General features: G+C 62.5%; 59 protein-coding genes, 1 tRNA gene and 1 pseudogene (1 of these 61 cut by a window edge). 39 read left to right on the top strand and 22 right to left on the bottom strand.

Annotation, left to right across the window (positions count from 1 at the left end; genetic code table 11):
• Window positions 1-213: 213 nt before the first annotated feature.
• Window positions 214-1,245 (bottom strand): porphobilinogen synthase, encoded by a 1,032-nt coding sequence (gene hemB / locus NKI01_RS05590; RefSeq protein WP_023717267.1) that lies wholly within the window; start codon window positions 1,243-1,245, stop codon window positions 214-216.
• A gap of 87 nt (window positions 1,246-1,332) precedes the next feature.
• Window positions 1,333-2,412: a DUF2066 domain-containing protein gene (locus NKI01_RS05585; protein ID WP_352962167.1), complete on the bottom strand. Its 1,080-nt coding sequence runs from the start codon at window positions 2,410-2,412 to the stop codon at window positions 1,333-1,335.
• On the opposite strand from NKI01_RS05585, the gene NKI01_RS05580 reads away from it, so the two are divergent.
• From NKI01_RS05580 to NKI01_RS05505, 16 genes are all read left to right on the top strand, one after another.
• Window positions 2,351-3,394: an enoyl-CoA hydratase/isomerase family protein gene (locus NKI01_RS05580; RefSeq protein ID WP_352717548.1), complete on the top strand. Its 1,044-nt coding sequence runs from the start codon at window positions 2,351-2,353 to the stop codon at window positions 3,392-3,394. The genes NKI01_RS05585 and NKI01_RS05580 overlap by 62 nt on opposite strands.
• Entirely contained in the window at window positions 3,391-3,813 is a 423-nt protein-coding gene (locus NKI01_RS05575) for a DUF6163 family protein (protein WP_023717270.1), read from the top strand. Before NKI01_RS05580 ends, NKI01_RS05575 begins: the two co-directional genes overlap by 4 nt.
• Before the next feature lie 202 nt (window positions 3,814-4,015).
• On the top strand, window positions 4,016-4,531 hold the full coding sequence (gene ldtR, locus NKI01_RS05570; RefSeq protein WP_023674486.1) for a transcriptional regulator LdtR: 516 nt from the start codon (window positions 4,016-4,018) through the stop codon (window positions 4,529-4,531).
• 338 nt (window positions 4,532-4,869) lie between these two features.
• Entirely contained in the window at window positions 4,870-6,123 is a 1,254-nt protein-coding gene (locus tag NKI01_RS05565) for a L,D-transpeptidase family protein (protein ID WP_023717271.1), read from the top strand.
• A gap of 303 nt (window positions 6,124-6,426) precedes the next feature.
• Window positions 6,427-7,740, top strand: a complete 1,314-nt coding sequence (glyA, locus tag NKI01_RS05560; RefSeq protein ID WP_352845118.1) for a serine hydroxymethyltransferase — start codon at window positions 6,427-6,429, stop codon at window positions 7,738-7,740.
• A 68-nt stretch (window positions 7,741-7,808) separates the two neighbouring features.
• The gene (locus tag NKI01_RS05555; RefSeq protein WP_352481232.1) at window positions 7,809-8,387 is read left to right on the top strand and encodes an invasion associated locus B family protein; all 579 of its coding nucleotides are present in this window, start codon (window positions 7,809-7,811) and stop codon (window positions 8,385-8,387) included.
• A gap of 153 nt (window positions 8,388-8,540) precedes the next feature.
• Entirely contained in the window at window positions 8,541-9,050 is a 510-nt protein-coding gene (gene nrdR / locus NKI01_RS05550; RefSeq protein WP_352481231.1) for a transcriptional regulator NrdR, read from the top strand.
• Window positions 9,051-9,052: 2 nt separating this feature from the next.
• Window positions 9,053-10,183, top strand: coding sequence for a bifunctional diaminohydroxyphosphoribosylaminopyrimidine deaminase/5-amino-6-(5-phosphoribosylamino)uracil reductase RibD (gene ribD, locus NKI01_RS05545; protein WP_352640061.1), 1,131 nt, complete (start codon window positions 9,053-9,055; stop codon window positions 10,181-10,183).
• 30 nt (window positions 10,184-10,213) lie between these two features.
• Complete coding sequence (locus tag NKI01_RS05540) at window positions 10,214-10,831, top strand: riboflavin synthase (RefSeq protein WP_023717277.1); 618 nt, start codon at window positions 10,214-10,216, stop codon at window positions 10,829-10,831.
• Between the two features lie 130 nt (window positions 10,832-10,961).
• Window positions 10,962-11,456: a 6,7-dimethyl-8-ribityllumazine synthase gene (gene ribH, locus NKI01_RS05535; RefSeq protein ID WP_023717278.1), complete on the top strand. Its 495-nt coding sequence runs from the start codon at window positions 10,962-10,964 to the stop codon at window positions 11,454-11,456.
• On the top strand, window positions 11,453-11,953 hold the full coding sequence (gene nusB / locus NKI01_RS05530) for a transcription antitermination factor NusB (RefSeq protein ID WP_023717279.1): 501 nt from the start codon (window positions 11,453-11,455) through the stop codon (window positions 11,951-11,953). Before ribH ends, nusB begins: the two co-directional genes overlap by 4 nt.
• Window positions 11,950-13,167 carry an MFS transporter gene (locus tag NKI01_RS05525; RefSeq protein WP_023717280.1) on the top strand — a complete coding sequence of 406 codons (1,218 nt, stop codon included), beginning with the start codon at window positions 11,950-11,952 and terminating at the stop codon, window positions 13,165-13,167. Before nusB ends, NKI01_RS05525 begins: the two co-directional genes overlap by 4 nt.
• A 159-nt stretch (window positions 13,168-13,326) precedes the next feature.
• Complete coding sequence (gene osmF, locus NKI01_RS05520; RefSeq protein ID WP_352481230.1) at window positions 13,327-14,238, top strand: glycine betaine ABC transporter substrate-binding protein OsmF; 912 nt, start codon at window positions 13,327-13,329, stop codon at window positions 14,236-14,238.
• Window positions 14,239-14,280: 42 nt separating this feature from the next.
• Window positions 14,281-15,447, top strand: coding sequence for an ABC transporter permease (locus NKI01_RS05515; RefSeq protein ID WP_352481229.1), 1,167 nt, complete (start codon window positions 14,281-14,283; stop codon window positions 15,445-15,447).
• 5 nt (window positions 15,448-15,452) lie between these two features.
• Window positions 15,453-16,391: an ABC transporter ATP-binding protein gene (locus tag NKI01_RS05510; RefSeq protein ID WP_352481228.1), complete on the top strand. Its 939-nt coding sequence runs from the start codon at window positions 15,453-15,455 to the stop codon at window positions 16,389-16,391.
• On the top strand, window positions 16,388-17,137 hold the full coding sequence (locus NKI01_RS05505) for an ABC transporter permease (RefSeq protein ID WP_352481227.1): 750 nt from the start codon (window positions 16,388-16,390) through the stop codon (window positions 17,135-17,137). Before NKI01_RS05510 ends, NKI01_RS05505 begins: the two co-directional genes overlap by 4 nt.
• A gap of 25 nt (window positions 17,138-17,162) precedes the next feature.
• Here NKI01_RS05505 and NKI01_RS05500 read toward each other — a convergent pair whose 3' ends face one another.
• Entirely contained in the window at window positions 17,163-17,396 is a 234-nt protein-coding gene (locus tag NKI01_RS05500; RefSeq protein ID WP_352481226.1) for a hypothetical protein, read from the bottom strand.
• A 79-nt stretch (window positions 17,397-17,475) separates the two neighbouring features.
• Here NKI01_RS05500 and NKI01_RS05495 point away from each other — a divergent pair, with 79 nt between their 5' ends.
• Window positions 17,476-17,976 carry a DUF2165 family protein gene (locus NKI01_RS05495; protein WP_352481225.1) on the top strand — a complete coding sequence of 167 codons (501 nt, stop codon included), beginning with the start codon at window positions 17,476-17,478 and terminating at the stop codon, window positions 17,974-17,976.
• A 254-nt stretch (window positions 17,977-18,230) separates the two neighbouring features.
• The gene (locus NKI01_RS05490; RefSeq protein WP_023717286.1) at window positions 18,231-20,372 is read left to right on the top strand and encodes a sodium-translocating pyrophosphatase; all 2,142 of its coding nucleotides are present in this window, start codon (window positions 18,231-18,233) and stop codon (window positions 20,370-20,372) included.
• Window positions 20,373-20,493: 121 nt separating this feature from the next.
• On the opposite strand, the gene NKI01_RS05485 is transcribed toward NKI01_RS05490, so the two are convergent.
• Complete coding sequence (locus NKI01_RS05485) at window positions 20,494-21,027, bottom strand: outer membrane protein assembly factor BamE (protein WP_352962162.1); 534 nt, start codon at window positions 21,025-21,027, stop codon at window positions 20,494-20,496.
• 114 nt (window positions 21,028-21,141) lie between these two features.
• Here NKI01_RS05485 and NKI01_RS05480 point away from each other — a divergent pair, with 114 nt between their 5' ends.
• The 7 genes from NKI01_RS05480 (at window position 21,142) to NKI01_RS05450 (ending at window position 26,071) form a co-directional block, all read left to right on the top strand.
• Window positions 21,142-21,699: a ubiquinol-cytochrome C chaperone family protein gene (locus tag NKI01_RS05480; protein ID WP_352962159.1), complete on the top strand. Its 558-nt coding sequence runs from the start codon at window positions 21,142-21,144 to the stop codon at window positions 21,697-21,699.
• A 22-nt stretch (window positions 21,700-21,721) separates the two neighbouring features.
• Window positions 21,722-22,270, top strand: coding sequence for a YceD family protein (locus NKI01_RS05475; RefSeq protein WP_023717289.1), 549 nt, complete (start codon window positions 21,722-21,724; stop codon window positions 22,268-22,270).
• A gap of 123 nt (window positions 22,271-22,393) precedes the next feature.
• Window positions 22,394-23,464 (top strand): phosphate acyltransferase PlsX, encoded by a 1,071-nt coding sequence (plsX, locus tag NKI01_RS05470; protein WP_352481224.1) that lies wholly within the window; start codon window positions 22,394-22,396, stop codon window positions 23,462-23,464.
• A 9-nt stretch (window positions 23,465-23,473) separates the two neighbouring features.
• Window positions 23,474-24,445, top strand: a complete 972-nt coding sequence (locus NKI01_RS05465) for a beta-ketoacyl-ACP synthase III (protein WP_023717291.1) — start codon at window positions 23,474-23,476, stop codon at window positions 24,443-24,445.
• Between the two features lie 104 nt (window positions 24,446-24,549).
• Window positions 24,550-24,873 carry an integration host factor subunit alpha gene (locus tag NKI01_RS05460; protein WP_023717292.1) on the top strand — a complete coding sequence of 108 codons (324 nt, stop codon included), beginning with the start codon at window positions 24,550-24,552 and terminating at the stop codon, window positions 24,871-24,873.
• 247 nt (window positions 24,874-25,120) lie between these two features.
• A complete protein-coding gene (locus NKI01_RS05455) occupies window positions 25,121-25,663 on the top strand; it encodes a MerR family transcriptional regulator (protein ID WP_023717293.1) in 543 nt (180 codons plus the stop codon).
• A 75-nt stretch (window positions 25,664-25,738) separates the two neighbouring features.
• Entirely contained in the window at window positions 25,739-26,071 is a 333-nt protein-coding gene (locus NKI01_RS05450; RefSeq protein WP_352815971.1) for a hypothetical protein, read from the top strand.
• Between the two features lie 121 nt (window positions 26,072-26,192).
• Here the strand turns inward: NKI01_RS05450 and NKI01_RS05445 are convergent, their stop codons facing one another.
• A complete protein-coding gene (locus NKI01_RS05445) occupies window positions 26,193-26,384 on the bottom strand; it encodes a hypothetical protein (RefSeq protein WP_023717295.1) in 192 nt (63 codons plus the stop codon).
• Window positions 26,385-26,701: 317 nt separating this feature from the next.
• On the opposite strand from NKI01_RS05445, the gene NKI01_RS05440 reads away from it, so the two are divergent.
• Together NKI01_RS05440 and NKI01_RS05435 are read left to right on the top strand one after the other, a co-directional pair.
• Window positions 26,702-26,980: a helix-turn-helix domain-containing protein gene (locus NKI01_RS05440; RefSeq protein WP_023674515.1), complete on the top strand. Its 279-nt coding sequence runs from the start codon at window positions 26,702-26,704 to the stop codon at window positions 26,978-26,980.
• Between the two features lie 119 nt (window positions 26,981-27,099).
• Window positions 27,100-27,558 carry a YbaK/EbsC family protein gene (locus NKI01_RS05435; protein ID WP_023717299.1) on the top strand — a complete coding sequence of 153 codons (459 nt, stop codon included), beginning with the start codon at window positions 27,100-27,102 and terminating at the stop codon, window positions 27,556-27,558.
• 38 nt (window positions 27,559-27,596) lie between these two features.
• On the opposite strand, the gene NKI01_RS05430 is transcribed toward NKI01_RS05435, so the two are convergent.
• Window positions 27,597-27,791 carry a hypothetical protein gene (locus NKI01_RS05430; RefSeq protein ID WP_023717300.1) on the bottom strand — a complete coding sequence of 65 codons (195 nt, stop codon included), beginning with the start codon at window positions 27,789-27,791 and terminating at the stop codon, window positions 27,597-27,599.
• A gap of 153 nt (window positions 27,792-27,944) precedes the next feature.
• On the bottom strand, window positions 27,945-28,178 hold the full coding sequence (locus tag NKI01_RS05425) for a hypothetical protein (protein WP_031193496.1): 234 nt from the start codon (window positions 28,176-28,178) through the stop codon (window positions 27,945-27,947).
• Window positions 28,179-28,677: 499 nt separating this feature from the next.
• Here NKI01_RS05425 and NKI01_RS05420 point away from each other — a divergent pair, with 499 nt between their 5' ends.
• A complete protein-coding gene (locus tag NKI01_RS05420) occupies window positions 28,678-28,977 on the top strand; it encodes a DUF1236 domain-containing protein (protein WP_023717301.1) in 300 nt (99 codons plus the stop codon).
• A gap of 713 nt (window positions 28,978-29,690) precedes the next feature.
• On the opposite strand, the gene NKI01_RS05415 is transcribed toward NKI01_RS05420, so the two are convergent.
• The 5 genes from NKI01_RS05415 to NKI01_RS05395 form a co-directional block, all read right to left on the bottom strand.
• Window positions 29,691-29,767: transfer RNA gene (locus tag NKI01_RS05415), tRNA-Pro, on the bottom strand.
• Entirely contained in the window at window positions 29,758-31,092 is a 1,335-nt protein-coding gene (locus tag NKI01_RS05410) for an O-antigen ligase family protein (RefSeq protein ID WP_352640065.1), read from the bottom strand. Before NKI01_RS05410 ends, NKI01_RS05415 begins: the two co-directional genes overlap by 10 nt.
• Window positions 31,089-32,624, bottom strand: a complete 1,536-nt coding sequence (locus NKI01_RS05405; protein ID WP_352481219.1) for an undecaprenyl-phosphate glucose phosphotransferase — start codon at window positions 32,622-32,624, stop codon at window positions 31,089-31,091. Before NKI01_RS05405 ends, NKI01_RS05410 begins: the two co-directional genes overlap by 4 nt.
• Before the next feature lie 123 nt (window positions 32,625-32,747).
• Window positions 32,748-33,872 carry a glycosyltransferase family 4 protein gene (locus NKI01_RS05400; protein WP_352640066.1) on the bottom strand — a complete coding sequence of 375 codons (1,125 nt, stop codon included), beginning with the start codon at window positions 33,870-33,872 and terminating at the stop codon, window positions 32,748-32,750.
• A gap of 12 nt (window positions 33,873-33,884) precedes the next feature.
• Window positions 33,885-34,448 (bottom strand): polysaccharide biosynthesis/export family protein, encoded by a 564-nt coding sequence (locus NKI01_RS05395; RefSeq protein WP_352962154.1) that lies wholly within the window; start codon window positions 34,446-34,448, stop codon window positions 33,885-33,887.
• 255 nt (window positions 34,449-34,703) lie between these two features.
• On the opposite strand from NKI01_RS05395, the gene NKI01_RS05390 reads away from it, so the two are divergent.
• Window positions 34,704-36,959 (top strand): GumC family protein, encoded by a 2,256-nt coding sequence (locus NKI01_RS05390; protein WP_352481217.1) that lies wholly within the window; start codon window positions 34,704-34,706, stop codon window positions 36,957-36,959.
• 21 nt (window positions 36,960-36,980) lie between these two features.
• Here NKI01_RS05390 and NKI01_RS05385 read toward each other — a convergent pair whose 3' ends face one another.
• Window positions 36,981-38,210 (bottom strand): GNAT family N-acetyltransferase, encoded by a 1,230-nt coding sequence (locus NKI01_RS05385; protein WP_352962150.1) that lies wholly within the window; start codon window positions 38,208-38,210, stop codon window positions 36,981-36,983.
• Window positions 38,211-38,299: 89 nt separating this feature from the next.
• Between NKI01_RS05385 and NKI01_RS05380 the strand changes: the two genes are divergently transcribed.
• Window positions 38,300-39,358, top strand: coding sequence for a polysaccharide deacetylase family protein (locus NKI01_RS05380; protein ID WP_352495316.1), 1,059 nt, complete (start codon window positions 38,300-38,302; stop codon window positions 39,356-39,358).
• Here the strand turns inward: NKI01_RS05380 and NKI01_RS05375 are convergent.
• Window positions 39,355-39,582 (bottom strand): DUF2842 domain-containing protein, encoded by a 228-nt coding sequence (locus NKI01_RS05375; protein ID WP_023717309.1) that lies wholly within the window; start codon window positions 39,580-39,582, stop codon window positions 39,355-39,357. The two genes, NKI01_RS05380 and NKI01_RS05375, sit on opposite strands and share 4 nt — an antisense overlap.
• 151 nt (window positions 39,583-39,733) lie before the next feature.
• Between NKI01_RS05375 and NKI01_RS05370 the strand changes: the two genes are divergently transcribed.
• Complete coding sequence (locus tag NKI01_RS05370; RefSeq protein ID WP_352495317.1) at window positions 39,734-40,828, top strand: COX15/CtaA family protein; 1,095 nt, start codon at window positions 39,734-39,736, stop codon at window positions 40,826-40,828.
• Here the strand turns inward: NKI01_RS05370 and NKI01_RS05365 are convergent.
• The 3 genes from NKI01_RS05365 to speB are packed head-to-tail and all read right to left on the bottom strand — an operon-like array spanning window position 40,818 to window position 43,614.
• Complete coding sequence (locus tag NKI01_RS05365) at window positions 40,818-41,657, bottom strand: aminoglycoside phosphotransferase family protein (protein ID WP_023717310.1); 840 nt, start codon at window positions 41,655-41,657, stop codon at window positions 40,818-40,820. The two genes, NKI01_RS05370 and NKI01_RS05365, sit on opposite strands and share 11 nt — an antisense overlap.
• Window positions 41,658-42,584 carry an N-acetyl-gamma-glutamyl-phosphate reductase gene (gene argC, locus NKI01_RS05360; protein WP_023717311.1) on the bottom strand — a complete coding sequence of 309 codons (927 nt, stop codon included), beginning with the start codon at window positions 42,582-42,584 and terminating at the stop codon, window positions 41,658-41,660.
• Window positions 42,585-42,606: 22 nt separating this feature from the next.
• Complete coding sequence (gene speB / locus NKI01_RS05355) at window positions 42,607-43,614, bottom strand: agmatinase (protein ID WP_352962146.1); 1,008 nt, start codon at window positions 43,612-43,614, stop codon at window positions 42,607-42,609.
• Window positions 43,615-43,917: 303 nt separating this feature from the next.
• Here speB and NKI01_RS05350 point away from each other — a divergent pair, with 303 nt between their 5' ends.
• Window positions 43,918-44,967: a glycerophosphodiester phosphodiesterase family protein gene (locus NKI01_RS05350; protein ID WP_023717313.1), complete on the top strand. Its 1,050-nt coding sequence runs from the start codon at window positions 43,918-43,920 to the stop codon at window positions 44,965-44,967.
• A 263-nt stretch (window positions 44,968-45,230) separates the two neighbouring features.
• On the opposite strand, the gene NKI01_RS05345 is transcribed toward NKI01_RS05350, so the two are convergent.
• Window positions 45,231-46,103 carry an aldo/keto reductase family oxidoreductase gene (locus NKI01_RS05345; protein WP_023717314.1) on the bottom strand — a complete coding sequence of 291 codons (873 nt, stop codon included), beginning with the start codon at window positions 46,101-46,103 and terminating at the stop codon, window positions 45,231-45,233.
• A gap of 95 nt (window positions 46,104-46,198) precedes the next feature.
• On the opposite strand from NKI01_RS05345, the gene NKI01_RS05340 reads away from it, so the two are divergent.
• Window positions 46,199-47,155: a LysR family transcriptional regulator gene (locus NKI01_RS05340; RefSeq protein ID WP_023717315.1), complete on the top strand. Its 957-nt coding sequence runs from the start codon at window positions 46,199-46,201 to the stop codon at window positions 47,153-47,155.
• Between the two features lie 22 nt (window positions 47,156-47,177).
• On the opposite strand, the gene rpsI is transcribed toward NKI01_RS05340, so the two are convergent.
• The 3 genes from rpsI to NKI01_RS05325 form a co-directional block, all read right to left on the bottom strand.
• On the bottom strand, window positions 47,178-47,660 hold the full coding sequence (gene rpsI, locus NKI01_RS05335) for a 30S ribosomal protein S9 (RefSeq protein ID WP_023717316.1): 483 nt from the start codon (window positions 47,658-47,660) through the stop codon (window positions 47,178-47,180).
• Window position 47,661: 1 nt separating this feature from the next.
• Window positions 47,662-48,126: a 50S ribosomal protein L13 gene (rplM, locus tag NKI01_RS05330; protein WP_023717317.1), complete on the bottom strand. Its 465-nt coding sequence runs from the start codon at window positions 48,124-48,126 to the stop codon at window positions 47,662-47,664.
• A gap of 214 nt (window positions 48,127-48,340) precedes the next feature.
• On the bottom strand, window positions 48,341-48,805 hold the full coding sequence (locus NKI01_RS05325; protein ID WP_023717318.1) for a PaaI family thioesterase: 465 nt from the start codon (window positions 48,803-48,805) through the stop codon (window positions 48,341-48,343).
• Window positions 48,806-48,954: 149 nt separating this feature from the next.
• Here NKI01_RS05325 and NKI01_RS05320 point away from each other — a divergent pair, with 149 nt between their 5' ends.
• From NKI01_RS05320 to NKI01_RS05305, 4 genes and pseudogenes are all read left to right on the top strand, one after another.
• On the top strand, window positions 48,955-49,776 hold the full coding sequence (locus tag NKI01_RS05320) for an enoyl-CoA hydratase (protein WP_023717319.1): 822 nt from the start codon (window positions 48,955-48,957) through the stop codon (window positions 49,774-49,776).
• Window positions 49,777-49,785: 9 nt separating this feature from the next.
• Window positions 49,786-50,208, top strand: a complete 423-nt coding sequence (locus tag NKI01_RS05315; RefSeq protein WP_023717320.1) for a VOC family protein — start codon at window positions 49,786-49,788, stop codon at window positions 50,206-50,208.
• A gap of 12 nt (window positions 50,209-50,220) precedes the next feature.
• Window positions 50,221-50,998: pseudogene (locus NKI01_RS05310) on the top strand (AAA family ATPase).
• Window positions 50,995-51,516: a CoA-binding protein gene (locus NKI01_RS05305; protein WP_023717322.1), complete on the top strand. Its 522-nt coding sequence runs from the start codon at window positions 50,995-50,997 to the stop codon at window positions 51,514-51,516. The pseudogene NKI01_RS05310 and the gene NKI01_RS05305 overlap by 4 nt, the downstream one beginning before the upstream one ends.
• A 55-nt stretch (window positions 51,517-51,571) precedes the next feature.
• Here NKI01_RS05305 and NKI01_RS05300 read toward each other — a convergent pair whose 3' ends face one another.
• The gene (locus tag NKI01_RS05300) at window positions 51,572-53,191 is read right to left on the bottom strand and encodes a PLL family lectin (RefSeq protein WP_352640072.1); all 1,620 of its coding nucleotides are present in this window, start codon (window positions 53,189-53,191) and stop codon (window positions 51,572-51,574) included.
• 360 nt (window positions 53,192-53,551) lie between these two features.
• On the opposite strand from NKI01_RS05300, the gene NKI01_RS05295 reads away from it, so the two are divergent.
• Window positions 53,552-54,835, top strand: coding sequence for an O-acetylhomoserine aminocarboxypropyltransferase (locus NKI01_RS05295; RefSeq protein ID WP_352909320.1), 1,284 nt, complete (start codon window positions 53,552-53,554; stop codon window positions 54,833-54,835).
• Between the two features lie 5 nt (window positions 54,836-54,840).
• On the top strand, window positions 54,841-55,111 hold the 5' portion of the coding sequence (locus NKI01_RS05290) for a cupin domain-containing protein (RefSeq protein WP_352640074.1). 80 nt of this gene lie beyond the right edge of the window; 271 of the gene's 351 nt are visible here — the first part of the coding sequence; its start codon is at window positions 54,841-54,843; the stop codon falls past the right edge of the window.

Raw genomic sequence — 55,111 nt, 5'->3', positions numbered from 1 at the left:
GGCGAAGGGGCTGGCCGCAACCTCGGCGATGTTTTTGCAACGCTGGAGATTGGCGAAATCTTTTGCGAACGCGTCTTTCTCCCCGTCACTATACGGGGAGAAATGCCCGGCAGGGCAATGAGGGGCAGCGCAAACCTGAAGCGATTGCCTGCGGTGGCCATGTCGCGCTTTGGACGAAGGAACGTTACTCGATGTGGGCGCTACGGAGGCGCATCACCCCTTCAGCATCTCAGCCACTTCCGGCGCGAAATAGGTCAGGATGCCGTCGCAGCCGGCGCGCTTGAAGGCCAGCAGCGATTCAAGCATCGCCTTTTCCCCGTCGATCCAGCCATTGGCGGCGGCGGCCTTGATCATCGAATATTCGCCCGACACTTGATAGGCGAAGGTCGGCATCTGCAACTCGTCCTTCAGCCGGCGGATGATGTCGAGATAGGGCAGGCCGGGCTTGACCATCAGCATGTCGGCGCCCTCGGCGAGATCCTGCTCGGCCTCGCGCACCGCTTCGTCGGAATTGGCGTGATCGATGTAATAGGTCTTCTTGTCGCCCTTGAGCAGGCCGGCGGTGCCGACCGCCTCGCGGTAGGGGCCGTAAAAGGCGGATGCGAACTTGGTCGCATAGGACATGATCGCTACATCCTGAAACCCATTGGCGTCCAGCGCATCGCGGATGGCACCGATCCGGCCGTCCATCATGTCCGAGGGGGCGATGATGTCGGCCCCTGCCGCCGCCTGGATGACGGCTGCTGCCGTCACCTGCTCCACCGTTTCATCATTGACGATAATGCCGTCGCGCAAGATGCCGTCATGGCCATGCGAGGTGAACGGGTCCAGCGCCGCGTCGGTGATGATGCCGATCTCCGGCACCGCGCGCTTGATGGCGCGGGTGGCGCGGTTGATGATGTTTTCCGGATCGAGGATGTGCGAACCGGTCTGATCGCGCAGGCCGAGCTCGACATTGGGGAAAGTGGCGATCGCCGGAATGCCAAGCTTAGCCGCGCGCTCAGCCTCCTTGACGGCGAGGTCGAGCGACAGGCGGAAGACGCCGGGCATGGCGGCGATCGGTTCGCGCACTTGTCTGCCGTCGACGACAAAGATCGGCCAGATCAGATCGTCGACCGAGAGCCGGTTCTCCTGGACAAGGCGGCGCGACCAATCGGCCTTGCGCATGCGCCGCAGCCGCCGGCTGCCGGTGATCTCGTCGACGCTGCGCGCGCCGGCAGGCTTTGCAGGGGTGAATTTGTTCATCGCCAAAACTCCGGATCGGGCGACTTTTACCACGAGCCTCCGCTGCTGACCAATGCGACACGATTGTGCCAGCGGTCCTGTCGGGCGCTATTCTGGTTGGCCATTGCCTGACAGGATCTGCGCAGCACCCCGCATGGCGACGCGGAATGCCTCGTCGAAGTTGACGCCGCGCACTTGCCACTTGTAGGTCTTGCCGGCCATGGCAAGCCGCCAATCGGCGATCCAGCCCAACTCCTTGTCGCTCCAGACTAGGCTGCCGGCCAAGAGCTCTTGGTTGCCGACAGTTCTCGCCAGCAATTCGGGTGAGAGCGCACGCACCTGTTCGAAAATCGCCCCGGTTTTTACCAGAGCGGCCTTGCTTGGAATGACGATCTTCATCGCCAACGGTCCGGCTGCCGATTGAAAGGACTCTGCCATATAGGGGCGTTCGTCTCCGTCGCTCGCCAAGACAAAATGCTGGCGTGCATCTTGCACAGCCAGCAGTACCGAGATGATCGGCCGCTCGCCGAGCCACGGCTTGCTGCCGAGCTCAGCAAGCACTTTATCGATCACCGGCGGCGTGTACTGGCAAGTGAGATCGTGCGGCCGGTCGTACGTGCCTTGATCATCATGATTGGGGATACCTTCCATGCGATCGCGATAGCGGAAGCTGCTGACGAAGCTGCCGGCCTTGTCGCGCAGTGCTGTCATCTGAGGTTTCGCCGGCAGGCGCTGGTCGCCGGATACCCGCACCAGCACTTTGTCGAGGCAGATCTTGAAGCCGGCCTGACGATGTTCTTCTCCCTGGCCATTGACGATGGTTTGCGACTGGTAGAGTTCTGCGAGGCTTGTCGCCAAGGCTGGATGGCCAGCCAGGCAGGTGCAGACTAACCCGATTGCCACCAGTGCAAGGCGCGAAAATCGAATCATAGACGACGTCCCCGTCGGTGCCGCGTTGCAACGCGCCTGCCATGACTTTTTCGTCATTACTGCCTGTAGCCGTCGATTGTTAGCACCGGCTTCCGGTCCGGGCCAGAGGCTGCGCTGGCGTGCCCGCCATTGACGCGGCCATGCGCCACGCTTTAGCACTTCACTCCCGGCGGGCGCGGGGAGGGATTCTCTGGCGATGGATTTTGGCGGAGGCGACGAGATTCGCTTCGAAAGATTGGGCAGGGCCGGCGTCGTCACGCTGACGCGGCCGCAGGCGCTCAATGCCGTGACCCACCGCATGGTCAAAGCGCTGGACAAGGCGCTGCGCAGCTGGGAGCGTGACGACGGCGTTGACGTCGTTGTCGTCAAGGCCGAGGGCAGGGCGTTTTCGGCAGGCGGCGACATCCTTCATATCTACGAGGCCGGCCGGGCAGGAAAGCCTCCGGTCGATTTCTTCGCCGACGAATACCGGCTGAACGCCCGTATCGCCCGTTTCAAAAAACCCTATGTCGCGCTGATCGACGGCATCGTCATGGGCGGCGGCGTCGGCATCTCCTTCCATGGCTCGCAGCGGGTGCTGACCGAGAACGCCCAGTTCGCCATGCCCGAGGTCGGCATTGGCTTTTTCCCGGATGTCGGCGCCAGCCATCTGTTGCCGGATCTCGGCGGCAGCTTCGGCATGTATCTGGCGCTGACCGGCAACCGCATCCGCCATGGCGATGCTTTGTGGTCGGGCCTGGCCACGCATACGATCAGGGCGGAGGATCAAGCTGGCTTTCTCGACCGGCTGGCGGCAAGCGGCGACCCGGAATCGGTGCTGCGCGGCTGCTTCGTCCCGGCCAAACGCGAGACCGACAGGCCGACGCTCGAAGTCATCGCCAGGCATTTCGCGCAGCCGTCGCTGGCCGATATCGTCGCCAGCCTGGAGCGGGCAGCCACTGCCGACGAGTTCGCGGCAAAGACGCTGGCCACCATCCGCACCCGGTCGCCGACCAGCCTGCATGTCGCCTGGCGCCAGATCAGAGCCGGGCAGACGTTGTCGATGGACGAGTGCATGAAAATGGAGTTCCGTATCCTCAACCGCATGCTTGCCGGGCACGACTTCTATGAAGGCATCCGTGCTGCCATCATCGACAAGGGCTCGACGCCGCAATGGCGGCCGACAGGCATCGATAAGGTCAGCGCCGTCGACGTCGATGCCTATTTCGCACCGCTCGGCGAACGGGAACTGAAGTTGTGAGCGAGGCCGCCTCGAGACGCGTGGTGCTGCAGCCCTCGACGGTCGAGGTCATCTTCGCCTGGTTCCAGCGCGTCATCGCCGGCTACTGCCTGCTGTTCGGCATCTTGTACTGGATTCGGCTGATCGGCTTTTACCCCGGCCCCTTATGGCGCTTCGACCTGATGCCGGTGCACTGGCAGGTGGCGGCGGTGGTGCTGGCGGTGTTTTTTCCATTCGCCGCCGCCGGCCTGTGGATGCTGGCGTCCTGGGGGCCGGTGATCTGGTTCATCTGCGCGGTGACCGAGACGGTCATGTATGCCGGCTTCCCAGAGCTGTTCGGCCACCGGCTGCTGATCGTCGCCTCGCACCTTGCGGTGGCGCTGCTCTACATCGTGTTCCGCGTGGTGATCTGGATCCAGAAGCGGCAGGCCCGGCGATAGCAATTCCGGCCAGGACCGGTGGCTAAATCTTTAGGTTAATTATCCTTGCTCGGGTGACCGTCCGTTAAGCCTCTTTCGAAACCCCTTACCGGTAAGCTCTTGTTAGCCTTGGCGTTTAAGTCGAATTTTATGAGTATTCGATAGTGTCGCGATCAAGGTGAAGAACAAAAAATCACCGGGCGACAAACGAGAGGCAAAGACAATGATCAATTCGCGTCCGGCGGCGAAGACCGCCAACGTATCCGATGACCGCCGCGAGGCGATCCGTTCGCTGTACATGGAATCGCTGCAGCTGGTCGAGCGGCTACACCGCCGTCTGCTTGACGTGATCAAGGACGAATTCGACCGCAACGGCCGCTCCGATATCAACGCCATCCAGGCGCTGCTCCTGTTCAACATCGGCAATTCGGAGTTGACGGCCGGCGAGCTGCGCTCGCGCGGCTATTATCTCGGCTCGAATGTCTCCTACAATCTGAAGAAGCTGGTCGATCTCGGCTTCATCAACCACCAGCGCTCGCGCATCGACCGCCGTTCGGTGCGGGTTTCGCTGACGCCGAAGGGCAATGAGGTGGCGGAGGTCGTCGCCGGCCTATATGAGCGCCATGTCGGCTCGATCGAGCAGGTCGGCGGCATCAACACCGAAGAGTTCAAGCAGATGAATCGCGCCCTCCAGCGGCTGGACCGGTTCTGGAACGATACCATCGCTTACCGGATGTAGTCGCACCCGCCGCATAAAAATCCGAAGCTGGACCACGGGAGCGCTGCCGCGGAGCGGACCAAAGGCCGGTGCCGAAAAGCACCGGTCTTTCCGTTTCGTCAGGCCGGCCGATCCAAATTCGAGCAACAGCCACGTTGCCGCCATATTCCAGTGGAACCGAAGATGCGGGTGATGCTGGGGCCAAAGCCGTGCATTTGTCCTGTGCTCAAATCACTTCCCATGTGTTTTTACACCGAAGTGATGCGGGCCATGGTTGGCTAATTGTTAAGAAGCCAACTCTAGAGTGCGGGCGAGACCGCCCGGTAGGTTGAGTTGTAGCAAGAATGTCTGGACCGTCCATGAGAACCAGCCGCCGTTTCTTCCTTTCAGGAGCCTCCGCGCTCGCAGCCGCTATGGTCGCCGGCCGTGCCAGTGCGCAGGATGTGATCGGAGATATCCTGAAATCCTCGGCCCGCGGCAATTGGGACGACCAGTTCGACGCCCGCCCCAGCCAGGGCGGCAAGGTGGCCTCGACGCTGCCGATCTTCAGCCTGCAGACCGTTTCGTTTACCGAGCAGGCGGTCGCGCAATACCAGAACATTGTCGCCCAGGGCGGCTGGGAGCCGGTTCCCGACACCAAGAAATTGCAGCTCGGCGTCGACGATCCCGACGTGGTCCCGCTGCGCAAGCGTCTGATGATTGCGGGCGATCTGGCGCAGAGCGCCGGCATTTCGACAGCCTTCGATTCCTACGTCGACTCCGCGGTCAAGCGCTTCCAGGCGCGCCATGGCCTGCCTGCCGACGGGACGCTGGGCCAATATTCTTATGCCGCGATGAATGTTTCGGCGCCAATTCGGCTCGGCCAGTTGCAGACCAATCTGCAGCGGCTGCGCGAGCGCGCCGGCACGCTGGGCAACCGTTACGTGCTGGTCGACATCCCGGGCGCCCAGATCGAAGCCGTTGAGAACGATCGCGTCGTGCTGCGCCATACCGCAATCGTCGGCAAAATCGACCGGCAGACGCCGATCGTCAATTCCAAGATCAACGAGATCATCGTCAATCCCTACTGGAACGCGCCGGTCTCGATCGTGCGCAAGGACATCATTCCGCTGATGCGGAAGGACCCCAACTATCTCAAGGACAGCCACATCCGTCTGTTCGCGCCGGATGGCAGCGAGGTTGATCCGCTGACCGTCGACTGGTCGACCGACGACGCCGAGAAGTACCGCTTCCGCCAGGATCCGGGCGCTGGCAACGCCATGGCCTCGGTCAAGATCAATTTCCCCAGCCCGGACGGCGTCTACATGCACGACACGCCGCAGCAGAGCCTGTTTGGCAAGATGATGCGCTTCGATTCCTCGGGCTGCGTGCGCGTCCAGAACGTGCGCGACCTCGTCACCTGGATTCTGCGCGATACGCCGGGCTGGAATCGCCAGCACTTCGAGGCGGCGATCAAGAGCGGCGAGAACGTCCCGGTGCAGGTCACCAATCCGGTGGCGGTCTATTTCCTCTACATCTCGGCCTGGTCGACGGGGCCGGGCGTGGTGCAGTTCCGCGACGACATTTACGGCCTCGACGGGGCCAACGAGCTGCAGATCACATCCGCGCTCTAAGCAGCTGAGTTCATTTGCAAAAGGCCGCCGGAAGGGGCGGCCTTTTTTGTTGTCGCCGTCGCGCTCTGAGCTTTGCGCATGATTCCGAAAATCGGTTCGCCACGGACCATATGCAAACCACGCGGCGCTGTTCACCGAGATCACGCTCACCGAGGCCCTGCTGAAGGGTCGGCAGGCAAGGAAATAGAGGCCGCCAGTCTCTCTGGCGCAATCCGGCCAGCAAATTTCGCGCAGCAAACGTGGCGGGCCGAAAGCAACTGTGTTAATGGCGCGACAGACCCCGAACCTTGAGGATTTCAGCCCATGGCAACAGCAGCGGCAGTGTCGAACAAATTCGAATCCTTTTTCGAAACCACGCTTGCCGATGCCGACCCCGAGATTTTCGGGGCCATCCGCAACGAACTCGGCCGCCAGCGCCATGAGATCGAGCTGATTGCCTCGGAAAACATCGTCTCGCGCGCCGTGCTCGAGGCGCAAGGGTCGATCATGACCAACAAATATGCCGAGGGCTATCCGGGCAAGCGCTACTATGGCGGCTGCCAATTCGTCGATGTCGCCGAGGAACTGGCCATCGAACGCGCGAAAAAGCTGTTCGGCTGCAACTTCGCCAACGTCCAGCCGAATTCCGGCAGCCAGATGAACCAGGCGGTGTTCCTGGCGTTGCTGCAGCCCGGCGACACCTTCATGGGCCTCGACCTCAATTCCGGCGGCCACCTGACGCATGGCTCGCCTGTCAATATGAGCGGCAAATGGTTCAAGGTTGTCTCCTATGGCGTGCGCAGGGAAGATCATCTGCTCGACATGGATGCGATCGAGAAGACCGCCCATGAGACCAAGCCGAAATTGATCCTGGCCGGCGGCACCGCCTATTCACGCGTCTGGGACTGGGAGCGTTTTCGCGAGATCGCCGACTCGATCGGTGCCTATCTGATGGTCGACATGGCCCACATCGCCGGCCTGGTCGCCGGCGGCATGCATCCGTCGCCGCTGCCGCACGCCCACGTGGTCACCACCACGACGCACAAATCGCTGCGCGGCCCGCGCGGCGGCATGATCCTTTGCAATGACGAGGACATTGCCAAGAAGATGAACTCGGCCGTCTTCCCCGGCCTGCAGGGCGGACCGCTGATGCATGTCATCGCCGCCAAGGCGGTGGCTCTGGGCGAAGCGCTGAAGCCGAGCTTCAAGATCTACGCGGAGAGCGTCGTTGCCAATGCCAAGGCGCTGGCCTCCAGCCTGCAGGAAACCGGTCTCGACATTGTCTCCGGCGGCACCGACAATCATCTGATGCTGGTCGATCTGCGTCCCAAGAACGCCACCGGCAAGCGCGCCGAAGCTGCCCTTGGCCGCGCCAACATCACCTGCAACAAGAACGGCATCCCCTTCGATCCGGAAAAGCCTTTCGTCACCTCGGGCGTTCGTCTCGGCACGCCGGCCGGCACCACACGCGGCTTCGGCCAGGCCGAGTTCCGTGAGATCGGCAAGCTGATCACCGAAGTGCTGGATGGACTGAAGGTCGCCAATTCCGATGAGGGCAATGCGGCCGTCGAGGCAGCCGTGAAGGCCAAGGTGGCGGCATTGACGGATCGTTTTCCGCTTTATCCGTATCTTGGTTGACCGACGCTAGTGACCTCCATGTGCGGGACAGTCCCGGTGCGACAGCAAGGCACCTGCGGAGAAGCTCAATGATGCCAACTTTCCGTTTCGCCGGCTTTGGTGCCTTGCTGGCATCGGCTATCTTGCAGCTGTCCGGCCTCGCCTTGGCACAGACCGAGCCGACCCCGGCAGCACCCAAGACAGAGACCTTCGGCAGGTGGTCCACCACGGTGGACGAGGTCAACACCGGTGAGGATGTGCGCAAGACCTGCGCCGCCTCGACGGTCTTTTTCGACGCAAACGGCACCAGCGGCACCCTTACGCTAGCCATCTCGAATGGCGACGTACTGCCGCCCGAGGGCTATCCGAGCCTCATCATCGCCGTGAGAAACGGTGACTTGCCTAAGGGCGACAACATCCCGGCGGTGTTCCGCGACGTCAACGACAAGATCAAGGCTGGTTTTCATCTTATCGCCGACGGCCAGTGGATAGTGAACAACAAGCCCGAGACAACCCTCGCCATACTGCGTGCCATGCGCCGTACCAGCGCCCTCGATGTCAGCTTCGCCGACAAGCCGGTCGCGACCATATCGATGGACGGCTTCACCAAGGCCTATCGCTATCTCGGCACGTCCTGCGGCTTCCCGACCGGCGACGTCGCTCCCTGATTGGCGGATTGCCGTCCGACTGATTGCCGCTCTCGCAATTTTCCTCGTGCCTCGCTATCTCTGAGACGCGATCGGTCATCGGCCATACTTTGCCATCGTGGCAAAAACCTCTAAGCCTTTCGCTCCACGAGAATCGCGAACCGAAGGCTCTCCATGCGCTGTCCCTACTGCCAGTCCGAAGATACGCAGGTGAAGGATTCGCGCCCCGCCGAAGACGGCGCGGCGATCCGCAGGCGGCGCGTCTGCCCGGATTGCGGCGGCCGCTTCACCACTTTCGAGCGCGTCCAATTGCGCGATCTTGTCGTGGTGAAGAAGTCGGGACGCAAGGTGCCGTTCGACCGCGACAAGCTGCTGCGCTCGGTCGAGATTGCGGTACGCAAGCGTAACGTCGACCCGGAGCGCATCGACCGCGCGGTGACCGGCATAGTGCGCCAGCTGGAAAGCTCGGGCGAGACCGAGGTCGCCTCCGGCGAAGTCGGCCGGCTGGTCATGGAGGCGCTTAAGTCGCTCGACGATGTCGCCTATGTGCGCTTTGCCTCCGTTTACCGCAATTTCCGCGAGGCCAAGGATTTCCACGACGTGTTGGGCGAGCTCAAAGGCGACGAGCTCAAAAGTGACGAGCCCAGGGGCGGAGAGCTGAAGAGCGAAGAGGACGCCGGCTGAGCATGGCAGGGTCCGAGCGCAGCACGGCGAAGCAAGAGGTCCTCGATCGCCGCTATATGGCGGCAGCCCTCAGGCTGTCGCGCAAAAATGCCGGCCGGACGTCGACCAATCCTTCCGTCGGCACGCTCATCGTACGCGATGACGGCGACGGGCCAATGATCGTCGGCAGCGGCGTCACGGCCGTCGGCGGCCGGCCGCATGCCGAAACCGAGGCGCTGGCCGAAGCCGGTGAGCTGGCGCAAGGCGCCACCGCCTATGTAACGCTGGAGCCTTGCGCCCATCACGGCCGCACGCCGCCTTGCGCCAATGCGCTGGTCAGCGCCGGCGTGGCGCGGGTGGTTGGCGCTGCCAGCGATCCGGACCCGCGTGTTTCCGGCAAGGGCTACGCCATCTTGCGTGCCGCGGGCGTCGAGGTGATGGAAAAAGTGCTGGCGGCCGAGGCCGCGGAGCAGATGGCCGGCTATTTGATTCGATCTCTGAAAAAACGCCCGGAAGTGATTCTGAAGCTTGCGCTTTCGAGCGACAATAAGATCGGCGTGAAAGGCGAGGGGCAGGTCTCCATTACCGGCGATATCGCGCGGCGCGAAGTCTATCTGATGCGCGCCGAAGCGGACGGCATATTGATCGGCATCGGCACCGCGCTGGAGGACGATCCGGCGCTGACGGTGCGGCTGCCGGGACTTGAGAACCGTTCGCCGGCGCGCATCGTGCTCGACCGCCAGATCAGGCTGCCGGAGACCTCGAAGCTGGTTTCCGGCGTCGACCGGGTCCCGCTCTATGTCGCCGCGTGTGCCGAGGCCGATCCACGTCGGCGGGCCGCGCTCGAACGCACCGGAGTGCGCTTCATCGGCACTGAGACGTATGAAGGCGATATTGCGCTGCCGGAACTGCTCGAGGATCTGGCGGCGCTGGGCATGGCGAGCGTGCTGGTCGAGGGCGGCGCCAAGGTGGCCAAGGCGTTCCTCGACGAACAACTCGTCGATCGCATCGTGCTGTTTCAGGGGCCGGATGCGATCGGCGAGGACGGCATTGCATCGCCGATAGATGCCAACCATATCCCGCCGGGATTTCGCAAATTGCGCGACATGCGTTTCGGCGAAGACACATATGCCGAATGGACAAGAGACATTTAGGACCGAACTGATGTTCACTGGGCCAAAGTAATGTTCACTGGAATCGTCACCGATGTCGGCACCGTCGCCGCCGTGAAGCCGCTCAGGGAAGGCGTCGGTTTGCGCATCGACACCGCCTACGATCCGCAGACCATTGCCATTGGCGCTTCAATTTCGTGCGGCGGCGTCTGCCTGACGGTAACGGGATTGCCGGAAGACGGCGCGAACGCACGCTGGTTCGAAGTCGAGGCCTGGGAAGAAGCACTCAGGCTGACGACCGCGATGGGCTGGAAAACCGGCGCGCGCATCAACCTGGAGCGGGCGCTGAAGATCGGCGACGAGCTTGGCGGCCATATCGTGTCAGGCCATGTCGACGGAATGGCCGAGATCGTGGCCCGCAAGGAAGAGGGTGACGCCGTTCGCTTTACCCTGGAAGCACCGCGCGAGCTTGCCAAATTCATCGCCCCCAAGGGTTCCGTCGCGCTCGACGGCACTTCGCTCACCGTCAACAAGGTCGAAGGCACCCGCTTCGACGTGCTATTGATCCACCACTCGCTGACGGTCACCACCTGGGGCGAACGCCAGGTCGGCGACCGCGTCAACCTCGAGATCGACACCATGGCCCGCTACGCGGCGCGACTGGTGGAGGCGGCCAAAGAGGGACTTTGAGGCGATCGCCCATAAAGTCCATTCCCTGATGCGGCCGCCACCGGGTTGGCCTTGAACGTTCCTTCAGCAATCTTCCGCTTGCGATCAAACCGGCTTCGGCCTAAGTCACCGGCGATCCCCGGAGACATCTATGGCTGGCACATCCCAACACGGCAAAGCGTTCATCCGTCCGAAGAAGAAGGCCCACCTTCTTGTCATCGAGGCGCGCTTTCACGACGACCTTGCGGACGCGTTGCTCGAAGGCGCGACCAGCGCGCTCGACGAAGCGGGCGCGACATACGATGTCGTCACCGTTCCGGGCTCGCTCGAAATCCCGGCGGTGATTTCCTTCGCGCTCGACGGTGCTTCCGAAGGCGGGACGAGCTATGACGGTTTCGTCGCCCTCGGCACGGTGGTCCGCGGCGACACCTATCATTTCGATATCGTCGCCAATGAATCCAGCCGTGCCCTGATGGACCTGTCCGTGCAGGATTCAGTCTGCATCGGCAATGGCATCCTGACCACCGAAAACGACGAACAGGCCTGGACACGGGCCAGGCGCTCCGAAGGCGACAAGGGCGGCTTTGCGGCGCGTGCGGCGCTGACTATGATCGCCCTAAAGGAACAACTGGGAGAGCGAACGTGAGCGAACCCGCTTCGCCCGGCCAGCCTGCGGTTCGCCATGCCAACAAGCGCGGTGCTGCCCGCCTGGCGGCTGTGCAGGCGCTCTACCAGATGGATGTCGCCGGCAGCGGCGTGTTTGAGATCACCGCCGAATACGAGGCGTTCAGGCTCGGCAAGGAAGTCGACGGCGCGCTCTATCGCGAGGCCGATGCGCAATGGTTTCGCGCCATTCTTGCCGGCGTTGTCGAGCACCAGAAGACCATCGATCCGATTATCCGCCAGGCGCTGACCGAGGACTGGCCGCTGTCGAGGCTCGATTCGACGTTGCGCGCCATATTGCGTGCCGGCGTCTACGAATTGATGAAACGCGAGGACGTGCCGGTGGCGGTCATCGTCTCCGAATATGTCGACATCGCCAAGGCATTTTACGAAGAAGACGAGCCGAAACTGGTCAATGCGGTGCTTGATCGCGTGTCGCGCCGCGTGCGTGGCGAGGGCCGCGGCAAGGACGCCTCATGACTGCTATCGTCGTCGTTGAGGCCGGCAAGGAAGCGCGTCGCACCGCTTTCATCCTCGCAGCCTCGCAGGCGATCATCGGTTCGGCGGCACCCATCGCCATTTCCATGGGCGGACTGGCCGGGCAGTACCTCCTCGAAGCCGACAAGTCGCTGGCAACCGCGCCGATCACCGGCTTCAATGTCGGCGTGGCGCTCGGTTCCCTGCCGGCCGCGGCGATCATCCGCCGGCTCGGCCAGCGCGACGGCTTCATGACCGGCACTGCGGTCACAGCGCTTGGCGGGCTGGTCGCTACGTTGGCGCTGTTTCATGCCAGCTTCTGGCTGTTCGCTTTCGGCCTTGCCGTGATCGGGATCGGCGGTGCCTTTGTCCAGCAATTCCGCTTTGCCGCCGCCGACAATGCTCCGCCTGAATTCAAGGCGCGCGCCATCTCCTTCGTGCTGGCCGGCGGCATCGTCACCGCCATACTTGGGCCGCAGATCGTCATTTTCACCGGCGACCTGTTCTCGCCGGTGAAGTTTGCCGGCTCGTTTGCGTCCATCCTGGTGCTGGCGGCGGTTGGCGCCGCCATCCTCTCTTTATTGCGCATCCCAGCCAAGGCAACCGAGAAGGTGGAAATCGCCGACAGCGACGCCCGGCCGCTCTTAGAAATCGTCACCAGGCCGCGCTTCGTCGCGGCGCTGTTTTGCGCCATCGGCAGCTACGCGCTGATGAGCTTCGTCATGACCGGCGCGCCACTGGCCATGGTCGGCTGCGGCCTTTCGACCGACGACGCCACGCTCGGCATTTCCTGGCATGTGATGGCGATGTTCGCGCCGAGCTTCTTCACGGGGTCGCTGATTTATCGTTTTGGCGCGGAGCGGATCGTGGCCATCGGCCTGGTGCTGCTCATTGGCTGCGGTATAGTCGCGCTGTCGGGGTTGGCACTGTGGCAGTTCTGGACAACGCTGATCCTGCTCGGCCTCGGCTGGAACTTCAGCTTCATCGGCGCCACCGCCATGGTGGCTGACAGCTACCAGCCATCCGAAAAAGGCAAGGTCCAGGGGTTCCACGATTTCGTCCTGTTCGGCTCCGTCGCCTTCGCCTCGCTGATGTCGGGCGCAGTCTACAATGCCTGGGGCTGGGAGATGCTGAACTGGATGATTTTTCCGGTCGTCGCGCTGTGCTTCGTGGCACTGGGCGTGTTGAAGATGACGGGCTTGCGTGCGGCCAGCTGACGCCACGCTGTCGGGACGAGACAACAGCGGATTCACCCAAATCCGAACAAAATTATTGCGTCCATCACCCTTCTTATGAAACCGTGTACCCCGACGGGGCATCGAAGCCATGCTCATATGCGGCAGCCATATTCCGGTTCACAGCAAGGGATTTGTGAGATGTTTTCAATCAAGGTTCTGGCCGGCACCGTGCTGGCGCTCGGCATCACGGTGGCCTCGGCGAGTGCCCAGGTGGTGGTGTCGTCGAAGATCGACACCGAGGGCGGCGTGCTCGGCAACATCATCCAGCTGGTGCTGAACGCCAATAATATCCAGACCACCGACCGCATCCAACTCGGCGGCACGCCTGTGGTACGCAAGGCAATTACGGCCGGCGAGATCGACATCTATCCGGAATACACCGGCAACGCCGCATTCTTCTTCGAGAAGGCCGACGATCCGGTGTGGAAGGATGCCGCTAAGGCCTACGAGACTGCCAAGAAGCTCGATTACGACGCCAACAAGATCGTCTGGCTGTCCCCGTCACCGGCTAACAACACCTGGGCGATCGCCCTGCGTAAGGAGGTCGCCGATACCAACAAGCTCGTCACCCTTTCCGACTTCGGCAAATATGTCTCGGGCGGCGGCAAGGTGGTGCTGGCGGCGTCCGCCGAGTTCGTCAATTCGGCGGCCGCGCTGCCCGCTTTCCAGAAGACCTATGGCTTTACGCTGAAGCCGGACCAGTTGATCACGCTGTCGGGCGGCGATACGGCGGCGACCATTGCCGCTGCGGCCAACCAGACCAACGGCGCCAACGCGGCCATGGTCTACGGCACCGACGGCGGCATCGCGCCCTCCGGCCTCGTCGTGCTTGAGGACGACAAGGGTGTGCAGCCGGTCTACCAGCCGGCGCCGATCATCCGCGAGGCGGTGCTGAAGGAGCACCCGGAAATCGAGACGCTGCTGAAGCCGGTCTTCGCCAAGCTCGATCTCGTCACGCTGCAGGAGTTGAATGGCCGCGTCCAGGTTGGCGGCGAACCGGTCAAGGGCGTCGCCGAAGACTTTTTGAAAAAGAACGGCTTCCTCAAGTAAGGCGATTCCGGCGCGCCGCTTTCGAGGTGCGCGGATCGGCCGATGGGGGAGGGCGTGCGCATCCGGTTTGACAAGCTCGGCGTGGTTATCGCGGCGATATCAGCCTATGCGGCTTTTGCGGCACCATTCGCCACGTTCCGCGCCAATCGCATCGTACCCGGCGAGGCGCGCTCGATCCTCGAATCTTTGCCTGCGGCGGTCGGTGCGCTATTGATGGCGATTGTTGTCGCAGCGGCGCTCATTGCATTGCTGAAAACGCCGCTTGCTCTGCGCCTCGCCGCCAGTGTGGTTGCACTTGCGGCGCTGGCGCTGCTGATCGGCGTTGCCGGCAGCTTCCTGACGACCGCCGGCAACACCTTCGCCCGTATCTCGCCGGCTTCGGGCTTCTGGCTGTTTATCTTCGCCTTCACGCTTCTGCTCGCCGACGTGCTTACAAGGCTGAACCTGTCGCCGCAGGCACGGGTCGGCGTGCTTGTTGTCGCCGCAGCGGCGATCGGCCTGCTGCTGGTCTCGGGGAGCTGGAACAGCCTGTCGATCCTCAAGGAATATTTCAATCGCGCCGATAGTTTTTGGGCGGAAGGCTCCAAGCACGTGACGCTGGCGCTGGGTTCGCTGGCGGCAGCAGTGATTATCGGCCTGCCGCTCGGCATCCTCTGCCACCGCGTCGAGAAATTGCGGGCCGGCGTGCTCAACGTGCTGAACATCATTCAGACCATTCCTTCGATCGCGCTGTTCGGCCTCTTGATAGCACCGCTCGGCTGGGTCGCTTCGCATGTGCCGGGTGCTGCCGCGCTCGGCATTCGCGGCATCGGCACGGCGCCGGCTTTCGTCGCCCTGTTCCTCTATTCACTGCTGCCGGTGGTGGCCAACACCGTGGTCGGCCTTGCCGGTGTGCCGCGTGCCGCCAACGACGCAGCGCGCGGCATGGGCATGACCGACCGCCAGCGGCTGTTCGGCGTCGAGTTTCCGCTGGCTTTCCCGGTGATCCTCACCGGCATTCGCATCGTGCTGGTGCAGAATATCGGCCTCGCCACCATTGCCGCGCTGATCGGCGGCGGCGGCTTTGGCGTATTCGTATTCCAGGGAGTCGGCCAGACGGCGATGGACCTGGTGCTGCTCGGTGCCGTGCCGACGGTGGCGCTGGCCTTCGCCGCCGCCATCATCCTCGATGCAGTGATCGAAATGAGCGCCAGCAAGCGCAGGGTTTAAACGGCATGATCGAGATCGAAGGCATCACCAAGCGCTACGGCGAGACGACAGTGGTCGACGACGTGTCGATAGTAATCGAGCCGCGCAGCATCGCCGTCATCGTCGGCACCTCCGGCTCCGGCAAGACGACGCTGCTTCGCATGATCAACCGGCTGGTCGAGCCGACATCGGGCGTGATCAAGCTCGACGGCGTCGACAACCGCTCGGTGCCTGATTATGAGCTGCGTCGCAGCATCGGCTATGCCATCCAGGGCCACGGTCTGTTTCCGCATCGCACGGTGGCACAGAACATCGCCACTGTGCCGGTATTGCTCGGCTGGGACGCCAACCGCATCAAAGCCCGCGTCGACGAGCTGATGACGCTATATCAGCTCGACCCGCAAGCCTACGGGCCACGCTATCCGCATGAGCTTTCCGGCGGCCAGCAGCAGCGCGTCGGCGTCGCCCGAGCGCTTGCCGCGGAACCCAACGTGCTGTTGATGGATGAGCCGTTCGGCGCGCTCGATCCAATCATCCGCAACAAGGCGCAGGAGGATCTGCTGGCGATCCAGAAGCGCTTCGGCACCACCATCATCCTAGTCACCCATGACATGGAAGAGGCCGTTCACATGGGCGACAAGATCGCGGTGATGGACGGCGGCAAAGTAGTGCAATATGCCGCGCCGGCCGAGATACTGGCGAAACCGGCCAGCGCGTTTGTCGAGACCCTGGTTGGCGCCAGCGAAAAACCGTTCCGGCTGTTATCGCTTGGCCGGGTGCGCGACGCGGTGGAAAAAGGCACGGCCGAAGGCGAGGCGATCCCCGGTGATGCCAGCCAACGCGACGCGTTGGCCGAACTCCTGTGGTCGGGCCGCCCTGCACTGCCGGTGAAAGATACTGATGGCAAATCGCTTGGCCGCGTCACTGTGGATGGACTGGTTAAACGCGCGGCGAGGCCGGCATGAAAGCCTGGCTTCCATCACTGCTCAGGCTTGCCCTGGTGGTGCTGCTTATTGCCTTCGTCACCAATCCCGGCTGGTTCGAACCGCTGCTGAAGCCGCTGACAGAGAACAACGCGCCGGTAATCTACAATCAGGGCAGCCTTTTGACGTTGACGCTGCTGCATCTGCAGACCGTCCTGATCGCAACGGTTGCCGCGACGATCGTTGCGGTCGCGCTCGCCATTCTGGTCACCAGGCCAGCCGGCGCCGAATTCCTGCCGCTGTCGCGCAGCCTGGTCAATATCGGCCAGACCTTTCCGCCGGTGGCGGTGCTGGCGCTTGCCGTGCCGGCCGTCGGCTTCGGCGAAAAGCCGACGCTGATTGCGTTGTTTCTCTATGGCCTGCTGCCGATCTTCGAGAACGCGCTGACCGGCCTGACGACGCTGCCGGCCAATGTCGTCGAGGCGGCGCGTGGCGCCGGCATGACCGGCTGGCAAAGGCTGGTCAAGGTCGAACTGCCGCTCAGCGCGCCGATCATCCTCGGCGGTATCCGGCTGTCGGTGGTGATCAGCCTCGCCACCGCGACCATCGGCTCGACAGTGGCGGCGAGGACATTGGGCGAGGTGATCATCGCCGGCCTGCTGTCGAACAACCTCGCCTTCATCCTGCAGGGCGGCCTGATCGTCGCCGCCCTTGCCGTGCTGATCTATGACGGGCTGTCGGCGATCGAGCGCTACACGGGCCGGCGCATGGGGCGCGAGGTGGAGTAGCCCCTCGGGGCAAAGTTCGCTTCTTTCAAAGGCCACTCGAACGCGCCGGATGATCGAGCGTCAGTTCGAGCGTGGTGCCCGTCTCGCTGGCGATCCAGCGGCGGCGGATGATGGCGAAATCGTGCTGTGTGCCGGCTCTAACCACAGAGACTAAGTCGCCCACCGCGCAATAGCTGTCCAGATCGAGGGTTTCGAGAATCGCGGCAATGTCTTGCTTCCCGGCATAATGTCTCGCGACAGTCGTGAGCACTATGATCACTGGTCCCCCCGTTGCGCGATCTTCGGGACTCGGCGATTGATGAGTGCGATGCCCCGATCTTTCAGCAGGAGTTCTTGCCATGACCGCGCGTTTCTCCAAGATCATCATGTGTTTGTGTCTGGCGGCTTTCGCCTTCCTTGTCGCCTTCGGCAACATCACCGATTACGGCTCAAACTTCGCCTTTGTCCAGCATGTGCTGAGCATGGACACGACCTTTCCTGGCAACGCCCTGATGTACCGCTCGATCACCAACCCGTCGCTGTGGACGGCGGGCTACTGGCTGATCATCATTGGCGAGGCGCTGACCTGCTTGCTCTACCTAGTCGCCGCCTGGCGACTCTGGCAGGCGCGCAACGCCAGCGGACAGGCATTCAACGATGCCAAGAAGTTCGCCATCATAGCCGCCACCATGGGTTTCCTCGTTTGGTATTTCGGCTTCATGGTCGTTGGCGGCGAGTGGTTTGCCATGTGGCAGTCTTCGACATGGAATGGTCAGGAGGCGGCGTTCAAATTCTACATGACAATGCTGGTGGTGCTGATCTTCGTCGTCCAGCCGGACGGCGACCCGCGCAAAGTTTGACGGCCGTTCGCCGATTTCAATCAGATCTAATCGGATGGCAGTGTCGACAGGCGCGCTGCCGTCCAGCCTTTTGGATGAAACCCGGGATCTTTTGAGCGAAAACCGGACAAAAACCGAACAATATCTTGACGTTCCGAGCCCTGTTTCGCATAAGCCGCTGCGAAGGGACGGATTCCGGTTGCGGAAAATTCGTCCCCTGTCTCAACGGCCCGGGGAGGGGTTCTTTTGGGCCACCAATCGAGGAAAATTCGGCAATGACCATACTTTCAGCTGTCATCGCCTGCGGTCTGCTTTCAGTCCTTTACGCCATCTGGGCGACACGTTCGGTCCTCGCGGCCGATCAGGGCAATGCACGCATGCAGGAAATTTCCGCGGCCATCCGCGAAGGCGCGCAAGCCTATCTGGCGCGCCAGTACACCACCATCGCCATCGTCGGCGTCGTGGTCCTGCTGCTCGCCTGGTGGCTGCTTTCGATCACCGCCGCCATCGGCTTCCTGATCGGCGCCGTTCTATCGGGCGCCGCTGGCTTCATCGGTATGCACGTCTCGGTGCGCGCCAATGTGCGCACCGCGCAGGCGGCGTCCAACAGCCTCGCTGCCGGCCTCGAGATCGCCTTCAAGTCGGGCGCCATCACTGGCATGCTGGTTGCTGGCCTGGCCCTGCTTGGCGTATCGATCTATTACCTGATCCTCACCCAGTTCATGGGCCTTCAGCCCGATGACCGTGTCGTCATCGACTCGTTGGTTTCGCTTGGCTTCGGCGCCTCGCTGATTTCGATCTTCGCTCGTCTCGGCGGCGGCATCTTCACCAAGGGCGCCGACGTCGGCGGCGATCTCGTCGGCAAGGTTGAAGCCGGCATTCCCGAAGACGATCCACGCAATCCGGCCACCATCGCCGACAATGTCGGCGACAATGTCGGCGATTGCGCCGGCATGGCCGCCGATCTGTTCGAGACCTATGCGGTGACCGTGGTCGCCACCATGGTCCTTGCCGCCATCTTTTTCGGTGGCACCGCCGTTCTCGGCGCGACCATGCTCTATCCGCTGGCCATCTGCGGCGCCTGCATTCTCACCTCGATCGCCGGCACCTTCTTCGTCAAGCTCGGTTCCAGCGGCTCGATCATGGGCGCTCTCTACAAGGGCCTGATCGTCACCGGCCTGCTGTCAATTGTCGGCCTTGCCGTCGCCACTTCGGCATGCATCGGCTGGGGTGAGATCGGCACCGTCGCCGGCATGGCCATCACCGGCACGAACCTGTTCATCTGCGGCCTGGTCGGCCTTGTGGTGACAGGCCTCATCGTGGTGATCACCGAATATTATACCGGCACCAACAAGCGTCCGGTGAACTCCATCGCCCAGGCCTCGGTCACCGGTCACGGCACCAACGTCATCCAGGGCCTGGCGGTCTCGCTCGAAGCGACGGCGTTGCCGGCGATCGTCATCGTCGGCGGCATCATCTCGACATACCAGCTCGCCGGCCTCTACGGCACGGCGATCGCGGTGACGACGATGCTTGGCCTCGCCGGCATGATCGTCGCGCTCGATGCCTTCGGCCCAGTCACCGACAATGCCGGCGGCATTGCCGAAATGGCCGGCCTGCCCAAGGAAGTGCGCCAGTCCACCGACGCGCTCGACGCTGTCGGCAACACCACCAAAGCGGTAACCAAGGGCTACGCCATCGGGTCGGCCGGCCTCGGCGCGCTGGTGCTGTTTGCGGCCTACTCTAACGACCTGAAGTTCTTTGCCGCCAATAGCGACAAATACCCCTACTTCCAGGGCATGGGCGACGTCTCCTTCGACCTCTCCAATCCTTATGTCGTCGCCGGCCTGATCTTCGGCGGCCTGATCCCGTATCTGTTCGGCGGCATCGCCATGACCGCCGTCGGCCGCGCCGCCGGTGCTATCGTCGAGGAGGTGCGCAAGCAGTTCCGCGAGGATCCGGGCATCATGGCCGGCACCTCGAAGCCGAACTATGCGCGCGCCGTCGACCTTCTGACCAAGGCAGCGATCCGGGAGATGATCGTTCCATCACTGCTGCCGGTGCTGGCGCCGCTGGTGGTCTATTTCGGTGTCCTCCTGATCTCCGGTTCGAAGGCATCCGCCTTTGCCGCGCTCGGCGCCTCGCTGCTCGGCGTCATCGTCAACGGCCTTTTCGTTGCCATCTCGATGACCTCCGGCGGCGGTGCCTGGGACAACGCCAAGAAGTCGTTCGAAGATGGTTTCGTCGACAAGGACGGCCTCAAGCACCTCAAGGGCTCCGAAGCACACAAGGCCTCTGTGACCGGCGACACGGTCGGCGATCCCTATAAGGATACTGCTGGGCCGGCGGTCAACCCGGCGATCAAGATCACGAACATCGTCGCGCTGCTGCTATTGGCCGTGCTCGCGCACGGCTAAGCTCGGTCGCCACGGCTCAAGACAAAAACCCGCGGGATCGCTCCCGCGGGTTTTCATTGCCTGAGATGTGCCGCCGCTTACAGGGAAGCGAAAAGAAAAGAAGCCGACACCGTCGAGTGGATCAGGTGCCGCCGAGCGTACCGCCGCCGCTGGCGCCCGGAACACCAGGCGTCAGCTTGCTGGCGCCACTGATGATCTGGCTGAGGAAGTTCTGGTCCTTGCCGCCGGTCGGCGTGGTGCGCGAGATGAAGTCGAACACCTTGCCGTCCTTAAGGCCGTAATTGGCGATCTGGGTGACGCGCCCGTCATCGCCAAAATAGACCGCCAGCACATGCTGGTCGACTAGCCGCGGCTTGTCGAAGGCGACATAGCGCTTGCGCGTCTGCGAAATGTAATAAAAGGCCTCGTTGTCGAAGGTCGCCTTCGTCGAGGGAGTGCCGAGCGCCAGCAGCACCTGTTCGCGGCTCGAGCCGACCGGCACCAGGTCGATCGCCTGCTGGTCGATGACGTAGCCCTGCGTCAGCGTCTCGCTCGGATTGAGATCGCCGATCATCTTGGACGAATTGCAGGCGGAAAGCGCCGCAGCGATCACCAGCAGCGAAACCGCACCGGCGGGCCTAGGCAGGAAAGTCGACTTGAATTTCAGCGCGCGCAACTACAACTCCATAAGCTGGCCGCAACTTGCGCTGGGCCGCAAAACCGGTAAACCAGCTTGCTTGCCGATGCAACAAGGCCACTTCAACAAACGGTCCCGGGAGACCACCCTCAAATGTTCCAGCGCCTCTTTGGCCGCGAACGTCACGCCAACCGCGCCATCACCGAGGCGCTTTACGCACAAATCGTGGCGGCGGCGCGGCAACCGGTGTTTTATTCCGCCTGGAACGTGCCGGACACGCCGCTCGGCCGCTTCGAGATGCTGTCGTTGCACATGTTCCTGTTCCAGCACCGGTTGCGCGGCGCGGGCGGTGCTGCGGCAGAGGTTGCGCAGGTGCTGATCGACGAGTTCTTCATGGATGTCGAACATTCGTTGCGGGAATTGGGCATTGGCGACGTCGGCGTGCCGAAGCGAATGCGGAAACTGGCGAAGATGTTCTATGGCCGTACCGCCGCCTATGACGATGCGCTGAAACGAAATGACCATGATGCGCTTGCCGCCGCCCTTTCCCGCAATGTCAGGCCGGATGCCGGCGCCTGGCCGCAAGCGTCGCAACTGGCACTCTATGCCGCCGATGCATCAAGGCAACTCACGCAACAGCCGACCGAATCGATCGTTTCCGGCACGGTGGCATTTCCAGTGGCCAACTCTGAGCGAAGGCAGGCCGAATGAAGGCGGCGAAGTGGAGGCGAAGATGAAACATCCTGATACCCACAGCCCAGTGTCATTCCTGGCAAATGTCGCCCGGATGCCGCAAAAAGGGCTGCCGGTGGTGATCGATGCCGACGCCGGGCAGCGCGCCATACTGGCCGTCGAGCATGAGCTGCTTTCGGTCGAGAACTATCGCGCCGAACTTCTGATCGAGCCGTGGAAGCGCAATGGGGTGAAAGTCAGCGGCCATGTCGAGGCCGATATAACGCAGGCCTGCATCGTCACTCTCGACCCGGTCGAGGCGCATATCGACGAGCCGGTCGAGGCGCTGTTCCTGCCGGAACAATCCAAGCTCGGGCGGCAAGGTTTCGACGGTGGCGGTGAGATCCTGCTCGACGCCGAAGGGCCGGACAGCCCGGAAACCTTTTCCGGCGACGCGATCGACGTCGGGGCGCTTGCCGAACAGTTCTTTGGCTTGGCGATCGATCCCTATCCGCGCAAGCCGGGTGTGTCGCTGGAGGCCGCCGGCGATGCCGAGCCTGTGGAGAATGAATTCCAGCAAAAGCTCAGATCACTGCTGGGAAAATCCTGATGGCTGACCCAATTTGAGAAAAGTTGGTTGTGCGGCAGCCCAAAACCGTTATTTTCGCCGAACCTTCGCGAGCCCCGTACCTTGGCAAGCCCGCTGGCCAAGCAACCGTGAGATGAACACCGCGTGATCAGGATTTCCATCGATGCCATGGGCGGCGATCACGGGCCAAGCGTGGTCATCCCGGCGCTCATGACTGTCGCCACCCGCCGTCCGGACATACGCTTCGTCATCTATGGGCGCGAAGAAGCGGTAAGGCCTGAACTCGCCAAATTCCCCAAGCTAGCGGAGGTGAGCGAGTTCATCCACTGCGAGATCGCAGTCCGGATGGACGACAAGCCGAGCCAGGCACTGCGCCATGGCCGCTGGAAGTCATCGATGTGGAAAGCCGTCGAAGCGGTCAAGGCAGGCACGGCGGACGCCTGCATCTCGGCTGGCAATACCGGCGCACTGATGGCGATGTCCAGATTCTGCCTTCGCACCATGGCGACCATCGACCGCCCGGCGATTGCGGCGCTCTGGCCGACATTGCGCGGCGAAAGCGTGGTGCTGGACGTCGGCGCAACCATCGGTGCGGATGCGCATCAACTGGTTGATTTTGCCATTCTGGGTACCGGCATGGCGCGCTCGGTTTTCGGCATCGAACGGCCGAGCGTCGGCCTGCTCAATGTCGGCGTCGAGGAGATCAAGGGTCAGGAGGAGGTCAAGGAAGCAGGCCGTATGCTGCGCGAGGCCAACATGGCCTCGATGAACTACCATGGCTTTGTCGAGGGTGACGACATCGGCAAGGGCAGTGTCGACGTCGTCGTTACCGAAGGATTTGCCGGCAATATCGCGCTCAAGACGGCGGAAGGCACGGTCAGGCAGATCGCCGGCTACCTGCGCGCCGCGATGAACCGGACACTGATGGCCAGGATCGGCTATATCTTCGCCAAGACCGCCTTCGATCGCCTGCGCGAGAAGATGGATGTCGGCCGCTCCAATGGCGGCGTCTTCCTGGGATTGAACGGCATCGTGGTGAAAAGCCATGGCGGGGCTGATTCGGATGGCTTCGCTGCGGCGATCGAGCTCGGCTACGACATGGTGCGCAACAATCTGCTTGACCGCATCGAGGCCGATCTCGACCTGTTCCATGCCCGCAATCCGAATGCCCAGACAATCCGGAAATCCGACGTCGTCATCGACGCAAAGGAATAGGAAAGAGCATTGATCAGATCAGTCGTGCGCGGCACGGGCGCCGCGCTGCCCCGCCGCATTATGAAGAATGCCGATTTTGAAGGCATGGTCGAGACCTCGGACGAATGGATCGTCCAGCGTACCGGTATTCGCCAGCGCCACATTGCGGCCGACGACGAGACGACGGCCTCTCTGGGTGAGGCGGCAGCGCGGGCAGCCCTCGACAGCGCCGGCCTGACGGCTGACGACATCGACCTGATCGTGTTGGCGACCTCGACGCCCAACAACACCTTTCCCGCGACCGCAGTCGAGATCCAGAACCGGCTCGGCATGCACCACGGTTTTGCCTTCGACCTGCAGGCGGTCTGCTCGGGTTTTGTCTATGCGGTGACGACCGCCGACCTCTATATCCGCGGCGGCTTGGCCAGACGGGTGCTGGTGATCGGCTCGGAAACGTTTTCGCGCATTCTCGACTGGAACGACCGCTCGACCTGCGTTTTGTTCGGCGACGGCGCCGGCGCGATAGTGCTGGAAGCAGGCACGGGGGCAGGCGGCATCGCCGACCGAGGCGTTCTGGCGGCCAGCCTGCGCTCCGACGGCATCCACAAGGACAAGCTTTTTGTCGACGGTGGGCCGTCGACTACCGGAACGGTCGGGCACCTCAGGATGGAAGGCCGCGAAGTGTTCAAGCATGCGGTCGGCATGATCACCGACGTCATCGAGGCGACGTTCGCACAGGCCGGCATCAGCGCCGCTGATCTCGACTGGTTCGTGCCGCATCAAGCCAATAAACGAATTATTGATGCTTCGGCCAAAAAGCTCGGGATAGAGGAGCGGAAGGTGGTGGTGACCGTCGATTTGCACGGTAACACATCGGCTGCTTCCGTGCCGCTGGCACTATCCGCGGCCGTCGCCGACGGCCGCATCAAAAAGGGTGACCTGGTGCTGCTTGAGGCGATGGGCGGCGGCTTCACCTGGGGCGCCGTCCTGCTGCGTTGGTAAGTGCCGAACTAACGGGTTCGGGTCCTTGACCTTGACGGATCAATTACTTAGGTTCTGCCGTTGCTTGTATCGATTTTATTTTTTGAGCTGATGGGACGGTTCGTATGGGGGGAAAGACACTTACGCGCGCCGACCTCGCCGAAGCCGTTTACCGCAAGGTTGGGCTGTCGCGTACTGAATCGGCCGAGCTTGTCGAGGCGGTGCTGAATGAGATCTGCGAGGCGATCGTTCGCGGTGAGACGGTGAAACTGTCGTCCTTCGCGACCTTCCATGTCCGTTCCAAGAACGAACGCATCGGGCGCAATCCCAAGACCGGTGAGGAAGTGCCGATCCTGCCGCGCCGGGTGATGACCTTCAAGTCATCGAACGTGCTGAAGAACCGCATCCTGCGCTCCCATCAAAACAGCAAGGCCAAGGGCAGCAAGTAGATTCCCGATCTCCCTTGCCGAGAATCCATGCTTCAGGCTTCGGTTGAAAAACGAAGCCTGCTTTTACGCCGGGCTTGAATATTGTTTCATAAACCGCTGAAATAAGATGCGATTCGGCAGGCCGGATCGGTATTTGGGTGTGATCCGCCCCGGTGGACGGAAAAGCTGCTCTCTTTGTTTTACCGTGATGTTGCCCAAAAACCGGTCCCCGCCTTTCGCGATCATGCTCTAGCGTGAGGATTCGCCCATGGACAAGAGCCCCGATGCTTTCCGCACCATCAGCGAGGTCGCGGAGGATCTGGATTTGCCGCAGCACGTGCTGCGCTTCTGGGAGACGCGTTTCAACCAGATCAAGCCGATGAAGCGCGGCGGCGGCCGCCGCTACTACCGGCCGCAGGACGTCGAGCTGATCAAGGGCATTCGCCACATGCTCTACGATCAGGGCTATACGATCAAGGGCGTACAGAAGCTGTTGCGCGAGAACGGCAACCAGTTTTTGATCGCCGTCGGCAATGGCGACATGGCGGCGGTCGAGGCGATCTCGCAGCGCCGGCAGGCTGACGCGGTACCGCTGACGCAAGCGGCGCAGCCGCGCGGCCCGGACGACGAGATGCTGGTCGGCCAACCGAGGGTGAAACCCAGCCGTCGTTTTTTCGGCATCGGCAAGACCGACGAGGAAGGCCCGGTTCCACCGGACACGTCAAAACTTTCCCGTGACAATCGCGCATTGCTGCAGGAGGCGCTGTTCGACCTGCTGGAATGCAAGCGCCTGCTCGATCAGGTTCGCTAGAGCCCGCCGGGACTGACCGGAACGGTCTTCAGGGTCATGCGTTAGGCTTCCTTCTGCAGATGAAGGAACCACGTCATGGCATCGCTTTCGAGCATCTCCGAGACCGATCTGAACAAGCAGGTCGCCGCCCTGACCAGGGAACTGGCCACTTTGAAGAAAGCCGTGTTGAAGCGGGGCGGCGCCTATTACGAAGACGGTCGCGATACTGCGTCGGACTATTATTCGGATATCGCCGAGCGTCTCGGCGACACCTTGCCGGCAATCAGAAGGCAAGGTCGGGCGATCGAGAAGACCGCCCGTGATCACCCGGCGACGGCGGCCGCTGTCGGGCTGGTTCTGGTCGGGCTGGTCGCCAGTCTCTTCCTCGGTGGCCGGCAGCAAAAAGCGCCGCGAGCGCGTTCAAGGTAGAGGAAATGCGGTGGTCAGCGGGACCGCCGCCATTTCGTCGACGCGGCAAACCCGGCAAGCTGGCCGCCCTTGATCAAAGACCAAGAACGCCTGCTTGCCGGCTGTCTGTCCCAAGGCGTTTTCAGTACTTCTTCGCCACGACCTTCTTGTGATGATGGCGATAGTGGTGGACGCGGTGATGGTAGTGATGGCGGTGATGCTTCTTGACGGTGGTGTGCATCGTCGCTGCACTCGCGCTGCTCGCGCCGATGATCGGCATCGAAAGGGCAAGTGCGATTGCAAGTCCAAGGGCGGAGAGAAGAGACTTCTTCATGACATCGTTTCCTTTTTGCGCAGGGCGAATTTGAGCGTCACCGATTCAGGTCGGTGACTCGAGCACTGCGGTCAGGACTATCGCCTTGGAGTTTTTCGGCAGTTTTTCCGGCCTGTAGAATTTTGTTTCCGAACTGTGTCTGCCGACGATCAAGCCAGATATGAGCGCGCCGGCATCCGCCATTCATTCCGGCGTCGGTTCACGATGCCGTGACGCTATCTTTGATGCTTGGCAAATCACCGGCGAGCGGGCATTCTCCCGATCGTCTCAGGCAACAACATGATTTGATCTAACTCTTTCATCCCACGGAGTTGCCAATGCCCCAAATAGCAAAACGCGAACCTTACTCCGAATTGGCGGCGAGCGCGGTTACGCCTGAACGCAGTGCCGTCCGAACCGCCCGGGAAGCCCGTGGATACAGCATCGAAGAGCTGTCCCTGGCGTGCGGGCTGGCAGCCTATGAGATTGCCGACATCGAAAGCGGCAAGGATGCCGATCCTTCGAAACGTCGGCGTATTGCCTCCGCGCTTCAGCTTCCGGAAAGCGCTCTGTTCGACGAAGCCGTGTTGCCTGCGAAAAGGCGGTCCGTGTCGTAGCGGCGTGCCATGCGTTTATTCGACGAGCTCGCCATGGGTTGCCCTGGCGGGCTTCGTTTTTCCGGCCACGTAGCGGACTTGCCGGCCGCCACGGCGACGCGAGACGGAAATCGCCGGAGATGAGCCTCGAATCCGTTCGCGCTTTCTTCGTCGCCCACGCGCCCGAAATCGACGTCATCGTTACGCAAGCCAGCTCGGCGACGGTGCCTCTGGCTGCCGAAGCGCATGGCGTAGCGCCGGCGCAGATTGCCAAGACGATCTGCCTGCGCGCCGGCGACCAGACGATGCTGATCGTGGCCAGCGGCATCTCCAGGCTGGACAATCGCAAATTCAAGGACCGGTTCGGCGGCAAGGCGCGAATGCTGGATGCCGAGCAGGTGCTCGCCGCGACCGGTCATCCCGTCGGTGGGGTGTGCCCGTTCGGCCTACCGGCACCGCTCCCGGTGTACTGCGACGTCTCGCTGCGCGCCTTTGACGAGGTCGTCCCCGCCGCAGGCGCGACGAACGCCGCCGTCCGGCTCAGCCCGCAACGCATGGCCGAACTCGTCGACGCCGAGTGGGTGGATGTCTGCCAGTAGCCCTTTATCCGGGTCGTGGGATCCGGTGAGCGTTACCGCTATTCGGTCTTCTGTGGCTCTTCTTTCTTGATCGTCTGAGCGTCCGCGGCTGTCGACATATCGGCCTTCTCGACGCTCGCTGTCCTCGTCTGCGTGTCGACCGATGCCTGGACCTTTGAATGCGCGGGGCAATCCGCAGAGGCAGCGGATATGGACAGGGTCAGTGCGGCGGCTGTTGCGAGGAATGTCTTCATGATCATTCTCCTCTTTCATTGGATATTCGTTGGGAAGATTAGCCCGTCTGGCACCGACCGCAAAATCACATTTGTTCACGCGCGCCCTTGCGTGCACGGAAGCCTACGCTGGACCAATAATTCAAATGGTTGCGCGGATAGCCGCTTGCCGTATCAAAACCCACTGCCTCCGGCCGGAGGATTTTTGGCGTAAAAAATCTCGCCGCTCAGAGCCAGTCTCAAATCTTCGGCGCTGAGCTGACCACTTTCGAACAAATCCATCACCCTGCGGCCGAGCACTTCTCTGCCTGGATCGCCGTCAGCGAGGCCTAGTTCACGGCATCGGGCATCAAGTGCTTTGGCCAACATGGTCAGCTCGGCAGGACAGGTAGCTCCTTGAAGCGACATTGCATCTCTCCCGAAAAGGCCGAAAGGGCGTGTCATCTTCGAAGCGTCCGCTCGCCCTTACAACTGCGGACGACGGCAATTCAACTAGAGCCAACCTTTTTCGAACTCAACATTCGAACGTATTAAAAACGCCGCCCGCGCTCCAATGGGAGGATCCTGCTACAATACGGTATGGCCGTCCGTATAGCGGTTGTCCTAATGCTTCTTTTCGCCTTCGCCTACGGTTTCGCAAAACTCGTGGAACATTATGGCAGCGTTGGCGACAGGCCCTCTCCGTGTGAAGAATTGCCCTATCCTGATTGTCCTGACCCAAAAGCTCCTCCCCGGGAAGAAACTAAGCCTTGAGCAGGTGCTTGTTTGTAGGCGGCCTCATGGCCATGGCACCGGAGTTCGCCCACCGCCAGCGGAACAACAAGTCTTTCGGCTCGTTTAGGTAAGTAGCCCCGCACGGAAGCATCAAGCACCGTAGCGGAAGGTTGCCTCGCTGGAGGATTGCTATATGGGAAAGCAACTTTTATCTGCTGCGACAGGAATCTTTCTTTTCGTAGGTATCGGAACCGCCGCTGCTCAGGACGTCATCATTCAGCCTGAGCAAGACACGGTGATCCGGGAGTATGTAAAGAAGAAGCCGGTAGCATCCCTGAGCCTTCCCGGTGTTGAGCTCAACATTGGCACCGCTCTGCCCGACACAGTCGAGCTTTACGAAGTGCCGGACGTTCAGTACCGCTATGTAGTCGTCGAGGGACGAACCGTCCTGGTTGATCCAGGTACCCGCAAAATTGTTAAGATCTACGATTGATTTTCTGCCTGAAGCCCGCCGTGCCGAAAAAGCGGCGGGCTTGTTTGCGTTCAGCCGCCAATCGCGGTAGCGGACGATGCGCTCGCGTCCTCACGGAAACCGGCGGGGTGAGTTGCCACGTTTCGTTCCCAGGCCGCCAGCATCCAGGTTGGGTTCTTCATGCTTGCTGCCATTGATCCTTCCGGCATTCCCGCAAGCAACGAGGGCCGGGCACGTTGCGCTTGCTCGACTTTCCTGACCCCGTCGCTGCCGCCCTGAAAAAGTTTCAGGCCAAGCCGGCCGCCGGCGTTGAACCAGTTCGTTCCAACCGCCGGTTGGTGGACGCGCTACCGCTCATGCGCCTAATGTCGACTTGATCCGCGCGCACCTGGCAAGCCCGCCCACCCGAGTCCCCCGCCTGGTGCAACAGCGCTTGATCGGCCCCGCCGTACTTCATGTGCGGCGGGTTTTTATTTACTCGATGGAACAACCCGGCCGGCGCGACGGTTCATCTCAACGCAGCAAGTCCCTCCTCATAAGAATTGCTGCCAGATCGGGTTGCACCGATCTGCCCGCGTCCTTCTCCCGGAAGGCGCGAGCTTTTTGCATGCTGGTTTGGGCTATTCCACATTGACCTGGCGAGCGAAGCCCTTGGTCGAAATCGTGTTGCGCTGGCTGCAATGCGGCTATTCTGTATGGCCAGTTGGGGGAACTGGCTAAGCCTTTGGATTTAATGGTCGGAGTGGCCGGATTCGAACCGACGACCCCTTGACCCCCAGTCAAGTGCGCTACCGGGCTGCGCTACACTCCGGACCGGTCGCGATGTATCGTGATAGACTGGGTCCGGTCAACCGAATTCGGCTGCTGTCCGGCCTGAAGCAACAGCAACGGAGGTTGCGGGCGCCGCGCCGCCCGCAACTGCCACTGATGGCGGTATTCCAGCGCGATGGCGCCCCAGATCAGGCCGAGCAGCAGGTAGACATGCCGCCAGTGGTCGATGTCGATGAAGGTGCCGAGCCCGATATTGCCGATGAAGGCGACATAGGCGCATAGTAGATAAGGCTGCCAGGGCCGGTCGCGCAGCAGAATGAGGAAGCCGGCGGCGATCGTCCAGCACGTCAGCGTCAGGAACGACACGAAGCCGAGCCACCCGTAATCCATCAGCATCTTCAGCCAGATGTCGTGCGTGTCCTCGCCGAACATCTTGCCGAATACGAGCGGGCCGATGCCGAACGGATGCTCCAGCGCCATCTGAAAGCCGATCGTGTAGCGGGCGAAGCGGCCGAGGCGGGCGGTGTCGTAGCTTTGTTCGAGTTGCGCGCGATTCGAGAACATCTCCGCCACGCCAGGCAGTTGCAGGATGACGATCATCGCAATGACCAGCAGTCCGACGGCGGCGATGGTCATGACGACGACGCGCAGCCGGAATTTGCCGCTGGCGCTCTGCAGGAACAAGGCCCCGGTCAGCAGGATCGCCGAAACGGCGAACATGCCCCAGGCGCCGCGCGAAAAAGAAAAGAAGATGCCGGCGGTGATGATCAGCAGCGGCACCGCCAATAGAGGCATGCGCGCGATCGAGCCGGTAAGCAGCAGATAGAGCAGGTAGATGCCCGGCAGCACCAGGAACGGCCCGAACACGTTCGGGTCCTGGAAGGCGCCGGCGGCACGGTCGTATTTGGTGAAGATCTCCGCTCCTGGAAAGGCATGGAAATAGCCGGCTATGCCGACCAGCGAAGTCAGCACTGCCGACACGACATAAGCGACGAAGATCACGCGGTAGAGACTGGGCTGGACGGCCGTTACGGAAGCGAAGAAAACCGCAGTGAGGGTCAGGAACAGCGAGACGGCGAGATAGAGCGGCGTGGCGGCGAGGTCCGGCATCTGCGTCATCGAGATCATTCCGCCGATGTTCATGATCATCAGCAGCACCAGAAGTGGCACCGCCGCGCGCTGTATGCGCATGCCGAACAAGGGCCACACCACGATCAGCCCGATCATATAGAGGTCGTATGGCGCCGGCTCGGCAATAACGAAACCGGACAGGAAGACGCCGAGGAAAACTGCCCCTGACGCAATCAGCGCAATGAGCTTGGCGTTGACCGCCGCCGCCGGCAATTCGTAGGCCGTCGCGCTCAATACGCATTTTCCGTGTTGAGCAGGCGGATCGGCGTCAGGAACAGGATTCTCAGGTCGAACAACAGCGACCAGTTCTCGATGTAATAGAGGTCGTATTCCGTGCGCATGCGGATCTTCTCGTTGGTGTCCATCTCGCCGCGCCAGCCATTTATCTGAGCCCAGCCGGTCACGCCGGGCTTGACCTTGTGTCGGGCGAAATAGCCGTCGACCACCTCATTGTAGAGAAGGTTGTGCGACTGCGCGGCAATGGCGTGCGGGCGCGGCCCGACCAGCGACAGCGAACCGAACAGCGAATTGAAGAACTGCGGCAATTCGTCGATCGAGGTCTTGCGGATGAAGCGGCCGACGCGGGTGACGCGCGGATCGTTCTTGGTCACGGTCTGCTTCGCCGTCGGGTCCGCCTTGTCGGTGTACATCGAACGGAACTTATAGACGTCGATGATTTCGTTGTTGAAGCCGTGCCGCTTCTGGTGGAACAGCACCGGGCCCTTGCTGTCGAGTTTGATCGCGATCGCGGTCGCCAGCATCACCGGCGAGAACACGATGATGCCGATGATCGAAAAGACGATGTCAAAGGCGCGTTTCGCGACCGAATCCCAGTCGTTGATAGGCTTGTCGAAGATATCGAGCATCGGCACCGAGCCGATGTAGGAATAGGCGCGCGGCCTGAACTGCAGCGCATTCGAATGCGCCGACAGCCGGATGTCGACCGGCAGCACCCACAGCTTCTTCAACAGTTGCAGCACGCGCGATTCGGCGGTCAGCGGCAGCGAAACGATCAGCATGTCGATGCGTGCGATGCGGGCAAATTCAATGAGCTCGGAAATCGTGCCGAGCTTGGGATAGCCGGCGACAACCGGCGGCGAACGCTTGTCACCACGATCGTCGAAGATGCCGCAGATGCGGATGTCGTTGTAGGGCTGCTTTTCGACCGAGCGGATCAGCACCTCCGCCGCCTTGCCGCCGCCGACGATGACGGCGCGGCGCTCCATCCGCCCGTCGCGCGCCCAGCGCCGGATCAGCTTCGACATCACCAGCCGGAGACCCAGGATCAGCACGAAGCCAATAACGAACCACGTGCCGAAGAGCAGGCGCGAATAGTCTTCCGACATTTTCATGGTGAAGGCGGTGAGCGCCATCAAGGCGAAGGTTCCAGCCCAGACCAGTAGGAGGCGGCCGAAATTGGCGATCGGCCGCATCAGCGCGACGATCTGGTAGCAGTCGGTGACGTCGAGCAAAACGACCGCGAGGAACGAGGTGGCGGCGATCGTCAGCGAGTATTGCCAGGCAAGATAGCTGAAAAAGCCGACATAGTAGAAATAGACGGCAAGACCCGACACCAACAGCAGCGCGAATTCCGCCATGCGCAGGACGCCGCTGACCATGATCGGCGACATCGTATCGCGCCGGTATTGCGAGGCGACCTGGCGGGCAACGTCGTTCATGCCGCCGGCCGTGTTGTTCTCGGCAGGGGCGTCGAATTTGCGCACCGCGTCTAGCGAAAAACGGCGCGCGGGGTCGATTTCGTTCATGGGGCGTCCGTAGGTTTCCCTCAGGTGAATAGCAAAAGAGAGCTAAGAAACCCTTGAAACAACAGATGGCTTTGGAGACGCTTTCACCGGGGGCCTTTTGCAGCCGAGTGGATATCAGTTGCTCTACTGTTTGAGCGCGGCGAAATAGGCCTTTTCGATTTCGGCGGCCATTACATCCGCGCCGAACCGTGCCTTGAGGTCGGCGGCACCGGGCATCAGGCCTTTGTAGGCGTCGAGATCGGCCAGAGCGGCGCTTATCTTGTCGCCAAGTTCGCGCGGGTCGGGCCGGATCAGGGCAGGGGAGCCGGTGTCGAAGATTTCCGGTATGCCCCCGACCGACGTCGCGATTAGCGGCTTGCCGGCGGCAAGCGTTTCCAGAACGATATAAGGCATGGCTTCCGCGCGCGAGGGAACGACGACCAGCTTGGCCAGCGTGAAGGCGAGCCTGGCTGGCATCGGCGGCAGGAAGCTGACCTCGAGGCCGAGCTGATCTACCTTGGCGCGATAGCGCGGCAGGTCGTCGCCGTCGCCGACCATCAGCGCTTTCAATGGGCGACCGAGCCGTGTTGCGGCTCGCCCCAGCGCATCGATGAAGATGTCCGGGCCCTTGAGGTCGCGCATCATGCCGATATAGAGGAGGTCGACGGCATTGTGCTCGGTCTGCACCGGCTCGAACTCGGCGGCGCGCAGGCCGTTGTGTACGAGAGCGTTCGGAATGGGCGGCTCGCCGACCTTCCTGCGATAAGTCCGCCGCTCATAATCGGAAACAAATAGCAGGCAATCGGTGAAGCGAGCCATGAAGCGTTCGAGCGCGAAGAACAGCTTCCCCATCGCCGTGGTTTCGTCATAGTGCAGTGAGCCGCCATGCGGCGAATAAAGGCGGGCTACGCGAGACCTGGATACCCGCAACAATGAGCCGAACAGACGGGCATAGGCGCCACCTTTGGCGCCATGCCCGTGCAGCACGTCCGGCCGCAATTCTTTTATGATCCTATAGGTGCGTCGGGCCGAAGCGAGATCGCCTGGCCCGACATGCCGCTGCATCGGTGTGCGATGAATGCCGAGCGCCAGGCTGCCTTTCATCTGTTCGAACAGCCGTTCCTCGAAATCGCCGCCAGTCGTCGAATCGCAGACGATGCCGACGGCATGGCCGGCGGCGACCTGAGCCTCGGTCAGGTCGCGCACATGCCGGAAGATGCCTCCGACGGGTGAGCGAAAGCAGTGGACGATCCTGAGTGTGTCCGCCACTTGGTCAGCACATCAAAACAGGCGTTCGCGAACATAGACTGTGTCGCCGGGCAACAGCGGGTCGGAGGTCACCACGCGTCCGGTTATAACCTTGCCGTTGATGTCGCGGGTAATGTCGACGCTTTCCTGGTTGGCGCGTGGCGTGAAGCCGCCGGCGATGGCGATGGCTTTCTGCATGGTCAGGCCCGGAACGTAGGAATATTGGCCCGCCGCGCCCACTTCACCCATGACGAAGATCGGCCGGTAGCGATCGATTTCGACCGAAACGTCAGGATCGCGCAAATAGCCCTGGCGCAGTTTCTCGGCGATCTCGCCCTCGAGTTGCTGGGCGGTGTGGCCGCGCGCCGGCACGTTGCCGACGAGCGGCAGCGAGAGATAGCCGGATTGGTCGACGCTGTAGGTGTTGGTCAATCCTTCCTGCTCGAACACGGTGACGCGGACGCGGTCGCCGGCACCGAGGCGATAGGGCTGGTCGAGCACTTCATGGAAGGCGGCCGGCGTCGGCCGGTAGCTTGAGCAGCCCGAAAGCATCGATACGGCAAGCAGCGCGCGGAAAAGGGGAGCAGTGCTTTTCATGAGCGGACACGTACCTTTGAATAGCCGGCGACTCTGCGGCAAACCTTAACGATCGAGCTCGGTTATCATCCTGTTAGGGTTAATGGCCGGTAAAGGCGCGCGGCCGATGCGGGCCCGATCGACAAATGCAGATGGTTTTCAGCCTCTTGTTTGCGGCTTGTTAGCAGAGCCTAACAGGTGCTTACCGCGTTATTAACGGCTGAGTTACCATAGTTGTTTACGGTGCATGCTGACTCAGTACCGGAGCAGGGATGCATGTCCGTTCAATCCGCGGCCGCAGATGTCGACGTCGATCTCAGGCAGCTTTTCGCCAGCCTGGCGCGAAACTGGCTGCGCATCCTTGTCGTCGCGCTGGCTGTAACCGGCCTGGCCTTTGCGCTCGCCTGGCTTGCAACGCCCGAATACAAGGCGGCAGCCAAGCTGGAGATCGGGCCTCGAGAATCGGAGTTCACGCGGCCAGCCGGTGCCAACGGCAACGAGCGGTCGATTCCCGACGAAGAGGCTGTGGCCACCGAGGTCCAGATCATTTCGTCCCCTGACATCCTCAAACAGGTGGCGGCGAAGCTCAACCTCGCGAAATTGCCCGAATTCGACGAGGCGCTGAAGATGTCGGCGCTGAGCCGCACCCTTGTCCTCGTTGGCTTGAAAAGCGATCCCTTCGAGATTCCGCTGGAAGAGCGCGTGCTGGACGCAATGCATGACAAGCTCAACGTCTATGGCGTTGAAAAAACCCGCGCGATCGCTATCGAGTTCTCGTCAGAGGATCCACAGCTTGCCGCCGCAATCCCGAACGCCATCGCAAACGCCTATATCGCCTCCAAGGGCAACGCCAAGCTCGAATCGAATTCCGCCGCCACCGACTTTCTGGCGCCGGAAATCGCGGACCTGCAGAACCGGGTGAAGGAGGCGGAGGCCAAGGTTGCCGCATTCCGTGCGCAGTCCGATCTTTTGATGGGCGGCAACAATTCGGTGCTTGCCACCCAGCAGCTGTCCGAATTGTCGAGCGAACTGTCACGGGTACGCGCCAACCGCGCTTCGGCGGAAGCGACCGCCGACAGTGTGCGCAGGGCGTTGCGCAATGGCGGCTCGCTGGATGCCGTTCCAGAGGTGTTGTCTTCCGACCTGATCCAGCGCCTGCGCGAGCGGCAAGTCGAACTCAAGAACAACATCGCCGACCTTTCCACCACCTTGCTCGACAATCATCCGCGCATCCGTGCGCTGAAGTCGCAGCTCGCCGATCTCGACCGCCAGATCCGCAACGAAGCGGAAAAGATCATGAAGGGTCTGATGGCGCAGGCCGAGACGGCGAAGGCACGAGAGGCTCAACTCGTGGCCGACGTCAACACCCTGAAGGCGGCGTCCGCCCGCGCCGGCGAAGAGCAGGTGGAACTCGATGCCCTGCAGCGCGATGCCGCGACCAAGCGCCAGCAACTCGATCTCTACTCGTCCAGCTATCTCCAGGCGGCCGCACGCAAGGATCGTAACTACCTGCCTGTCGACGCTCGCCTATTTTCGGAGGCCCGGGCGCCGACCGAACCCTATTTCCCCAAGATTGGTCCGATTGTCGGTGCGGCCTTTGTCGGCTCGTTGCTCCTCATGGCGATCGTCACGTTGCTGCAGGAACTGTTTTCCGGCCGCGCCATGCGTCCGGCCGCCGGTGCCCATTTCGAACGCATCGAGCAGGTTGCGATGCCGGCTGTCCAGGCCGAACGCGTAGTGGCCGAGCCCGGCCCGCCGGTTGCCCGGCCCGAACCGGCAGTCGCCGTGATCGACCAGCTCGGTGAGTCCGACAACAGTGTCACTGAAACCAAACTGGAGCCGGAACCCGTCGCCGTGGCGGAAGCGGCTGCCGAGAAAATCGAACCGGAGTACTCTGAGATGGCTGCTGCAGACATTGAACCGGCACGTTCCACCCTCGGTGAGGTCGACATCGACAAGGCCGCGGAAAAACTGATCGCCACCGGTGCCGCCCGCGCCATATTCGTGTCGCCGGAAGGCGACGAGGCGGCTGCCTCGGCGGTGCTGGTGGCGCGCGCAGTCTCTGACGCCGGGCTACGCGTGCTGCTGCTTGATCTCACCGCTTCGGGTGCTGCCTCGCGGCCGATGCTGGACAGCGGGCTGTTTCCGGGCATCACCGATCTGCTCGCCTCGCAAGCGCAGTTCAGCGATGTGATCCACCCCGATCTCTATTCGGACTGCCACGTGATTCCCGTCGGCACAGCCGATCCGGTCCGTGCCATGCGCGCCGCCGACCGGCTGCCGATCATCATGCAGTCGCTGACCACCGCCTATGACCTGGTCGTTGTCGAATGCGGGCCAGCGGACGCGCAAGGCATCAGCCGCCTAGTGGGCGAGGGCACCGAGGTGCTGCTCTCCATGCTGGAGCCGGACGACGAGGTGACGCAAGCCGCAGTCGCGCTCATCGAGAGCGGCTATCCCGACCTGACGCTGGTCACGCCAATCGGCCATGTGGCGCCGGGGCCAATGCCGGGGCGGCGCTCGGCCGCCTGAGGCAGTTTTCTCAAATCGAAATCAGCTGTCGTCTTCGCCTGCGGCCGGTGCTGTCTGTCCCACAGCCTTGCGGCGCAGCAGCTTGGTCAGCTTCCAGACCATTGGGCTGTGCTTGATGAATGCTTTCAGGCTTGCGCCGTGCCTGAGCGCAAGCGCCAGCGCGCGGCCCTTCAGCGTCAGCGGAACCAGCACCTCGAAATGCTGCGTTTCGATATCGCACCACAATCGCTTATAGGGTTCGTCGCCGACTGAGAAATCATAGATTTCAAAACCCGTCTCGCAGGCTTCCAGGATGTTCTCGAAGAACAGGAAGTCGCCGGGGCTGGTGTGTGCGAGGTCGTCCTCGGCGATCGCCCCGAATTCGCAGATCAGCCGCTTGCCCGAGCGGCTCGACCCGGTGACCGCACGAAGCTTGCCGGCGACTTCCAGCCCATGCAGCACGAAGCACGGGTTTTCCTCTTGAAGCGCTTCGGCAAACAGCGAGCGGAAAAAAGCGCGCACCTCCGCTTCACCGAAAACATTGACGATGCCCATCTTGCGGAAGCGGAATTCCTTCATCTCGAAAAAGGCGTCGAGCAGCCTGTTCACCTCGTCCGCAGTCCTCGCCTCGATGCGACGATAGCTGCCGACGGCCTCGAACTTGCGCGCCTGCGAGCGATGCTTCTTGCGCCTGCGCTTGCCGCTCACGCGGGTGAGCAGTGCATCAAACCCTCCGACAAGACCGGCGGCCAGCGACAGATTGGGGCTCGAAAAATGCGGCAAGGCGGAGAGCGGGTTGGCAACGCCGTCGAGATCAGGCAGCAGCCGCTCTAGCGCGACAAGATCGATGTCGCGCCGCGCCTTCGCAATCGCGGCCAGCATCGAACGGATCGCCGCGATATCGGCATTCGCCAGCCATTGCAGGTCGGCAGCGGCAAAATTGCCGTTGGCATGGCGCCCGCCCATGAAGCGCGCAACGCGGAATGCTCCGCTGCGGGTGACCTCCAGCGCCAGCGAGAAAACCGGCCTGTCGTCGGCGCGCAGCGTCGCAACGACAACGTCGGCGCCGGTATGTGCGGCCCAGTTCAGGATCCAGCCTGCGCTCTGCGCCGGGGCAAAAAGCGCCGAACGGCAGAATTCGGCGTACGCCGCCAGCGCCGCACTATCGGCAACCGAGGTCGACAGGCCGGCTTTGCCGGCCGGCAAGGCACACGGCGACGCCTCGCTGCTTGCCAGCCGATTGCCGTCAAATGACGCGGTGGCGTCAACCATACCTCAATCCTTAGGGCGTATTCGTCGCGATTGGGGGTCCGCGCAGGCGCATTCCATGCTTGATGAGCTTAGGCGCAAAAGGTGAATGAATGATCGACGGGGGCGAGGCAATCCGCAAACTGGCGCTCAATCTCGCCCGCTATTCCGGTCTTGCGCCGCTGGCCAAGCCGTTCATCGGCGGCCTTGGCGCCATCCTGATGCTGCATCGGGTCACCGCGACGCCGGAAAAGCCGAACGGCGTCAACCGCCACTTGAACATCGCGCCTGGGTTCCTCGACATCGTGATCGCCGACATGAAGGCGAACGGCTACACGTTCGTTACTCTGGACGAGGCAATCGAGCGCATCAAGGCTGGCGACAAGGACGGCCAGTTCGCGACGATCACCGCCGACGACGCCTATCGAGACAACATGACCGAGGCGCTGCCCGTGCTGGAGAAGCACGGCGCGCCGATCACCATCTACGTCGCGCCGGGACTGATCGATGGCGCTGCCGATTTGTGGTGGGACGTGGTCGAGGACATCGTCAATGCGCGCGATCGCCTGACGCTGACGACGCCGGACGGCCCGGTGACGATCGATTGCTCGAACCCAGGAAAAAAGGTCCAGGCCAATGCGCGTCTGCACGCTCATCTGACGCTGAAGGTGCGCGAGCAGGACCAGCGTGCGGTATTGCGCGATCTGGCGCGTTCGAACGGCATCGAGTTGGGCGGTTCGCGCCCGAACACGCTGATGAACTGGGACGAGCTCCGCACCATGGCCGCGCACCCGCTGGTGACGATCGGAGCGCATAGCGTCAATCATTGCAATCTGAAGCGGCTTTCCGAGAGCGACGCGCGGCATGAGATCGGCGACGTCAAGCGCATATTGCAGGCCAAACTCGGCGAGGAGCCGCGCCATTTCGCCTATCCCTACGGTTATGCCAGCGCCGTCGGCCGTCGCGAGGTGGGCCTTGTCCGCGATGCCGGCTATGCCTCGGCCGTGACGACCCGCCACGGCATACTCCGCGCCGAGCATGCCGGGTTCCTGCATGCCCTGCCGCGCATTTCGGTCAATGGCCGCTATCAGAGCGTCGCCCACATCCGAACAATGTTGTCGGGCGTGACGACGCCGCTGGCCAATGCCGGCAAGACGGTGGTGACGATCTAACTGTTGCCTCGGCCCTTCGGCCGCGGCTCCAGGATCAGCCATTTGATGATGCCCATCGCCGGCAGCACCCACAAAAGCCCGCTCAGCAGGAAGAAGATGAAGTGCGCCAGCGGCCCGGACTGTGACAATTGGGCGACTGCCACGATCGAGGCGACCATCGCATAGACGACGACCAGCAGTACCAGCAGGAAGCTTCCGATCAGCTTTTTCAGGCGAATGGGCATAACGCGATCTCGTTGATCGCTATCGCTTAAGCCGAACAGCCAATACGCGCAACCCGCCAGAAACGGCGCGACGGCGTGCCGCGCTGTCCGGTCTTGCAAGCCGGGTTGCGATGGTTCACCAATCCGCGACTTCAACTGCCGGGACAAAGCCATGGCTGCTGCCATATCCGATGCCGTGCCTTTCGCAGCCCGCGATCGCGACCTTCGCAACCGCGCGCTGGTACGTGGTTGGCTCTATGTCGTGCTCCTCGTGCTGTTTGCGCTGGTGGTGGTCGGCGGCGCTACGAGGCTCACCGATTCGGGCCTGTCGATCACCGAATGGCAGCCGATTCACGGCGTCATCCCGCCACTCAATGATGCCGAGTGGCAGGAGGAGTTCCTGCGCTACCAGCAGATCCCGCAATATGCCGAACTCAACAAGGGCATGAGCATCGAGGCGTTCAAGTCGATCTTCTGGTGGGAGTGGGTGCACCGCATCCTGGCGCGTAGTGTCGGCGTGGTCTTCGCCCTGCCGTTGCTGTTCTTCTGGGCGACGCGCCGCATCGAGCGCGGCCTCGGCACGAAATTGTCGGGCATCCTCCTTCTCGGCGCCCTGCAGGGCGCGATAGGCTGGTGGATGGTGGCGTCCGGGTTGGCCGACCGGGTTTCGGTCAGCCAATACCGGCTGGCGACGCATCTGACGCTGGCGGCGCTGATCTTCACGGCGACCATGGTGGTCGCGCGCGGACTGGCCCCACACTCCGAACCGGCCGCCGACCGATCGACGCAACGTCTGGCCGGCTTTCTGGTGCTGCTGGCGCTGGTCCAGATCTATCTCGGCGGGCTGGTCGCAGGGCTCGATGCCGGCTTGAGCTACAACACCTGGCCGCTGATGGACGGCAAACTGGTCCCCGGCGACCTGCTGCTGCTCGAGCCGGCATGGCGCAATTTCTTCGAAAACCCGAAGACGGTGCAGTTCATCCACCGGGTCGGCGCCTACACGATCTTCGCGGTCGCGCTCTGGCACATGATTGCGACACGCCGGCGTCTGCCGGGCACGACGCATGCCCGACGCGCGACGCTGCTGTTCCTGATTGTCGTGGTGCAGGCGTCGATCGGCATCGGCACCCTATTGATGCATGTGCCGCTGCACATGGCCCTGACGCATCAGGCATTCGCGCTGTTCCTGCTGGGTTTTGCCGCCGCGCACTGGCGCGGCACCAAGGGCGCTTATCCGCTGCCCCACGAGATTGCTCTCAGAGGCTGAGCCGCACCGTCCGGATCGCCATGGCGATCGCCAGCTCGCGGTCCTCGTCGACCGCATTGCGATCTTCATGATGCCATGCAGCCGACAGGCAGCCATAGGCGATGGCGTGGTCCAGTATCGCGGGCGGCGACTGGCCGAGCGTTGCGGCAAAGACTTGCGCCATATGGCCGATCCGCCGCGTATCGAGGCAAAGATCGTCTCGGTCGAGTGGGTTGTAGAACATGTTGGCCGCGTCGAAGCCGGGGTCGCCGAGAACGCCCTTCGGGTCGATCGCCAGCCAGCCGCGCGGACCGTGCATGACGTTGTCGTGGTGCAGGTCGCCATGCAGCGGCCGCACGTCATGCGGATTGGACAGCAGCCGTTCCGCGATTTCGGCTGCTTCGACATACAGGCTCTTTTCGCCGGCGGCGCGATCGGCCTTGGCCTTTTTGAACAGGCTGGAGAACCGGGTCCGCAACGGCTGGAGATCCGGCGGGGCAGGGTGCTTCGACGGCGAGACCAGTCTTGCCATTACCTCGGCCGCGATCGCGGTGGCGGCATTGTCGCCTTGTTCGGCAAGATGGTGTGACAGCATCCTGTCGCCGGCGTATTCGAGCAGCATGCGGTGGCCGTCGCGGCCGAGCAGCCGCACCGCGCCTTCGCCGCGTCGCCAGGCGAGGAAATGCTCGCCACGCAACTCGTCCTCGACATCGTCGAAAGGCTTTAGATCCTTGACGATTGCCGGTGAGTCGTCCTCGCGAGCAACCTTCCAGATGCGGCTGCTGAAGGTTTCGGCGATGAGTTCGGGCGCGCCGACCTTCCAGCGCTTCGGAAATGCCGGCGCATCCATTCAGAGGCCGAGCATCAGATCCATGTTCTGCACGGCTGCACCCGAGGCACCCTTGCCGAGATTGTCGTAGACGGCAAGCAGCAGCGCCTGCGCCCTGTCGTCATTGGCAAAGACATAGAGCTTCATCCGGTTGGTGCCGTTGTAGATCTCCGGATCGATGTCAGGCATGCGTTCCTGATGCAGATACGGCGCCACCTCGACCACGCCACGATCAATGGAAGCAAAATGGTCGGCGATCGCCGCGTGAAGCTCAGCGCCGGTCGGTACATGGTCGAGACCGCCGAGTTGCAGCGGCACTACCGTGATCATGCCTTGCGCGAAATTGCCGACTGCCGGCTGCATGATCGGATCCTGCGAAAGCCTGGCATAGGTCCTGAGCTCCGGCACGTGCTTGTGCTGCAGCGTCAGCCCGTAGGGCAGGAATTCCGACGCATCCTCGCCCTTGGCGACATAATCCTCGATCATTGGCCGGCCGCCGCCGGAATAGCCAGAAATGCCGTTGACGGTGACCGGAAAATCGGCTGGCAACAGCCCCGCCGCAACCAGCGGCCGCAGCGTCGCGATCGGTCCTTGCGGCCAGCAGCCCGGATTGGCGACGCGCTTCGCCGAAGCGATCTTCTTCGCCTGGTCCTTGTCCATTTCGGCGAAACCATATTCCCAGCCCTCGGCGACGCGATGTGCCGTCGAGGCGTCGATCACCTTGGTGGTGTCATTGGCGATCAGCGAAACGCTTTCCTTGGCTGCCGCGTCCGGTAGGCAGAGGATCGCGACATCGGCGGCATTGAGGAACTCGGCGCGCGCTGCCGTTTCCTTGCGGCGCTCAGTCGGGATGGAGATGATTTCCAGGTCGCCGCGCTCGGCAAGCAGCGCCCTGATCTGCAGACCGGTGGTGCCGTGCTCGCCGTCGATGAAGATTTTCGGTTTCATTGCCTGCCAAAATTCCTGTTAGCTATATGCCGCTTGCCTGATTCAATCCGGCAACGCTGTGATTGCCCTGGTTCATTTCCTCGAGCCGGGCCTTTCGTTCCGCCAGCAGCCCGAGATAGTGCATGGCCACCATCGAGCCGGCAATTGCCGTTATATCGGCGTGATCATAGGCTGGCGCAACCTCGACGACGTCGGCGCCGACGATATCGACCTGGTTGATCTGGCGCAGCACCGACAGGATCTTTGCCGAAGACGGGCCTCCCGCTACCGGCGTTCCGGTGCCGGGCGCAAAAGCCGGATCCAGGCAATCGATGTCGAAAGTGACGTAGGTCTTCTTGCCGCCCGTACGGTCGACGATGGCATAGGCGATGTCGGACGCCCGCATTTCCTCCACTTCATGGCCATACAGGATCTTGATGCCGAACGTATCGGGCGCCTGGGTGCGGATGCCGATCTGGATCGACCGGTCGGGGTCGATGATGCCCTCCTTGACCGCACGGCCGACGAAGGAGCCGTGATCGATGCGCTTGCCGTCGTCGGGCCAGGTGTCCTGATGAGCGTCGAACTGCACCAGGGCCAGCGGGCCGTAGATGGCGGCATGCGCCTTGAGCAGCGGCCAGGTGACGAAATGGTCACCGCCGAGCGATAGCAGAAAGGCGCCGGATTTCAGGATCCTCGCCGCTTCGCGTTCGATCGTGGCAGGGGTCTTCTGGTGATTGCCGCTGTCGAGCAGGCAATCGCCAAAATCGACCACGGCAAGCTGTTCGAACAGGTCGCGCGAAAACGGATATTGCGGATCGTTGTCGAGGATGGCCGACGCGCGGCGAATCGCCTGCGGTCCGAAACGCGCGCCCGGCCGATTGGTGACCGCCGCGTCGAAGGGAATGCCCCACACCACCGCATCGGCGCCCTTCACATCCTTCGAATATTTGCGCCGCATGAACGACAGCGCGCCGGCATAGGTCGGCTCGAACGACGCGCCCGTCCTGGAGCGGGTGGTGAAGGCGTGATCGATGGTCCTTGGCGGCATGAAGCGATCTCCTGTGCGTCGACGCGCAACCTTATTGGCCATAATTCTCAGAATTGCGACCCCTTCGGAAGAACATGGCTATTCGGCCCGGTCACAAATCCTTGCTTGCCAGGAGAGCCCCGCATGGCTGGCCCGGAGATTGCCTAGTTAGCAACCGAAAGTAGCCGCTACGGCCGTTTCGGCCGGCATTAACCTGATTTTCCAGCGTTTGCGAAGCCGGCTTCGTTCACTAGGCTGTCACGAGCGTCGCTTAACCGGGTGTCGATCCGGTACGGAGCGATTCTCATGCGAACGACCTGTCTCATGCGAACGACTTGGCTGAGCCTTCTGCTTTCCGCGGCGCTGGCGGCCTCCCTTGGCCATGCATCGGCAGGCGAAACGCGCGCCAGGCAGATTCTCGACCGGTTCGAGCACGCCAACCAATGGCGCGACCATGTGATGGTGGCCGCGCACCGCGCCGGCGGCATGCAGGCCGGCAAGACGCTCTATCCCGAAAATTCGATCGCCGCCGTCGAGGCGTCGATTGCAATGGGCGCCGAAATCGTCGAGGTCGATATCAGGCGCTCGAAGGACGGACAGTTCGTCGTCATGCATGACAGCTGGCTCGACCGCACCACGAACTGCAAGGGCGAGGTGGTCAAGCGCACGCTGGCCGAACTCAAGACGTGCCGGTTGGTGATCGAAGGCACCGGCGCCTTTACGGGCGAGACAGTCTCGACGTTGCGCGAAATGTTGATGGCGACCAGGGACAGAATCCTCATCAATCTCGACAATAAGCTCGATACCGAAAGCCTCGCCGGCATGGTCGCGGTCGCGCGCGACCTCGGCATGGCCGAACAGGTGATCGTCAAGGAGAACCTGTGGGATGCGGAGAGGATCGCCACGGTTGCGGCCGCCATGGACGCGATCGACGGCGGCTTCCAGTTCATGCCGATCATTGCCGACGATGCGGTTCACGACGCCATGTTTGCCGAAAAAGTCAGCCGGGCGTTCCCGGTGCGGGCGATCGAACTGATCAATTGGCGGGCTGGCGCCGAGACACTGACCGAGACCGGCGGCCCGCTGTTCAGCCCGCGCATGCGCGCGCTGGCGGTGAGGGGTGACTGGCACATCTGGGCCGACACCTATGCCATCGTCAACAAGCCGGGTGGCTTCCTCGCCGGTGGCCGCGGCGACGAGCTGGCGGTCGCGGCCAGCCTGCCGCGCGAGACTTATGGCTTCTGGGTCGAGCGCGGCGCCACCATCATCCAGACCGACGAACCGAAGGCCGCCATCGATTGGCTGGCGGCGAACGGTTTTCGCGTGCCCTATGCCGGCCCGGCCGAGCCGGCGAATACGGCCAGCATTAACTAGGAGCGGCGGTCGCGCTGCCAATCTCCCCCCTTGTGGGGGAGATGCCCGGCAGGGCAGAGGGGGGCGCTGTCCCTCCAGCCTATCGGGTCGATTGAGATTGCAATTGGCGTCAATTGTCACGCAGGGTTCAACAAGAGGCAGGCGATCCTTCGCGCCCCCCTCTGTCCTGCCGGACATCTCCCCCACGAGGGGGGAGATTGGCTCATCACCGCCTTCGCTAGTCTCCAACACCGGCTGGCGGCACCTCGCGCCTCGTGCGCAGGTCAAGCGGCCATCGCCACGCCCTCTAGCGCCTCGAGCGCATCCTCCGGCAGCGCGAGATCGCCTGCGGCGAGGTTCTCCCTGAGATGCGCAACTGAAGACGTGCCGGGGATCAGAAGAATGTTGGGCGCGCGGCGAAGCAGCCAGGCGAGCGCGACCTGCATGCGCGTGGCGCCGAGGCGTGCGGTGACCTTGGACAAGGTCGACGACTGCAGCGGGTTGAAGCCGCCAAGCGGGAAGAACGGCACATAGGCGATGCCGCCGTGGGCCAGATCGTCGATCAACGCATCGTCGCCCCGATGCGCCAGATTGTACTGGTTCTGCACGCAGACGATCTTGCAAATCCTGCGGCCTTCGGCGATTTGTGCAGCGGTGACGTTGCTCAGCCCGATGTGACGCACAAGGCCCTGTCGCTGAAGCTCGGTAAGCGTTGCAAGCGGGGCCTCGATCGACCCTTCGGCGGGGCCATGCGCGTCGAACATGACTCGAAGGTTGACCACCTCCAGCACGTCGAGCCCGAGATTGCGCAGATTGTCGTGCACCGCCTTGGTCAGCTCGTCGGCCGAGAAGGCCGGCAGCCATGCTCCGTCCCGGCCGCGCCGGGCGCCGATCTTGGTGACGATAACGAGGTCGTCGCGATAGGGTGCGAGCGCTTCGCGGATCAACAAATTGGTGACGTGTGGGCCATAGAAGTCGCTGGTGTCGATGTGATTGACGCCCTGCGCAACGGCTTCGCGCAGCACGGCCAATGCCGCATCGTGGTCCTTTGGTGGGCCGAAGACGCCGGACCCTGCGAGCTGCATGGCGCCGTAGCCGAGCCGTCTGACTTTGCGGTCGCCGAGGATGAATGTGCCGGACTGGTCGACGCTGGACATAGTCTTTCTCCTTCAGGGAATGGTGCACAGATAGACGGTGTCCGATCTCGCGATAATTGGGTACAATTCGCACGGGCTGTGCGGAATGACGAACAATGCAGATTGATCTCGGGGATCTGAACGCCTTCGTGGCCGTAGCGCGCGCCAAAGGTTTTCGGGATGCGGCACGCGCCAGCGGCGGCAGTGCGTCCGGCTTGAGCGAGGCGGTGCGCCGCCTGGAGACGCAGCTCGGTGTCAGGCTGCTCAACCGGACGACGCGCAGCGTCGTCCTGACGGAGGCCGGCCAAGGCTTGCTGGCGCGGCTCGGTCCAGCCTTGACCGAGGTGGAGTCGGCGCTGGACGTGGTGAACGGCTTTCGCGACAGGCCGGCCGGCTCGCTGCGCCTCAATGTGCCGGTCAGCGCGGCGCGACTGGTCCTGCCCAGCATCGTGCCGCGGTTCCTTGCCGCCTATCCCGGTATCCGGCTGGAGGTGATCGCCGAGGAGAGCTTTGTCGACGTGCTGGCGGCCGGCTGCGATGCCGGCATCCGTTACGACGAGCGGCTGGAACAGGACATGATCGCCGTGCCGATCGGGCCGCGCGTGCAGCGCTTCGCCACCGCCGCCAGCCCGGCCTACCTGGATCGTCATGGCCGGCCGCAACACCCGCGCGACCTGCTCGGCCACGCCTGCCTGCGCGGCCGCTTTCCCAGCGGTGCGATAACGCCATGGGAGTTCGAGCGCGACGACGAGGTGGTGCGGGTCGATCCGACGGGGCCACTGATTGTGGGGATCGGCGGAGCAGCCGATTTAGCCGTTGATGCAGCGATCGCCGGCACCGGAATCGTGAAGCTGTTCGAGGACTGGCTTCGCCCGCATTTCGAGAGCGGTGCACTCGAACCCGTCCTCGAACCCTGGTGGCAGAGCTTCTCCGGGCCGTTCCTCTACTATCCCGGCCGGCGCCTCGTACCGGCGCCGCTGCGGGCGTTCGTCGACTTCATCAAGGCATTGCCGATGAACTCTGACATCACGGGAACGGCACAAAGAAAAAGGCCACCCGAAGGCGGCCTTTGAACTCTGTGTAGCTTCGCAGCGCTTAGCGCTTGGAGAACTGGAAGCTCCGGCGGGCCTTCGCCTTGCCGTACTTCTTGCGCTCGACCACGCGGCTGTCACGGGTCAGGAAGCCGCCCTTCTTGAGCACGGCGCGCAGCGCCGGCTCGTAATAGGTCAGCGCCTTGGAGATGCCGTGGCGCACGGCACCGGCCTGGCCGGAGAGGCCGCCGCCGATGACGGTGGCAACGATGTCGTACTGGCCGGCGCGGTTGGCAGCGATGATCGGCTGGTTGAGGATCATCTGCAGAACCGGGCGCGCGAAATATTCGGCGAACACCTTGTCGTTGACGACGATCTTGCCGGAGCCGGGCTTCACCCAGACACGGGCGATGGCGTTCTTGCGCTTGCCGGTGGCATAGGCGCGGCCCGATTTGTCGAGCTTCTGGACATGGACGGGTGCAGCCGGCTGGGTGTTGGTGTTGCCGGTGGCAGTTCCGAGTTCTGCGAGCGAGGAAAGCTCAGCCATCTTACGAAACCTTCTTGTTCTTGGCGTTCAGCTTGGCCACGTCGAGGACGACGGGCTGCTGGGCGACATGCGGATGTTCCGTGCCTGCATAGACGCGGAGATTCTTCATCTGGCGACGGCCGAGCGGGCCGCGCGGGATCATGCGTTCGACGGCCTTCTCAACGACACGCTCGGGAAAGCGGCCCTCGAGCAGCTGCCGCGCGGTGCGTTCCTTGACGCCACCGGGGTGACCGGTGTGCCAGTAATAGACCTTGTCGGTGAACTTCTTGCCGGTGAACACCACCTTGTCGGCATTGATGACGATGACGTTGTCGCCGTCGTCGACATGCGGGGTGAAAGTGGGCTTGTGCTTGCCGCGAAGATGATTGGCGATGACAGTGGCGAGACGGCCGACGACGAGACCCTCGGCGTCGATCAGCACCCACTTCTTCACCACATCCGCAGGCTTCTGCGAAAAGGTTGTCATGGATTGTTGCTTTCGGTTCGGACCTTCAAAAGAAGGCGTTTCTTGTTGCTTGGATTGGCGAAAGGCACTTGCCCGCCGCCAATAACAAAACGGCGGCCTTTGCGGGCCGCTGTTCCGTGAGGGCTTATAGGAGAGAGCGGCGACTACGTCAAGGCGCGTGAAAAGCCATCTCTGGGGTAAAATCAAGCAAAAACAATGATTTGAGCACAAGGTATTATTTTACCACATCTCCAATCCGCTTTGGCGGGATCGAATAGGTGCCCGTTGCGTGCGCTACCGTGTGTCCCTCCGGGCCGGCGACGATGTCGATATCGAACACCATCAGGCTCTTGCCGAGCTTGAGGATGCGGCAATGGCCGTCGATCGGCCCGGCCTCGGCCTTGCGGACAAAATTGATGTTGAGACTGGTGGTGACCGAAAGTGCATCCGGTCCGGCATGCGAGAGCACGCAGACATAACCGCCTATGTCGGCCAGCGTGAACAGCGCCGAACCCGATACGGTGCCGCCGGGACGCAAATGGCGCTCGTCAGCATTGAGCCGCACAACACAGCCGCCTGGAAACACCTCCAACGCCTCGTAGAAGGTGAACTGGTCGTTGAGCTGCGGGAAAACAGTCGCCACAAGCGCGTTGACGTCAGCAGCCGTCAGCACCGGCTTGAGATTGCTTTGAGCAGGCATGGCGGTCTCTCGTTGTGCCTGCCTGTTTGAGCGCAGCGTGCCGTTTCTGGCAACAGCCATTCATTATGGCAGAGGCGGAGTGTTGGACGAAGCGAGACCCGCATACTAGATTAGTCCATCACCGATCCGGAATCGCGGAGGAATGACCCATGGCCGAAATCGTCGCCATCAAGCCTGCCGTTGCTGAAGGGCCGGTCGCCGCCCGGCTGGATAAGGGCGTGTTGCGCCTGACGCTCGCCAATCCGCCGGCCAATGCTCTTTCGCTTTCAGTGATGGCGGCGCTGATGGCGGAACTCGACCGCGCCAAGGCCGACAAGTCCGTCCGCGTCATCGTCCTTGGGGCGGCCGGCAAAGTGTTCTGCGCCGGGCACGACCTCAAGGAGTTAAGCACGCACCGCGCCGATGCCGATCACGGCAGGGCCTTCTTCGAAAAGACGTTTTCCGCCTGCGCTTCACTGATGCAGGCGATCGTTCGCCATCCCAAGCCGGTGATCGCCGAAGTCGACGGCCTGGCGACGGCGGCCGGATTGCAGCTGGTCGCCAGCTGCGATCTCGCCATCGCTTCGCACGAGGCGACCTTCTGCACGCCGGGCGTCAATATTGGACTGTTCTGCTCGACGCCGATGGTGGCGCTGTCGCGCAATGTCTCGCGCAAGCACGCCATGGAGATGCTTTTGACCGGCGAAACGATCGAAGCGGCAACCGCTAAGGAATTCGGCTTGGTCAACCGCGTCGTGCCGCGCGAATATCTGAATCAGATTGTCACCAAATACGCGCAAACCATTGCGTCCAAATCGTCCTTGGTCGTCAAGATCGGCAAGGAAGCCTTTTATGAGCAAGCGGAAATGGGGCTGGCCGAGGCCTATGATTACACCGGGCGCGTCATGGTCGAGAACATGCTGGCGCGCGATGCGGAAGAGGGCATTGGCGCCTTCATTGGCAAACGCAAGCCGGAATGGCCGGAGGAATAGGAGGCGGATATGGAACCGCGCATCTCCATCATCACCATCGCCACCGACGATCTCGACCGCGCCACGCGCTTTTATGAGGCGATGGGCCTGACCCGCCATGCCGGGATCACCGAGGGCGTTGCTTTCTTCCAGATGGGTGGCGCCATCCTTGCCCTGTTTCCGCGCCCAAGCGCCGAGGAGGATTCAGGCGTGACCTTCGGCAACGCGCCGTCGGCCGTCTACCTCGCCTACAACACCCGCTCCGACGCCGAGGTCGATGCAGTGTTGGCGCTGGCCAAGAAGGCCGGCGGCCGTATCGTCAAGCCGGCGCAACGGGCCTTCTGGGGTGGCTGGTACGGCTATTTCGCCGATGCGGACGGGCATGTCTGGGAAGTGGCGCACAATCCGGCTTTTCCGATCGCGGAAGACGGATCGATTTCGCTGCCGGCCTGACGAGGTTCCCCTCTGGCTCATCGCAAGCAACTGACGCGGCTGAAGGCACCCTATCTGAAGCGTATCCTGATCGAGCCCAGCCGGGTCGTCGATTGGGAAAAATATCCCTGGAACCTGCCGATCTTTCACCGCCATGAATTCGAGCTCGAATTCACCACGCCGATCACCATCATCGTCGGCGAGAACGGCACCGGTAAATCGACGCTGCTCGAAGCGATCGGCGCGCTGGCAGGCTACGATGAAGCCGGCGGCGGCAAGGGCTACATGCCGGTCGATCACTCCCGCGCCGTCGACAAGAGCGGCGCAGCGCTGGCGGCGACGTTGCGCGGCCACTGGCTGCCGAAGGTCACCGCCGGCTGGTTCTTTCGCGCCGAATCCTTCTATTCGGTTGCCCGCTATCTAGATCAGGCTGCCATCGACGCACATGAGGCGCCGCCCGACTTCCTGTCCTGGTCGCATGGCGAGGGTTTCATCAGATTCTTCGAGGAGCGCTGCCGCCGGCAAGGCATTTACATCCTCGACGAGCCCGAAAGCGCCTTGTCGCCGACGCGCCAGATCGAACCTTCTCAAGATGCTGCGGCGGATGGACCAGTCCGGCACGGCGCAAGTGATCATGGCGACGCATTCGCCGCTGCTGATGGCCTGTCCCGGCGCGCGGCTGTTCCGCATCAGCCGGTCCGGGCTCGACCCGACCGATTTTCACGACACCGATCATTTCCGCATGATGCGCAATTTTTGCAACGATCCAGATGGTTTTTTCGCCGAAGCGCTGTATGAGGACGAGGCATGAACCACGACGCTTACGACAACGCCTATATCGCCGGCATCCTCAATTCGGTGAAGACCATCGCCATGGTCGGCGCGTCGGCTAATGACGTGCGGCCGAGCTATTTCGTGCTGAAATATCTGCTCGGCAAGGGCTTTTCGGTGTTCCCGATCAATCCCGGCCAGGCCGGCAAGGAGATCCTAGGCCAGATGACCTTTGCCAGGCTCGCCGACGTTCCGGGACCTGTCGACATGGTCGACGTGTTTCGCGCGTCCGCTGCCGTGCCGGGCATTGTCGACGAGGTGCTGCGGCTCGATCCGCTGCCGAAGGTCATCTGGATGCAGCTTGGCATACGCCATGACGAGGCGGCCACACGCGCCGAAGCCGCCGGCATCAAGGTGGTGATGAACCGTTGCCCCAAGATCGAATATGGCAAGCTGTCGGGCGAGATCGGCTGGACCGGCGTCAATTCCGGCGTGCTGTCGTCGAAGAAGCCGCTGATGCGGCCGGGTTTCCAGAGTTTCGGCGTTCGCCAGAAGTAGGTTCCCGCATCCGCATCTGGGAGAGCGGGAACCTCATCGTGCCGCCCGCCGATCGCTAGTACCGGGTCCACTGTCCGCCTTCGTACCAGAAGGCGGCCGAGATCCGTCCGCCGCCGTCGACCCACCACAGCTCCATGCTACTCGGGATACGGGAGACCGCGGCAATACCGCCATTGGTCGCGGCGCTGCCGTCCGGCGCGAGCTGATAACGGGTCCACTGTCCGCCCTCGTACCAGAACGCGGCCTCCATCGACCCATTCGGCCCCGTCCACCACACTTCCATACTGCCAGGGATGCGGGAAACTGCTGCAATGCCGCCATTGATCGCGGCGCTGCCGTTCGGCGCGAGCTGATAGCGGGTGGGCTGGCCGCCTTCATACCAGAAGTTGGCTTCGACCGATCCGTGCGGCCCGATCCACCAGAGCTCGAGGCTGTTCGGGATGCGCGACAGCGTGGCGATGGTGCCGCCGACGGCGGCGCTGCCGTCCGGTGAAAGCTGATACCGCGTCCATTGGCCGCCCTCATACCAGAAGGCGACTTCGATCGAGCCGTTGGGCCCGATCCACCAGACCTCCATGCTGTTCGGGATGCGCGAGACGGCTGCGATACTGCCGCCGCGCGCCGCGCTGCCGTCCGGTGCCAGCTGATAACGTGTCCACTGGCCCCCTTCGTACCAGAAGGCCGCCTCGATCGAGCCGTTGGGACCGATCCACCAGACCTCCATGCTGTTCGGGATGCGCGATACCGCTACGATGCCGCCATCGGGAGCGGCGCTGCCGTTCGGCGCCAGCTGATAGCGGGTCGGCTGGCCCCCCTCGTACCAGAAGTTGGCTTCGACCGATCCAGCTGGGCCGATCCACCATTCCTCCATGCTTTGCGGGATACGTGAGACGGCGGCGATGGCGGTGCCAGGCGCGGCACTTCCGTCCGGTGCCAGGCGATAGCGGTTCCAACGGCCACCGTCGTACCAGAAGCCGACCTCGATCGACCCGCTGGGGCTGGTCCACCAGATTTCCATGCTTCCCGGAATGCGGGCCAGCGATGCGATGCCCTTGACGCCGGGCACGTCGCGCAACGTCCCGACGAAGGTGATCCGGAAGATCAGCTCGTAGGTTCCGCCGTCGCCTTCGATGATCATGCGCCGGTCCCTGACGCCGAAATCTATCAGGTCTGCCCCCTCCAGCCTGAGCTCCTGCGTGCCGAGATGGTCGTCGTCGAGCGCGAAGGGGATCGGCAGGTCGATGCCGTTCAACACGCTGCCGATGTCGCTGGTTAGCCGCGCCGCGCGATTGCGCGGGTCGGGGTCACCGAGCGACGCCGTAAGCGAGGCCGCCCCCCTGATGCTCACCAGGTTCCGGTATTGATTTGGCGAGCCGTTGTCCTGCTCCATCAGCGAGACGACAATTGCCACGTCGGCCGGATTCTGGATGGGCTGAGGGGTTCCGTTCGTGCCCCAGAACGGTTGCCCGTTCACGGTGACGGGATGCTCGTCATCGTCGTCCATGTCCTCGAAGATGCCGAAGCTGAAGACCTGGAGGTCCGGCACGGCGGGCAGTCCCGGCGCGGTGGGGCGCATGTTCGCCACGCTCACCAGGACGTAGACTTCGTCGGAAGCCGAAAGCTCGTTGGTCTCGTTGAGGCACTTGATGCTTTGCAGATTGATCAGCAGCGTCATTGAGATACTCCTTGAATAATCGCCTTTGTCCATCAGCGGATGCTTGGGAGTCCCATGGTTGTTGCCATGGTCGGAGGCAGTAAATTGCTGCCGACGCGCAGGCTGACAGAGCCGGACTTACGGATGGCTTATGGAAGAAGGCGGCGGCTTCGCGGGGTGGCGAGCCGGCGAAGCAGGCTTGTGGCGGGGAGCCACGCCGGCCCAATCTTTTGCGAGGCGCAAATCCATTCTCCTCAGCCCGCGATGCCCGAGCCGGTTGCACCGAAGGAACAAGTCGGCTGGAATTTTTCTCCTTTGCATTCGCGCCAATGATCGGCCAACAATGCCGGCCGTATCAGTGGGCAGGAGAGGAATATCGACATGGTTCAGCGCACGCCCGGGTTCAACACGCTCGCCGTCCATGCCGGCGCCAAGCCGGATCCGGCGACTGGGGCGCGAGCGACGCCGATCTATCAGACGACCTCCTTTGTCTTCGACGATGCCGACCACGCCGCCTCGCTGTTCGGGCTGAAGGCGTTCGGCAACATCTACACCCGCATCATGAACCCGACACAGGCGGTGCTGGAAGAGCGCATCGCGGCACTCGAAGGCGGCACGGCAGGCCTTGCGGTCGCCTCCGGCCATGCCGCGCAGGTGCTGGTCTTCCACAATCTGATGCAGCCCGGCGACAATTTCGTTTCAGCGACAAAGCTTTACGGCGGCTCGATCAACCAGTTCGGCCACGCCTTCAAGAATTTCGGTTGGCAGGTGCGCTGGGCCGACACCAATGACATCTCGACCTTCGAGAGCCAGATCGACGACAGGACCAAGGCGATCTTCATCGAAAGCCTGGCCAATCCGGGCGGCGTCTTCGTCGATATCGAGAAGATCGGCGACATTGCCTGCAAGCACGGCCTGCCGCTGATTGTCGACAACACGCTGGCCTCGCCCTACCTGCTGCGGCCAATCGAGCATGGCGCCGACATCGTCGTGCATTCGCTGACGAAGTTCATCGGCGGCCATGGCAATTCGATCGGCGGCGCCATTGTCGACGGCGGCACGTTCGACTGGTCGAAGTCGGGCAAATATCCGATGCTGTCGGTGCCGCGCCCCGAATATGGCGGCCTCGTCCTGCATGAGACCTTCGGCAATTTCGCCTTCGCCATCGCCGCGCGCGTGCTCGGCCTGCGCGACATCGGCGCGGCGATTTCGCCGTTCAATGCATTCCTTATCCTGACCGGTCTGGAAACCTTGCCGCTCAGGATGCAGCGCCACTGCGACAATGCGGCGGCGGTCGCCGGATGGCTTTCCAACCATCCCAAGGTCGCCTGGGTGTCCTATCCCGGCCTGCCCAGCGACAAGAACAATGCGTTGCAGAAGAAGTACTCGCCGCTGGGCGCCGGCGCGGTGTTCACTTTCGGGCTGAAGGGCGGCTACGCGGCGGGCATCAAGTTCGTCGAGGCGCTCGAGCTGTTCTCGCACCTGGCCAATGTCGGCGACACCAAGTCGCTGGTCATCCACCCGGCATCGACCACGCATCGCCAGCTTTCCGACGAGCAGAAGATCAATGCCGGGGCAGGGCCGGACACGGTCAGGCTTTCGGTCGGCATCGAGGACGTCAACGACATCGTCGCCGATCTGGAACAGGCTCTCGCCAAGGTCTGATCGCCATGACCACGCCGAGATTTCTTTCCGTCGGCGTCGACACCGTCGCACCGGAACTTGGCGCACCCGCGCCGGATCGCCTGATTTCGGGCGATCCGAAATTCCGCACCTGGAATGTCGAGGAACAGGACGGCGGCCTCTATGCCGGCATTTGGGAAGCGACGCCAGGCAAATGGCGCATCGAATATGATGAATGGGAGTTCTGCCACATCCTGTCAGGGGTTTCGGTGATCGCCGAAGACGGCGGCAAGGCGCGCACCGTCAAAGCCGGCGATA

The sequence above is a fragment of the Mesorhizobium sp. M0815 genome (assembly GCF_040319995.1).
Lineage (GTDB): Bacteria > Pseudomonadota > Alphaproteobacteria > Rhizobiales > Rhizobiaceae > Mesorhizobium.
This window is presented reverse-complemented; position numbering and strand designations above follow the sequence as displayed.

Bases quoted from the DNA above. Each gene is read 5' to 3' on its own strand.
- hemB (WP_023717267.1), bottom strand. From the start codon at position 1,245: ATGAACAAATTCACCCCTGCAAAGCCTGCCGGCGCGCGCAGCGTCGAC.
- NKI01_RS05580 (WP_352717548.1), top strand. From the start codon at position 2,351: ATGGATTTTGGCGGAGGCGACGAGATTCGCTTCGAAAGATTGGGCAGG.
- ldtR (WP_023674486.1), top strand. From the start codon at position 4,016: ATGATCAATTCGCGTCCGGCGGCGAAGACCGCCAACGTATCCGATGAC.
- NKI01_RS05565 (WP_023717271.1), top strand. From the start codon at position 4,870: ATGAGAACCAGCCGCCGTTTCTTCCTTTCAGGAGCCTCCGCGCTCGCA.
- glyA (WP_352845118.1), top strand. From the start codon at position 6,427: ATGGCAACAGCAGCGGCAGTGTCGAACAAATTCGAATCCTTTTTCGAA.
- NKI01_RS05555 (WP_352481232.1), top strand. From the start codon at position 7,809: ATGATGCCAACTTTCCGTTTCGCCGGCTTTGGTGCCTTGCTGGCATCG.
- nrdR (WP_352481231.1), top strand. From the start codon at position 8,541: ATGCGCTGTCCCTACTGCCAGTCCGAAGATACGCAGGTGAAGGATTCG.
- ribD (WP_352640061.1), top strand. From the start codon at position 9,053: ATGGCAGGGTCCGAGCGCAGCACGGCGAAGCAAGAGGTCCTCGATCGC.
- NKI01_RS05540 (WP_023717277.1), top strand. From the start codon at position 10,214: ATGTTCACTGGAATCGTCACCGATGTCGGCACCGTCGCCGCCGTGAAG.
- ribH (WP_023717278.1), top strand. From the start codon at position 10,962: ATGGCTGGCACATCCCAACACGGCAAAGCGTTCATCCGTCCGAAGAAG.
- NKI01_RS05525 (WP_023717280.1), top strand. From the start codon at position 11,950: ATGACTGCTATCGTCGTCGTTGAGGCCGGCAAGGAAGCGCGTCGCACC.
- osmF (WP_352481230.1), top strand. From the start codon at position 13,327: ATGTTTTCAATCAAGGTTCTGGCCGGCACCGTGCTGGCGCTCGGCATC.
- NKI01_RS05515 (WP_352481229.1), top strand. From the start codon at position 14,281: ATGGGGGAGGGCGTGCGCATCCGGTTTGACAAGCTCGGCGTGGTTATC.
- NKI01_RS05510 (WP_352481228.1), top strand. From the start codon at position 15,453: ATGATCGAGATCGAAGGCATCACCAAGCGCTACGGCGAGACGACAGTG.
- NKI01_RS05505 (WP_352481227.1), top strand. From the start codon at position 16,388: ATGAAAGCCTGGCTTCCATCACTGCTCAGGCTTGCCCTGGTGGTGCTG.
- NKI01_RS05495 (WP_352481225.1), top strand. From the start codon at position 17,476: ATGACCGCGCGTTTCTCCAAGATCATCATGTGTTTGTGTCTGGCGGCT.
- NKI01_RS05490 (WP_023717286.1), top strand. From the start codon at position 18,231: ATGACCATACTTTCAGCTGTCATCGCCTGCGGTCTGCTTTCAGTCCTT.
- NKI01_RS05480 (WP_352962159.1), top strand. From the start codon at position 21,142: ATGTTCCAGCGCCTCTTTGGCCGCGAACGTCACGCCAACCGCGCCATC.
- NKI01_RS05475 (WP_023717289.1), top strand. From the start codon at position 21,722: ATGAAACATCCTGATACCCACAGCCCAGTGTCATTCCTGGCAAATGTC.
- NKI01_RS05460 (WP_023717292.1), top strand. From the start codon at position 24,550: ATGGGGGGAAAGACACTTACGCGCGCCGACCTCGCCGAAGCCGTTTAC.
- NKI01_RS05455 (WP_023717293.1), top strand. From the start codon at position 25,121: ATGGACAAGAGCCCCGATGCTTTCCGCACCATCAGCGAGGTCGCGGAG.
- NKI01_RS05450 (WP_352815971.1), top strand. From the start codon at position 25,739: ATGGCATCGCTTTCGAGCATCTCCGAGACCGATCTGAACAAGCAGGTC.
- NKI01_RS05445 (WP_023717295.1), bottom strand. From the start codon at position 26,384: ATGAAGAAGTCTCTTCTCTCCGCCCTTGGACTTGCAATCGCACTTGCC.
- NKI01_RS05440 (WP_023674515.1), top strand. From the start codon at position 26,702: ATGCCCCAAATAGCAAAACGCGAACCTTACTCCGAATTGGCGGCGAGC.
- NKI01_RS05435 (WP_023717299.1), top strand. From the start codon at position 27,100: ATGAGCCTCGAATCCGTTCGCGCTTTCTTCGTCGCCCACGCGCCCGAA.
- NKI01_RS05430 (WP_023717300.1), bottom strand. From the start codon at position 27,791: ATGAAGACATTCCTCGCAACAGCCGCCGCACTGACCCTGTCCATATCC.
- NKI01_RS05425 (WP_031193496.1), bottom strand. From the start codon at position 28,178: ATGTCGCTTCAAGGAGCTACCTGTCCTGCCGAGCTGACCATGTTGGCC.
- NKI01_RS05420 (WP_023717301.1), top strand. From the start codon at position 28,678: ATGGGAAAGCAACTTTTATCTGCTGCGACAGGAATCTTTCTTTTCGTA.
- NKI01_RS05405 (WP_352481219.1), bottom strand. From the start codon at position 32,624: ATGAACGAAATCGACCCCGCGCGCCGTTTTTCGCTAGACGCGGTGCGC.
- NKI01_RS05395 (WP_352962154.1), bottom strand. From the start codon at position 34,448: ATGAAAAGCACTGCTCCCCTTTTCCGCGCGCTGCTTGCCGTATCGATG.
- NKI01_RS05390 (WP_352481217.1), top strand. From the start codon at position 34,704: ATGTCCGTTCAATCCGCGGCCGCAGATGTCGACGTCGATCTCAGGCAG.
- NKI01_RS05385 (WP_352962150.1), bottom strand. From the start codon at position 38,210: ATGGTTGACGCCACCGCGTCATTTGACGGCAATCGGCTGGCAAGCAGC.
- NKI01_RS05380 (WP_352495316.1), top strand. From the start codon at position 38,300: ATGATCGACGGGGGCGAGGCAATCCGCAAACTGGCGCTCAATCTCGCC.
- NKI01_RS05375 (WP_023717309.1), bottom strand. From the start codon at position 39,582: ATGCCCATTCGCCTGAAAAAGCTGATCGGAAGCTTCCTGCTGGTACTG.
- NKI01_RS05370 (WP_352495317.1), top strand. From the start codon at position 39,734: ATGGCTGCTGCCATATCCGATGCCGTGCCTTTCGCAGCCCGCGATCGC.
- NKI01_RS05365 (WP_023717310.1), bottom strand. From the start codon at position 41,657: ATGGATGCGCCGGCATTTCCGAAGCGCTGGAAGGTCGGCGCGCCCGAA.
- argC (WP_023717311.1), bottom strand. From the start codon at position 42,584: ATGAAACCGAAAATCTTCATCGACGGCGAGCACGGCACCACCGGTCTG.
- speB (WP_352962146.1), bottom strand. From the start codon at position 43,614: ATGCCGCCAAGGACCATCGATCACGCCTTCACCACCCGCTCCAGGACG.
- NKI01_RS05350 (WP_023717313.1), top strand. From the start codon at position 43,918: ATGCGAACGACTTGGCTGAGCCTTCTGCTTTCCGCGGCGCTGGCGGCC.
- NKI01_RS05345 (WP_023717314.1), bottom strand. From the start codon at position 46,103: ATGTCCAGCGTCGACCAGTCCGGCACATTCATCCTCGGCGACCGCAAA.
- NKI01_RS05340 (WP_023717315.1), top strand. From the start codon at position 46,199: ATGCAGATTGATCTCGGGGATCTGAACGCCTTCGTGGCCGTAGCGCGC.
- rpsI (WP_023717316.1), bottom strand. From the start codon at position 47,660: ATGGCTGAGCTTTCCTCGCTCGCAGAACTCGGAACTGCCACCGGCAAC.
- rplM (WP_023717317.1), bottom strand. From the start codon at position 48,126: ATGACAACCTTTTCGCAGAAGCCTGCGGATGTGGTGAAGAAGTGGGTG.
- NKI01_RS05325 (WP_023717318.1), bottom strand. From the start codon at position 48,805: ATGCCTGCTCAAAGCAATCTCAAGCCGGTGCTGACGGCTGCTGACGTC.
- NKI01_RS05320 (WP_023717319.1), top strand. From the start codon at position 48,955: ATGGCCGAAATCGTCGCCATCAAGCCTGCCGTTGCTGAAGGGCCGGTC.
- NKI01_RS05315 (WP_023717320.1), top strand. From the start codon at position 49,786: ATGGAACCGCGCATCTCCATCATCACCATCGCCACCGACGATCTCGAC.
- NKI01_RS05305 (WP_023717322.1), top strand. From the start codon at position 50,995: ATGAACCACGACGCTTACGACAACGCCTATATCGCCGGCATCCTCAAT.
- NKI01_RS05300 (WP_352640072.1), bottom strand. From the start codon at position 53,191: ATGACGCTGCTGATCAATCTGCAAAGCATCAAGTGCCTCAACGAGACC.
- NKI01_RS05295 (WP_352909320.1), top strand. From the start codon at position 53,552: ATGGTTCAGCGCACGCCCGGGTTCAACACGCTCGCCGTCCATGCCGGC.